This is a genomic window from Campylobacter sp. MG1 (genome assembly GCF_026616895.1).
Classification (GTDB): domain Bacteria; phylum Campylobacterota; class Campylobacteria; order Campylobacterales; family Campylobacteraceae; genus Campylobacter_E.
Map to the genome: position 1 here is coordinate 1 of NZ_JANYME010000005.1, position 57,671 is coordinate 57,671.

Consider the following 57,671-nt stretch of genomic DNA (forward strand, 5'->3'; position numbering starts at 1 on the left):
GCTCTTGATCACTTGTTTAGATATCAAAGATTGACGTTGAAATAATTGATATATTTAAAATTAACAATAAAACTATTTAAAATAACATATTTGCTTAACTTATATTTGAGTGTAAATGCAAATGAAAACCTGAATTATATGTTTTTAAACTTAATTAAAACTTAAATTTATAATATCATTTGTGAATTTCTTTGAAATTTTTGTAAAAACTGGTAAAAGTTTTATTAGCTATATTTTCTCTAATCTCACTCATTAAATTTAAATAATAATGCAAATTATGAAGACTTGCTAAGCGAAAAAATGTAATCTCTCCAGCTTTAAACAAATGATGAACATAAGCACGGCTGTAATTTCTACAAGTATAACAAGAGCAGTTTTTATCAATTGGCTCATTATCATCTTTCATAAAACTAGCCTTTATATTTATTTTGCCAAAACTTGTAAATAATGTGCCATTTCTAGCATTTCTAGTAGGCATAACGCAATCAAACATATCAACCCCACGAGCGACATTTTCTACCAAATCAAGCGGAGTTCCAACTCCCATTAAATATCTTGGACGATTTTGTGGCATTTGTGGGGCTAGTTTTTCTACCGTTTCATACATTAATTCATTTGGCTCTCCAACGCTTAACCCACCAATTGCAAGTCCATCAAAATAGTATTCATTTTCAGCATCTAAAATACCTTTTAAACACTCACTTCTTAGCGTATGATTAGTCCCACCTTGAACGATAGCAAAGATATTTTGCTCTCTTTTTAATTCATTTGTATAAAGCTTTTTAAACTCGCTTTTATAAAGCTCTTTTGAATATTTTTGAAGCAAGGTAATTTCATCTGTATTTTGAAATTCTTTTTTCATCTCAAGCGAGAGTTTAGCCCAATAAATAGTGCGTTTAAGACTTGCTTTAATCCTTTCTTCACTAGCAGGTAAAGCACATAAATCATCTAAAACCATACAAATATCACTATTTAATAAATACTCTGTTTTTAAAACACTTGCAGGTGTAAAATGATGTAAGATCCCATCAATGTGGCTTTTAAAAGTAATTCCATCATCACTATGTTTTGTATTTTTACTTAGTGAAAAAGCTTGAAATCCACCACTATCAGTTAGAAAGCTTCCATTAAATTTAGTAAAATTATGTAGCCCGCCGTGTCTAGCTATCAAATCAGCACCTGGTCTTAAATAAGTATGATAAGTATTTGCTAGGATTATTTTTGCTCCTAAAGTCTTTTGCATATCGGTTGCATCTAGGGCTTTTACGCAGCCTTGAGTTCCTACTGGCATAAAACAAGGAGTATTAAATTCCCCGTGAGCTGTGCTTACTTTACCAAGTCTAGCATTATTATCTGTTGAATATAAATCAAATTTCATTATAATTTTCCTTTATAAAATGGAGTTGTTATGAAAAAAATATTAGTTTTAGCACAAATTAATGTAGCAAAAGATTTTTTAAAACGCCTTGCTACCATTAAAGATAATACAAAAGAATATATAATCATTTGCCAAGATGACTTAGATTTTAAAAATAATTTTACTCATATTAAAGTTGATCCAACTAATGCAGCTAGAGTAAAAAACTATATAGATGGCAAAATTGAATTAGGCTTTATACTATTTAATAACGATGAAGACACAAGACTCGCCTATGATGCTTTTAGAAATTTAGCTAAAAGAACAAATGTAATTGTTCTATCTAATAGTAAAGAATATGAAAATGATTCATTTTGTACATTAATTAATACTAAACAAATAATAATAAATAATTTAATAGATAATTTACCTAATATGCCAATGATTGCAAGGGATATTGGATTAGGAAAAGGCGAAATTATGCAAGTAAGGGTTCCTGTTGGCTCAATTTATGCAAATAAACATATAAATGCTATAGCACAAGAATATTATAAAATTGCCTTGATTTATCGTAATTCTAAAATTATTTTACCAAAACCAGATACACAAATTTTACCAAATGATGAATTAATTTTAGTCGGCGACCCAAATATACTAAATTTAATATTTTCAAGGATTAAAGGTCAAGTAGGACAATTTCCTAGTCCTTATGGAGATAGTATTTGTGTAATAATTGATATGAGTATTGATGATAATATAGATAATTTGATAAATACTGCATTATTATTACATAGCAAAAGCAACAGTATAAAATTGATTTTTTATGTGATAAATCCAACTATTAATCATCATTTACAAAAATTAAAAAAACTAAAAAAAATAACAATAAATGTTCACATAAAATATGAAAATATTGATACTAGCCATATTATTGATGAATTTTATTCTAATAATTCAGGAATTTTTATAGTATCAAAACACATATTTAAAAAATATTCTAAAAAATTATATAATAGTTCTATGCCTATTTTAAAAGTAGGAAAAATAGATTTTGCAAAAATCAATACAATAACTTGCATTAGTTCAGGTTCATTAGGTGTAGAAAATTTAACATCAATACTACTTGATATAAGTATAATATTAAATATAGAAGCAAAATTAATGTATTTTGATAATTCTAACGCAATTAGTGATGACTTAATAGAGCATATAGATACACAAAGTAAATTTTTTGGTAAAAATTTAGAACTTGTTGAATTTAAAAGTACTAATCCATTATTTACTATCAAAAATGACTTAACTATTATGCATTGTTTAGGATTTGAAAAACACCTATTAGATAAAAATACTTTTAAATATTTTTCTAATGATTTTTCAAAATTATATGAAATATTAGATGATAATTTTCAATTATTTATACCTATTGAATAAATTTACTTCCTAATAATTGTTAAAAATACAGCACTCATTATCAAAATAAAGCCTATGATTTGAATAAAATCAAGGCTCGTACCTAACCACAAATAAGCAATTATAGCAGCCCCTACTGGTTCAACTGACGCAATTAAACTAGCCTTAGTTGCACCTATTATATTAAGACCAATCATATATGTTCCAAATGCAAAAACCGTTCCTATAATAATGACTGAAAACATTGCTAAAAATAAGTTTAAATCTATATAAAAACTTTTATTCCAAATTTGTTCTTTTAAACACAAAACAATACCCATTATAAGCATCGCATAACCTAAAATAGGCAATGGTGAATAAATTTTATTTAATTTTCTTGGAATTAAAGAATAACAAACAACACCTATTACAGAAAGAGAACAAACAAACAATGCTTTAGGAGTAATAGCAAATTTAGTAAAATCACCATTCGTAGCTAAAAGTAATATGCCAAAAACTACAAAAAACAAAGATAAAATTTCATATAAATTTGGTTTTTTTCTTTCTTCAATACATACTATTAAAATAATAAATGCAGGTGCGGTATATTGAATAACGGTAGCGATTGCTGCATTGCTTAAAGAAATTCCATAAAAATAAAAATATTGACAAAAAAATATACCGAAAAATCCAAACGCTAATAATCTTAATAAATGAAATTTATTTTTAAAAACACCAAATGCTAAATCAATTTTAGATATCTTACAATAAAATAAAGTTGCTAAACCAGCTAGCAATAATCTTAATGGTATTAATATATCAACACTTAAACCACGATTATTCAATATATATTCACCACAAGCACCAGAAAAACCCCACGCTAAACCACCTAAAAAAACAAGTAATGAACCTTGTTTATCATTTAAACACTTACTCATAAAAATCCTAAAAATAATCTAAAAAAATTATAATACTTTTAATTACTTTTAAGAATAAAATATAAATTTACGAAAAATAAAATCAAAAATAATTATAAAAAGTAACACTTATAATAAAAAATCACAATATTTTTAATTCATTTTCTAAGACAGATTTTGGAGTAAGCGATATAAATTTTTTAACCATTTTTCCATCTTTATCATAAATAAACATAGCAGGCACACCCCAAACACCACCTACTACATTGCTTAAATACTCAACATCTAAACTCTCATAAATAGTAGCAAATGTAACACCTTTTAAGCTTTCTTTTGCCATATCATAATCTCTCATACCACCTAATACAGCAATAATTTTATAATCCTTACTAAGCTCATTTAAGATAGGAATTTGTTTAGCACATACACCGCAATCTTTTGTGTAAAAAAACAACATAAAAGGCTCATTTAATCCTTTTAATGCCTTTTTTTTAGCATCATATTTTAAATTTAAAAATTCATTAGAATTAAGTGTTAGCATACTCTCATCTTTACATGCTAAAACAAAAAGAATTAAAAATGCTAATATAAATTTCATAAATTCCTTTCAATTTTTTCTTTAATATAATTAAAGCCCCTATCACCTAAAATTTTTTCAACTAAAATCCCATCTTTTATTATAAATAAAGTAGGAACTGCAAAAATTTCATACCTACTCCATGAAATATCTTGTTGGTCTTTTAAAAATATCATGCTCTCATAATTATGTTCATCTTCATGTTTTTTAATTACTTTTAAATCATCAATAGAATTAATTGCATATATTTTAATATTATTCTTAACAGCATAATCATTTAAATTTGCCATCACTTTAAGACAAGCAGCGCAACCATTCTCCCAAAATTCAACTATTTCAATACCATTTCTTAAGAGTTTTACATTTTCATTATTCGTAGTTTTTGCAAAAATATCAGGTGCTTTAGAATTAATACTTAAATTTGATTCATCGCAAGCCATAAAAACTAAAGCAAATAAAAATAAAATTATTTTATTCATTCACTATAAGTCCATCTTTAATAGTAATTATCTCATCTCCATTTTTAGCCAAGTCAGGATTGTGAGTAATTAATATAATTGTCTTGCCTTCGCTTCTTAATTTTTTAAATATATCTAAAACTATTTCTCCATTTTCTTCATCAAGATTGCCAGTAGGCTCATCAGCTAATAAAATATTTGGATTATTAATAAGACTTCTAGCTATGCAAAGGCGTTGTTGCTGACCACCACTTAATTCGCTAGGTAAATGCTCTAATCTATCTAATAATCCTACTTTATCTAAGATTTTCTTAGCATCATTTTCTTCAATACTTGAATGATAATATTGAGCTAGCATAACATTTTCTAATACGCTTAAATAAGGTATTAAATGAAATTGTTGAAAAATAAGCCCTATTTTTTCTCTTCTTATTCTTTGTTTATCAGCTTCACTTAAATGAGTTACATTAATACCATCTAAAAAGTATTCGCCTTCACTTGCATTATCAAGCAATGATAAAATATTTAAAAGCGTAGTTTTTCCACTACCACTCTTACCTACAATACTAAGCCAACGACCTTGATTTAATTCAAAATTAAGACCTTTTAAAACATGGGCTTTATCAAATCTTTTATGTAAATTACTAATCTTAATAATACTCATTTATTCTCCTCTTAAATTATCTACAATATCTATACTAAGGGCTTTTCTTATAGGAAAAAATGCAGCAAATGCAGCAAATAAAAATGAAATTAAAATTGCTATTATAAAAGCACTAAATCTAAAATCAATACTAGCATTAAAAATAATAGAACCTAAAAGTTGTGCTAGTAAATAACCGCCAACCGAGCCTAATAACGAAGCAATTAAAGTAAGTATAAAAACTTCGCTAGCAAATAATTTTATAATATGATTTTTATTTGCACCTAAAGCTATGTGTAATGAAATTTCTTTTTTTCTTGAAAAAATAATAGAACTAAGTGTGTTATTAACGCTAGTAGAACTTATTATTAAAATAACAATAGATATTAAAAACATAAGACCTTTAATCTTTTCTAAAATAGCTCCTTCTTTCATACTAACACTAGGAATAGTTTTAAGTTCTGCATTTTTATTATTTATGCTTTCACTTAAAGTATTTAAATTTTCAAAATCATCATCAACTATTAAGGACACATAAGAATATTTAAAAATTCCTGAAAATTCCTTAGCTTCTTCTAAATTTATAAAAGCCATAGCATCAATTTCATCACCACTTGAGAATATACCCTTTACTATAAAAGTTTTTTCAATAACCTTATCATTATGTTTGTAATTTAAAATTAATTTAGAATTAAGTTTTTTATCAAGCGTATTAGCTAAATCAACACCAAGATATATACTATCGCTTTTTGAATATTCATTAGGACTTAAATTTCCTTTTAAAATAGTTAGAAATTTATTAATTTTTTTAAATTCATCAAAATTAACACCAGCAACTAATATCTGCCTACTTGAATAGCTAGGAGTAAAGTATAAATATGGTGAAAATGCTAAGAGTTTATTAGAATTTATTTCTTTTTTAATATTTATAACATCTTCAATATCTACATAATCACTATTTTTTGCACTTAAAATCATATTAGCACCATAACTTTTAAGCTCTTTACTCATTTTATTGTCAATATCAAAATATACATTTAAAAAAGCGTTAGATACAGCAGTCCCCATAAAAATAGCTATAATAATAATTAATAATCTTTGTTTAGAAAAGCATATGCTTTTTTTAACCTGAGTTGTGAAAAAATTATTTCCTACCATAAAGCACCTCAACAATTTCAAGTTTTATAAAATTCTTAGTAGCAAGTAATGAGCCAAATATAGCAATTAAACTTGCAAAAAACATACATATAAATATAATGATAAAATTATAACTTATGCTATGAGAAAAAATATTCAAGGCAATTAAATCACTTACAAAAAATCCGAAAATACTCCCAAACACACTAGCAACTAAACTAACACATAAATAATCAACCATAAATATCAAATATATTTGTAAATTATTTGCACCTAAAGCTTTTAATAATCCTATTTCTTTTGAACGCCTATAAACATCACTATTTATAAGAGATGCTTGTGCAACACTAGCAACAACTAAAGATATTAAAAATATTATTCCCATTAAACCTTGAATTTTTTTAACGATAGAGCTTTCAGCATCTGCTACTTTACTAACGGCTTTTGCACTTGCTCCTTTGTAATCTTCTTCTATTTGATAAGCGATTGAACTAACATAAGCGGTACAATACCATTTATCAAATTCAACTGAATCAAGGCTATCTTTATCATGCCTTGCTCTAATAGCTAAATCATTTTCAGGAATTGTAAGTGCTGAAACTTCAGCTCTTTCGTATGTAGCATCATCACCTATAATCTCATTCAATTTATCAATATTTATTATTAATTTATTATCATAATCACCTAAATTATTAATAATACCTACTATTTTTATTTTTTTTACGCCTGATTCAAATTCAACATCAATTTCATCACCACTTTTTAAACCAAAAGTATTAGCAAATTCAGTCCCTATATTTGCTTGAATTTCTTTATTTTCATCATCTACAAAATTCATATCACTTTTCCAAAAAGGAAATAGTCCTAAAATCCCTGTAGTATAATCATCTTCGCCATCTATAGGGATATTTTTATTAAAATAAGTACCTAAAATTTTTATCTCTTTTCCTTGATATTTAGCCTTATAATCCTTAAATGGAGCAAAAGCTATTATGTTATTTCTCCAAAAAATTTCTTTTATCTTGTGTAAATCTTTAAGTTCTAAATAATTCTTACTTTCAAATGGTTTAAAAGTTTTATTTCCAACTTCTATGCTAAGTGCTGAACCTTGTGGTACCACACTAATATTAGCTCCATAATTTCTTAATTCCTTTGTAAGTTCATTACCTACACCCATAGTAATATTTAACATACAAGAAAGTAGCAAACAAGCTAAAAAAATAGTAGCAAAACTAAGGAGTTTTTGAGTTACATTACCAAAAATTGACTTTTTTATAATTCTTAAAAACATTTTTTCTCCTTAACTTTGATATCCATTTATTCTAAAAGGAACAATATCACTTGTGCTTACATATTTATCTGGATTTTGTTTAAATTCCTCATAACTTTTATCAGTGCTAAAATAATAATTTATTCCATTATACATATATGATTTTTTAGCTTTTAAATTTATAAATTTATCTCCATTAACGGGGTCTATTACTTCAACTTCTACAATCTCACTAAAATAATTTTCTCCATTAATAATTTCACTGATTTTAATTAAAAATTTATTATTTTTCTCATCTATTTCATATTCAAGCGGGATAGGATTACATCCACCAGCTTTACCAACACTTGGTAAAAATAATCTCACATTACAAGCTACACAAATTAATTCATCATTTTGTAAAATATAGCCTAAATCACCGCAAATCATACAAGAATCAAAAACAGCAACAGGTGTAATCTTACCTTTAAAACGATTGATAATAAAAAATCTTATTTTTTTACCTGAACTTGAGATATAGGCATATCTATGAAGTTTACCATCACTAACTTCTTGTAAATTAAATTCAAAATAATCTTTACTCTTAGGTGTAATTACTAAAGGCTCATCTATTGATATAGGTTTTGAAGCTACTAAATCATAATAAATAATTACTAAAAAAGATACAACGCTCAATAAAAATGTAATACTAAAATGAATATTAATCGTATTAATTAAGTGTTTATTTTTTCTATATTCTATATCAAAATCACACCTTTTTTCTCTAAATTTTGGACGCAATTTTAAACATAATCCAACATAAATAATAGCTAAAATTAAACAAATATAATAATAAAATTCAACATAATGTTTACTTTTACCAATATAGCTTAACAACAAATCACTATCACTTAAAACACCTAAGCTTCTAGTTTTCATTCCATAAAGTGCTAATTCAGCTAGACATTCATTTATAAACATCAAAGCTAAAATAATGGCTATAAACAAATTTAATTTTGACTTTGAATGTTTAGTTGAATATGTAAAGCTAATAAAAAACACAAAACAAACAAAAATCGCTAATAATATAAATGCAAAATTAAATACCCCTTGAGTATCTAATAAATTAGACTCAAATATAGGAAAATTTGAACTCATCAAAAAATATCTAATAGAACAAGCAAATGTTAATAAAATTGAACTAATAAAACTAATAATTTTAAAATTTCTTAAAAACACCATTATAAGTGAAACAATTAAAATACTATCAGCTATTATCAAACCTATTTTATTTTGTTTTTCATAATTAATTATATAAAAAGCAATATATCCAAAAATAAAACCAACTAATGCTGAGATTAAAACTTTAAAAACTGAATTATTCTTACCTACAAACGCTACGAAAAAACTAATCACAAAGGCTTCAAGAAATAAATGCATAAAATATATACTCATTATTGTCCTTATTTTTGTATATTTTATATAGAAAGCATTTTAGCTTTCTATATTTAAGTTTTATTTATCAGGTGTTCCTGTGTATTTGAATTTATATTTAACGCTAAAAGTATCAAACCACTTATCAACACCTGTTTCTTTATCTACGTGGCGACCAAAACCTTGTTTTTCAGGATTATCAATTACAAATTCTAATTCATAATTACCAATTCCTGTATCCATTTTAATATTTGCACCATAGTGAGGACCATCATCAGCTACCATTGGCATAAGTTTTCCAACTTTTGTTTTACCATTATCAAGGTTAGTTAATTTATAGCCAATTGTAAGATATGGCATCCAAAAACCTTCAGGAAAACCATTTGGATTTTCTTTAAGAGCGTGAATGTCAGCTTCTAAGTGAATATCAGCTAAAGACGCTGCTAAATCAATACCTCTTGGCTCCATTTCAATTGGTTGAAGATACACAGCTGCTATTTCCATTCCGTGTAATTTATAGCTTTCTGCACCATCAATTGTAGGAATTTCAACTTCTCCTGCAAACACTGAAGACGCTAAAAAAGCACCTGCTACTAAACTAAGCAATGATTTTTTCATTGTTTCTCCTTTGATTTGATTTGCATATAAACAACTCCTCCTATTAATAGGACGAGGATTATTGCCTGTAAAACTAAGCTCTCATAATAAGGATATAATCCTAACCAAGTAATGCTTTCAAATTGCATTGGTATGAGATGTGGAGTTAAGACCTTGCCCTCAACAAGTTCCATAATCCCTTTGCCTGTAAAAGCAAAACACATATAAAAAATAATGATTGAGGTTATTAAGAAAAATTGTTTTATAGGAATTCTAATTGCACCAGCTTTAAGTAAGAAATATAAAACTACTAATATAACAATACCAAGAGCTAAACCACCTAAAACAGCACTAAGTCCAGCACCAGAACCAGAATCAATCAATAATGCTTGATAAAATAATATTGTTTCAGCACCTTCTCTAAATACTGCTAAAAACACGGTCCACCATAATGTTTTAGCACTTCCATTTGTAATAGCTAATCTTGCTTGCTCTTTTAAATTACTTGCATATTTTTTATTTCTTGCATTACTAAGTAGCCAAAAGCCAACATAAAATAATAAAACAACAGCAATTAGCATTGTTACACCTTCTATTAGCTCTCTACTTTGTCCTGAATTTTTAATAAAATATGAAACTATAAAAGCAGTGATAAATGATAAAACAACACCACTACCAAGTGCTGAATAAGCTATATTTAATCTGTCTTTATTACCACTTTGAATAATATATGAAATTATTGCAACTACTATTATTAAAGCTTCTAAACCTTCTCTTAAAATAATAGTAAGTGATGATATAAATAAAAACCAAACACTTGTATCATTGATTTTATCTAACTGACTTTCAATTAATTTGTTTAACTCATCAAAATTAGCAATTAACTCATCTTTAGAAGCCTTACTTTTAATTAGTGCTGTTCCTTTAGTAAATTTTGCTTCTATTTCAAGCTTTATATTTGAATTAACAGCACCAATTTTACTCTCCATTCCTTTTGCTTCAAAAATGTCTAAATATATATTTTGAAGAGCATCAATACTTGCTTTTTCTCCCATTGTTTCATAGTCTTGAACTATTTTATTTAAAGCTATTTTAATATCAGTTGCAACTTGAGTATAATCTACATTCTTAGTCTCATCAACATATCCAACTAATTTTAATTTATCTAAATTACTAGCATCTATTTTAGTCATTACATCAAATATAGAATCTAATATCTCTTCACTTCTAGCTCTCATATCGCTTTCAGTTACTTTTCCTTCGCGAATATCACTGCCAAAACTTCTTAACTTGCTTCTCATATTAAGATTTTTTGTTGCATTTATTAGAATTTCAATATTTGTATTTATATATATTTCTTCTCTTGCAACGCCAATTGTATCAGCTGCTTTTGTAAATTCTCCTTGCTTATTGTATTGAATAGCTTCGTCAAATTTCTCACTTAATAAATCATATACATATTGTAATTTCGGGTCAATCGCAGCTGCTGCTTGAAGGTCTTCTAAACTATCATAAACTTCTTTTTGCATAGTTGGTTTTGTGATTTCTCCACTTGCTTCTTTGCTAAGATGGGCTAATTCTGCTGCTTTTTGTTCTTCACATTTAGTTTTTGCACTATTTTCATCTGCTCCAAACATCATCTCACCTTCAATGCAAGTTTTTAATAAATTCTCTCTTGCATTCATTTCAGCTTTTGCTTTATCATAATTTGGATCAGATGCTACTGCAACTATTTTAAAGCCATTTTGTATAACTGGCGTTACTTCTTCTAAATCAAATATCAAACCATCTATTAAAGCTTCAATTTTGCCTATATTTTCTCCACGCCCATAATAACCACGAAGATTGGTAAATTTTCTCTCCATCAAATAGCCTTTTCTACCAATATTTCTTCCAATAGGACCTTCCATATTTTCAAAATGTTGAAAATAAGCTTCACTTGCAAGTTGTCTTGCAGTTTTTGCATCACCTTTTTTATAGGCTTCTAAACCTTTATTTAGCTTTTCTATAATTAAATCTTTTTCCTTGAAATAATCAACATCATCTCTAGCTATTAATGAACTGATGAGTACAAAAATAACAAATAATAATCTTTTCACAGTGCAACCCTTATTCATTTTTTAAGATTATAGAACCTATATATAAATCAAATTTAAATGATAGTTATTATTTTTTTCATAATTTATCAATTAGAGCTTTAATTGATAAAAAAATATTATTTATATTAACCATTTTTAATAATTAACATCTAGAATTCTCCGACTTTTTTAAAAGGAGATGAAAATGAAAAAAGTATGTTTGTCATTAGTTGCCTTTATAGGTCTTAATTTATGTGCTGCTGAAATTCCTGCAGTTGATGTTTTAGATTGCAAAAGTGCTGAATGTATCAATGATGCAAAAGCTGAAAAAATACTAGAAAAAAGTGAGCAAAAGGTAGTAGAAGAAGTAAAAGCTAAAGAAGAAGTGGTAAAACAAGTTAGCGATAAAATAGAAGAAAAAAAAGAAGTAGTCAAAGAAGAAGTAAATCAAACAAAAGAAGAAGTTAAAAAGGCAAAAAAAGAAGCTAAGAAAAACAAAAAAAGTAAAGAAACTAAAAAATCAAAACACAATAAAAAAGAAAAAGTAGAAAATAAACAATAATTTATTATTACGATTTAGCTAATGCTAAATCGTAAAATATCTAATTAAAAAATCCCAAAATATATGATTTTAAATTCTCAAAACCACTTATAAAAATTACAATAATTACAACAGGAATAAAGTATTTTATATAATAAAACCAAGCTTTATAAAGTGGATTTTTAAGCTCGTAATTATTGCTAATTTCTCTTATAGCTTCATCTTTTTTCAATACAAATGCAACAAAGAAAACACAAAGTAATGAAGTAATTACAAATAAAATATTCCCACTAATAAAATCAAATGTATCAAAAATATTTCTTCCATAAATTAAAACATTATCAAGTACCCCATAGCTTAATAAAGCTGGAACATTTCCTAATATAAAAATTCCACCTAAAACTAAATTAATTGATGTATTTTTTGAAATTTTAAATTTTTCTTCTAATACAGAAATAATTACTTGATAAATAGGCAAACTCGTAGTAAGTGCAGCTGTTAATAATAAAATAAAAAACACTATAGCAAAGAAATTTCCAAAATGCATATGTGAAAACACTATAGGCAAGGTTTTAAATACCAATGATGGACCAGCATCAGGACTTAATCCGAAAGAAAATAATGAAGGAAATATCATAAATCCTGCTAAAACTGCTACAAGAGTATTTACAATACCTGTAATAATCGCTGTTTTTAATAAATCTTCTTTTTTATCTAAATGACTAGATAAAGTTATCATAACACCAAATCCAAGCGATAAAGCAAAAAATACCTGTCCTATAACATACAAAAATATGCTAGGTGTAATCTTACTAAAATCAGGATATAAATAAAATTTAATCCCTTCTAAAGCTCCATCTAAAGTAACATTTCTAATAAGCATAGCGATTAAACATAAAAATAATAATGGCATTAAATATTTTACAAATTTTTCAATACCATCAATAACACCTCTTCTTAAAATAAACCAATTTATAAAAACAAAAAGAAATGTATAAATACTTATCATTAAAGGATTTTGTTCTATATTTTTCGTATAAAAATCACTAGTAATATCAGCGGTAACAACATTACTTAAATCAAATCCATTAAATCCAAATATTGAATAAAAAATATTTAAGATATATGTTATAACCCAAGCACCTAAAACCATATAATATGCCATAATAGCGTAACTTCCAAAAAGTCCAGCATAACCAACTATTTTCCATAATTCATTAATTTTTTTACCATTTACTTCACCACCAAAGGCATCTACACTATTTTTATGAGCTCGTCTTCCTATTACATTCTCAACTAAAATAATAGGAACACCAACTAAAAACATAGCTATGATAAATAATAAAACATAAGCACCACCACCATTTTCTCCTACCATATAAGGAAATCTCCAAGTAGCTCCAAATCCAATAGTAGCACCTGCAACAGTTAAAATATATGTAAATCTACTTGTCCAAGTCTGTCTACGCATTATGTATCCTTTTTTAAAAAAATAGGGGGTTATTTTAAAAAAAAATAAAGTTAATTTCAAGAAAAAAAACATATTTTTTGTAATTTTTAATCACTTTTTTAAATAAAAATTACAAAAATACTCAAACTAAAATTAATTATTTTGTTTACATCTATTCTTACAAAGCTCTAATTTATAAAATTTAAACAAATCATTAATTTTAAATTCTATCAATAATGTCCATCTACCATTTTCTAAATTATCTAAATTTGTATAAAACAACTCATTTTTATCATCATATTTAAAATCAATTAATTTATCAAACTTTTTAGTATGTGGTCTTGTTAATTTAGCTTTTACTTGAATATCGCTAGTTTTTAAATTTTCTTTTGCATTTACCTTAAAGCTAATTCCATTATCTATTAAAAAAGCCTGGGTCTTAGTAATATCTAAAATAGTTTTTTCAGCCATAATGTTAATATCAAAATATTTTAAAAATTCTTCTTCTATGTTCTTTATATTTGCATAATTTTTTTCTACTTCTTGGTATTTTAAAAAATAGCTTTCATCTTCATCAACTGGGTAATCAAAAGATAAATATACAGTATAAACACAAACTATAACCATAAAAATAATTGAACCAATTATTAAATAAGGCCAATATCTTCCATTTTTCAAATCTTGCTCCTAAATTTATTTCTAACAAATAAAATTATAAAAATAATTATAAATACATAAAAAATAGCTCTTAAAATATTTATAAAATATTCATTAGAGTGACCTATGCCACTATTTAATTCAATATTTTTATCATTAGCAATGATATATACTAATTCAGCAAAACCATTTAATACAGCTGCATTTATTACATCTTTTCCTTTAGGTTGTGTAAGTATTGGTAATATTGCACCTTGTGTAGGTAAGAATCCATATTTTAAATAATAATATTTAGTAATACTTGAAAAATTTAATTTTAAATCACTTACAACATCAATTTTTTTTTCTTTCAAACTAATTACTATAACTGCATAATTATCTTTATAATTGATTTGCTCTTTTAACTCTTTAAAATTGCTTACATCTGAGATTAAAACATTAGTTTCTATACCTGTTTTATTTTTCAATTCAAAACTTAAATCATAGATTTTATCAAGTACTTGTTTGCTTAATAACTCTTGTGAAAATAAATTCACAAGAGTAAGTAAAACTAAAACTAATTTTATCATCCAATACCTAAATGATTAGGGGTTAAAACTGACCAAGCTGTAACTACTGCTAACACAACCATTCCCAAAACTATAATTGTTTCTAATAACTTGTTCATTTAACATCCTTTCTAAAGTCTTCTAAAGCCCTATTTTCAAACATTTTTACATCTTCAATTTTTTCTAATTTATATGTATTTCTTATTTCTTTTTGTTGAACTTTCACAGACCAAGTAACCAAAAATGCTAAAATAGATAATAGCAAAACAGTAGCTATTAACATCCCAGTAATTCCATTTAAACCGAATAAATTTCTGCTTTGATTATCCATCTTTTACTCCTTTGATAATGTGCTTACATAACGAGCAACTGCATCAATTTGTTCTTCACTCAACATTGCACTAAAACTAGGCATAGTACCTATAACTTTAACACCGGCATCACTTGGAGCAGCCTTACCAGTTGATAAAACATCTTTAATAAATGCAACACCAGCATAGTGATTTAAAGCAGGAGCAACTCCTTCCATACCTTCGCCATTTTCTCCGTGACAAGCTACACAAGTATTTTCAAAAATATCTTTTCCAACTTCGCCTTGCATTCCATTTGCCACATAAGTTGCAACTGCTTTTGCATCATCTCCTTCAACCAAACCAGCTGGCATTTCTCCATAACCAAGTCCTGTTGAACCGTTAGCTAATACACTTAAAATACCTTCGGTACTTCCCCATTTTGTTAAATCCTGTGCTTTTCCATTGATTCCTGTAGCTTCAGCTCCATGACAAGGTGCACAATTTAATAAAAATACACTTTCACCCATATTTAATTTAGCTTCATCGTTTAAATTAGCATATTTTTCTTTATATTTAACATTATAATCATTTACCTCAACATTATATTCGCCTATTGAAGAATATTTACCGAGAGGAAATCCTATTAAAAAGTACCAAACAGCAAATAAAATTAATACTACAAACATAAAGGCCCAACCAAATGGCAATGGATTTTTATATTCGCCTATTCCATCCCAATTATGTTCACTCAACTCAACTTTTTCTTTACGAGTTGCTACCATTTGTCTAAACATATTACCAACTACTATTAATACAACTAAAATTATAATAGATGCACCAATAATAGATAATAAATTTACATTATCAGAAAGATTTAACCATTTCATAACTTTCTCCTATTTTCTAATAAAGATGAATCAATATCATCATCTAATGCTAACTTAGCATATTTTTCATAATCTCTCTTACCTTCTCTTTGAGTTTTATATAAATGTACTATATACATATATAAACCTACGGTTAAAAAAACTATAAGAAAAAAATATGCATGTCCTTGATAATAAACAAGTTCACCTACATTCATAATTAGCCCCCTATTTAAGACTATTTAAATACGCAATCAACGCAACTATTTCTTTAATTTCACATTTACTATCAAGCGCATTTGCACGGCAAGGTTCAAACGCTTGTTTTACTTCTTCATCGCTCATTGCATCAACGATAGGTGTAGCTTGTTCTACCATCATTTTACGAGCTTCATCATAGGTTCCTAATTTTGTACTACCTTCTACATCATAAGGAACATTGAAAACTTTTTTAACAGTTAAAGCTTCAGCATAAGCTGTCTCTAAATCTGAATTCTTTTTAAATAAATGTGGGTATTCAGGCATAATTGAACTAGGTACCACTGAAACAGGTTTTTTCATATGATTTTCATGCCAATCAGTAGTTCTATAATTACCAACTCTCATTAAATCAGGACCAGTTCTTTTTGAACCCCATAAAAATGGTCTATCATAAGCATATTCACCACTCTTAGAATAAGCACCATATCTATCAGTTTCTGATTTAAATGGACGAATTAATTGTGAGTGACATGCATTACAGCTTTCTTTAATATAAACATGACGACCTGCAAGTTCTAATGCTGTATAAGGCTTACGATTTTCAATAGGTCTTGCATTTGGTGCAAAAGCAGGTAAAACCTCAACTATACCAGCATACGCAATAACAACAAAAACTACAACTGCAAAAAAGAAAGGATTTTTTTCTAACCAACTAAACATATCTTACCTCCTTAAGCTTGCATTGGACTTGCTGATTTTGGTTCAACTTCAATACTTCTGCTTGAAGTAATTGATTTATAAATATTATATGTGAACATAAAAAAGCCTAATAAATATAAAAGACCACCAATAGCTCTTATTATAAAATAAGGATGTAGTGCTATAACAGTATCAATGAATGAATAAGTTAGAGTTCCATAATCATCATAAGCTCTCCACATCATACCTTGAGTAATTCCAGCAATCCACATTGATGCGAAAAACAACACAATTCCTATAGTTTGAATTGTAAATTGATATTCCATTAATTTTTTACTATAAATTTCTTTTTTGAATAACCTAGGAGTCATATGATAAAGAGCTGCCATTGTCATAAATCCTACCCAACCAAGTGTTCCATCATGCACGTGTCCTGGAATCCAGTCTGTAAAGTGTGCTAAAGCATTGATTGATTTAACTGATTGAATTGAACCCTCAAGTGTGCTAAACATATAAAATGTTGAAGCTAGAACCATAAATTTAATTAACGGACTTTCTTTTACTTGATGCCATTCACCTTTCATTGTAAGTAAGATATTGATTGCACTACCCCAACTTGGTAATATTAATACAACAGAGAAAATTGAACCCATTGTTTGCATCCAATCAGGAACAGTTGAATAAATTAAATGGTGTCCACCTGCCCATAAATATATAAACATTAATGACCAGAATGAAAATAATGATAATTTATAAGAAAATACTGGCTGACCACTTTCTTTTGGTAAGAAATAATATATTTCAGCAATAATTGCAACCGTGAAAACAAAAGCAACCGCATTATGTCCAAACCACCATTGAATTAAAGCATCGTTACTTCCTGCATACATAGATACTGAATGAAGCCAAGAACCCATTCCTGTAACTAATTTTGTAGGAACTTCCATATTATTAAATAAATAAAGCATCGCTACACCTAAAAATGTCGCAATGTAATACCAAATAGAAATATAAAGACTTTTTTCACGGCGAATTCCAATAAGTCCAAAAATTCCCATACCCCATAAAACCCAAATAACAACAACTGCTATATCAAAAGGCCATTCTAATTCAACATATTCTTTAGATGTAGAAATACCAGCAAATAGTGATACTACCGCTAATAAAATTGTAATCATATAAATTACAAAATGAGCCTTACCTATAAACATTAAAAATTTAGATTCTCTCATAGAAACTTTTAAAACTCTTTGACCTACATAATACCAAGTAGCCCAAATACCAGAAAGCATAAAACCATAAATAACACCATTAGTGTGTAGTGGTCTAAGTCTTCCAAAAGTACTAAATTCACCTGCAATATTATTTAACTCAGGATACGCTAATTGAAACGCGATTAAAGTTCCAATTCCCATACCGATTATGCCAAACAAAATACATGCGAACATAAACCATTTAGCTACAGTATAATCATAGCTTAAATGTTGTGATGGATTTGCCATAACTTCTCCTTAAATAAAAATTAAACTAATACTGTAATTATAATCCTAAAAATAAAAATTAAACTTAATTTGTAATAATTTTGAAATCTTTTTTATAAAATTCTAAAAAAATTCTATTATTTCTCTCGTGTAATTTATATTCATTTAAGCAATCTAGCTCATCTTTTACGAATGAGCCTTTGTATAAAATAAATTTCGTATTATCATTGGTTATATCATTACATAAAGTAACAATTAGTTCTGTTTTTGCAAAAGCTCTTGAAGTTATCAAATCACATTTTAAGTCTTTTTCACATTCAACTTTTATAGGTTTAATAAACACATTATCTAAATTAAACTTAGCTTTAATTAGCGATAAAAATGCTGATTTTTTATAACTTGGCTCATACAAATAAAAATTACAATCTCTTTTTAAAAAAGCTAAAAATATAGCAGGAAAACCAGCACCTGAGCCAATATCTGCAATATTAATTCCTGATTTAAATTCTACGAAATTAAGTATTTCAATACTATCAAGTGCTGCTGCTTTTATATCTTTTAATCTTGTAATATTATGAACTTTATTGTATTTTTTTAATTCATCTTCATATGAATTTATAAAAGCTAAAAATTCATTATTCATTTAGCATATGCCCCATTTTGCAAGATTTAACTTTTAGATATTGTTTATTGTATTCATTGCTTTGCATTATTAATGGTATGCGTTTTACATCTTTACTAATAGCTTTTAATTTTAAAGGATTATTTGTAAGCAATCTTACGCTTTTAATTTTGTAATATTCAAGTATAAAATCAACTATTTTATAATCTCTTTCATCATCTTTAAAGCCTAGTTTTAAATTCGCTTCAAGTGTATCAAATCCATTATCTTGTAAATTATAAGCATTTACTTTATTAAATAGACCTATTCCACGACCTTCTTGACGAAGATAAATAACCATTCCGCCATTTGCTTCAATATATCTTAAAGATGCTTTTAATTGGTCTCTACAATCGCATTTAAGCGAACCTAAAGCATCACCTGTAAGGCATTCAGAATGTATGCGAACATTAATCTCATCACTAATTTCGCCTTTCATAATTACTAAATGCTCTTTTTCGTTTTCTTTAAAAGATTGGATAATAAAATTTCCAAATCTTGTAGGTAAATTTGCTTGTTTTGATACTTCTACTAACATTTCATAACTCTTTTTAAATTTATTAATCTATAATTATACAAAAAAAAGGAATTTAATATGCGTAAATTTAGACGACTTAGAAAAAGCCCTATAATTAGGGATTTAGTAAAGGAAAACCAACTTAACTTAAACGATTTGATTTACCCTTTATTTGTAGTAGATAAAAAAAGTGCAAAAATTGAGATTAAATCAATGCCAGGAGTTTATCAATTAGGATTTGATGAATTACTAGCAGAATGTAATGAATGTTTAAAGCTTGGAATTAAGAGTATTTTATTATTTGGCGTATTAGATGAAAGTGCAAAAGATAGCTGCGGAAGTGATGCAATGAGCGATAATGGGCTTATAGCTCGTGCTATTAGAGCTATTAAAGAGCGTTTTGGCGATAGCTTATATTTAATTGCAGATTTGTGCTTTTGTGAATACACAGACCACGGACATTGCGGAGTATTAGATGAAGATGGGTATTTAAATAATGAAATTACGCTTTTAAATTCTAGCAAACAAGCTTTAGTAATGGCTAGAGCTGGAGTTGATATGATTGCACCTAGTGGAATGATGGATGGAATAATAAAAACTTTAAGAACTACTTTAGATGAAAATGGCTTTGATACTTTACCTATTATGGCTTATTCAACCAAATTCGCAAGTGCATACTATGGACCTTTCCGTGATGTGGCTAATTCAGCTCCTAAAAAAGGCGATAGAAAAGCTTATCAAATGGATTATGCAAACGGAAAAGAAGCTTTAAATGAAAGCTTAGAAGATGAAAAACAAGGTGCTGATATATTGATGGTAAAACCTGCTTTAGCATATTTAGATGTAGTTAAAGAAATTAGCCAAAACTCACTACTTCCACTATGTGTTTATAATGTAAGCGGAGAGTATTCAATGCTTAAAAACGCTGGAATAGCTGGGCTTGTAGATTATCCAAAAATCTTAATGGAAACTATGATTAGTTTTAAAAGAGCGGGTGCAAAACTAATAATCACTTATCACGCTAAAGAATTAGCCGAAATGTTAAGGGGATAAAAATGGATTTTAGTGTATTAGCAAAATATCAAACAAGTGGCCCAAGATATACTTCATATCCAACAGCTATTGAGTTTGGCGAAGATTATAAATATAATGATTTTATAAAAGATTTAGAAAGTAACGAAAATAAGCCTTTATCGCTTTACTTTCACTTGCCGTTTTGTCGTTCGGCTTGTTATTTTTGTGGCTGTAATGTAATTTATACAGCTAATGAAGATAAAAAAGAAAGGTATTTAGATTATATTTTAAGAGAGCTTGATATTTTAAAAACTCATCTTAAGACAAAAAAAGCTATTCAAATGCACTTTGGCGGTGGAACACCTACATTTTTTAGTGCAGCTCAACTTGAAATCTTGCTTAAAAAAATTAATGAAATATTTGAGTTTTTACCTGATAGCGAGCTTTCTTGTGAGATTGACCCTAGGTTTTTAAATGTTGAACAAATGAGCGTATTTGCAAAATACGGCATAAATAGAATTAGTTTTGGTGTGCAAGATTTTGACCCTAAAGTGCAAAAAGAAATTCATAGAATTCAACCTTACGAAATTACAGAAAATGCAGTAAAACTAGCAAGAGCAAATGGAGTAAAAAGTATAAATACTGATTTAATTTACGGACTTCCTTATCAGGATTTAAACTCATTTAGCAAAACGCTTGAGACAATTTTAAAAATAAATCCTGATAGATTAGCAGTGTTTAATTATGCTCATGTGCCTTGGATTAAAAAGAATATGAGAAAATTTGATGAAAGCACTATTCCTGAAGCTAAAACTAAGTTAGAAATTCTAAAACATACTGCGAAATTTTTAGGCGAAAATGGCTATAAAATGATAGGAATGGATCATTTTGCAAAACCTAATGATGAATTATTTAAGGCTTTAGAAAACGGCACACTTCATAGGAATTTTCAAGGATATACTACAAAAGGTGGAGCTATTTTGGTTGGCGTTGGGCTTACTAGTATTGGAGAAGGGCTTAATTATTACGCACAAAATTATAAAGATTTAAATCTTTACGAAGCAGCTATTGATAATGGCAAATTACCATTTCATAGGGGAATTAAGCTTAATAATGATGATTTAATTAGAAAAGCTGTAATAATGAGCTTAATGGCTAATTTTAGTCTTAATATTAAAGAAATTGAAAAAGAATTTAAAATAGTATTTTGGGATTATTTTAACGATGCAAAAGAGTATTTAAAAACTTATGCTGAATTTTTACAAATTAGTGATGATGAAATAAAAGTAAATGAAACAGGCACATTATTAATCCGTAATATTTGTATGGGATTTGATGCTTATATGAAAAATAAAGGTGAAAAGACCTTTTCAAAAACATTATAAAGGTAAGTAAATGTATGAATTAGCAAAAAAAGTTATATTTAAGTTTGACCCTGAAGATATGCACCATTTAGTAATCAAAGCTCTTAAAACTCAAAGATTTTTAAAAGTAGTTGATTATAAAAAAACTTATAAGAATTTAGAAAATGAATTAATCAATATGAAATTTTCTAATCCTATTGGACTTGCAGCTGGATTTGATAAAAATGCTGAAGTAGTAGCTCCTTTAGCAAATCTTGGCTTTGGTTTCATTGAAGTCGGAGCAATCACTCCTAAGGCTCAGCCAGGTAATCCTCGCCCAAGAATTGAAAGATTAGTAGATGAGCTTAGCATTCGCAATGCAATGGGGTTTAATAATGATGGTGTAGAAGTTGCAAAAGCAAATTTAATGCGTGAGAATTTCTCAAAACTACCTCCGATTTTTATAAATATAGGTAAAAATAAAGTTACACCTAATGAAGAAGCGATAAATGATTATGAGATTTTAGTTCGTGAGCTAAAGCCTTATGCAGACGCTTTTGTAATTAATATAAGTTCGCCTAATACTCCAAATCTAAGAGATTTACAAAATGCTAAATTTATTGAAGAAATTTTTACTAGGCTAAATGCTATTAATGATGTGCCAAAATTTATAAAATTTGCTCCTGATATGGATTTTGGCTTGGCTACTGAATTAAGTCTAACAGCTTTAAATGCTAATGCTTGCGGAGTGATTTTAAGCAATACTACGCAAGATTATTCGCTTAGCAAAAAGCCTGATTTAACCAAGGTTGGCGGCTTAAGTGGTAAAGTATTAGCCGAAAAGTCTTTAAATATGCTAAAAGCAATCGCACCAAGCGTGCATAAAAAAGGCATAATTATTAGTAGTGGCGGGGTATTTGACGCGGCTCAAGCTTATGAGCGTATAAAATGGGGTGCTAGTTTAGTTCAAGTGCTTTCATCTATGATTTTCGTTGGACCTAGAATTGCTAGAAATATAAATGATGAGCTTACAAAATTAATAGAAAACGACGGCTTAAGCTCAATTAATCAAGCCATCGGCGTAGAATTATAAGAATTTATTTCGTGTATCTTTACACGAAATAAATTCTAAATTAATCTAGTTTTTCAAAACCTTCATATGTAGCAAATGCTAATTTATAAAACGCTATTAGAATATCTTTATTCTTAGCTTTTAATTCATCTAAAACTGTATCTTTTTCATATTTTATTTTTTTAGTAACTAATTTTTCTATTGTTATAGGAAGTTGTTTGCATAATTTTAAAAATGCAATTTTATCGCCAGTTACAATTTCGTAAAATTTATCAATAGATATCCTTCGTAAGCTTTCATTAGACTGTTGTTTAATTTTATCAAGCGTAATAATCCAAGGGATATTTTGTGATTTAATAGCGATTATTTCAACTAAAGCACAAATACTACTATCTTTATCTTTAGAATTTAGCAAGTGATTTTGCATTCTCATATAAGTTTTTGCCGATGAAGAACTATTCATTGTATTATGTTTATTTTTAAGCTCTATATAATATGTTTTATTAAAATCTTTAAAAATAATATCCCAACCTTCTTTTGGAACTTCACAATTTTTAATAAATTTAAAAATATTTTGATGAAAATATCCTATCGAATTACTATTACTTTTATCTCTTTGACGATGAATCTCATAATTAATTATTTCTTCATAACTTTTATTAAAAGCATATTTATCAAATAATAGTTTTATAGGGTCAATTAAATTTGAATTAAAAGTTTTTAAATCAATTGAATTTAAACTGCTTTCATATTCTTTTAATACATCTAGTACTAAATTTTCAAAATCACTTTGCTTTATAAAGTCTAAATAATATTTATTATCCATCATAACTCCTTTAAAGTTTTAATAATCTCTAAACCAACAGCTTTAGCTAAATTACAAGGAACAGCATTGCCGATTTGTTTATATTTTGAAGCAATTGAACCCATAAATTCCCATTCATCTGGAAAACTTTGAATTCTAGCATTTTCTCTTACGCTAAATGGTCTTACTTCAAGCGGATGGCATCTTTCTGTTTGTTTCATTTGTGGAGTTGTAAGGACGGTAAGACTTGGTTCGTCTAAACTTAACCTTCTTAAAATTCCCGTCCTTCCACCGCCCATATTCCAACAATTTTTCATATATTCTTTAGCAATTTTAGGGTCAATATCCTTCCAGTATCCACCAGCTGGAACAAGAGTAAAAATTTTTTCTTTTTCTTTGGAATATTTAGCACACTCGCTTTTAGGAACATCTTTTAAAACATCCCTTAAAACAAGTTTTTTATCACTTTGCTTAGGAAAATTAAAATTAATTTTATCTATTAAATCATTTCTAATTCCTACCACTATTAATCTCTCTCTTTTTTGAGCTACTTCGTAATCAAGTGCATTTAATACTTGATGTTGTACTGAATAATTTTGTTCTCTAAACACATCACAAATAACCTTAAAAGTATTGCCTTTATCATGAGTTAATAATCCTTTTACATTTTCAAACAAAAACATCTTTGGCTGTAATTTATGTAAAAATATAGCATAGTGATAAAACATAGTTCCACGAGTATCAAGAAGACCAAGTCTTTTACCAGCATAACTAAAACTTTGACAAGGCGCTCCACCAGAAATCAAATCGAGCTCATATTTTTTAATATCAAATAATTTCTCTAAATCTTTATTAGCAACTTTTTCAATATCGTCACATATTACATTCCAATTTTTTCTATTATGTTTTAAGGTATTAGCTGCATTTTTATCAATCTCAATAAGTCCTAAATGAGAAAACCCAGCCATTTCAAGCCCAAGTGCCAAGCCACCAGCTCCTGCAAAAAGTTCTATGCTTTTATAAATCATTAAAATCCTTAAGTATTTTTATCATATTAACTGAAAAAATTAAATTCATACAATTATGCATTATTTATAAAAAAAAAGAGCAGTTTAATTGTAAAGCCACAGGATTTTGTAAAGCAAACAGTATTAAGCATAATTTTTTACCAATAGCTCACGAGTATATTTTCGTGTTTAGAAAATAAAAACCAAATTCCTATTTCAAATTCTTGATTTTTCGCATTGCTAGAATATAGACTAAAATAAATGAAAGTAAAAATAATCTATTCATATATTCATAAAAAATACCGCTTCTATCAAAGCAAATAATTTGAATATAAAAAGCTATAAAAGATATTAGAGTGATTATTTTTGTAATTGCTCTAATGTTTGATTTATAGTGATTTAATAAATAAAATATATCAATATAAATAATAGGCATTATTATTATGCTAAGTTCAGTTAATGCCATTATAAACACTATTCCAACGATAAAAATAGTTAAAACAATAGTAATACCAAGATAAAAACTAAAAGGTATTATCAAATTAGTCTTACTAGCAATTGAGCTAAAATCTAAAGTTAAAAAATAAGCTAAAGAGCGTTTTGGAGTAATCTCATTAAAATGCCTTTCTTTTATCATTGATAAAATCAGTGCAAGTATGAAAAAAATAATAAAACCAATGGCTTTATAATTAATTGAAAGTATAAAATTATCTTCTAAATAAACCCTAAGCCAATGAAAGCATACTAAATAATAATCAATAAGATAAAACGCTATTATTACAATGATAGTTTTGATTATTTTATTTTTTGTGATTGAATTAAGCCTTTGTAAAGTGCTAAGAATTAGTATAAAATCAATAGCAAGATAAAAATTAGCATATAAACCCTGAAAAATAATTTGAGAATAACTCATAAAATCATTTTTAATAAAAGCAAAATCTACATTATTAGCTAAAACTAAACGCACAAATCTTGAAAACTCTATCAAACAATAAAACAAGCCAAATGCTAAAATCGGAAAAATAAAAACCATAAAGGCATACGAACGCCTACTCATAGTAGCTCTTAAATCAAAATTAGCTACATTAATCAAAGCTTCTTTTATGCAATTCATTTTGTATACCCCCCCCCATTAACAACTCACAAATATCAACACCTAAAACTTTGCTTATATTATAAATATGCTCTAGGTTAAAATGTTTGCCGTTTTTGTTGTTTTCGCAATTTGAATAAAAGGCTATTGATTTTATGCCTATACTTAGGGCCAAATCTAGTTGGCTTATGTTTTTTTCGGTTCTAAATTTTTTAACATTACTTGATACTAATTTATAAAATTCTTCTATTTCTTCAGTGTTTTTCATACATTATCCTATAGGTAAAATCTAATAATTTAAACGATATAAAATTTAAAATCTATATCCTATAAGATGAATTAATGTATTTATGATAAATTTGATTTTAAATTTATTTAAGGAGAAAAAATGAAAAAATTATTTTTGTTTTATTTTGTGTATTTTTTGTAGTTGGTTGTGGGTCGGATAGTCCTGATAGTGTTGCTAAAAATTTTATTGAATATTTAAATAAAGGCGACATAGAAAAAGCATTTAAATGCACTGAGTTTATAGAGCTAGAAGATGATGAAGATAAAGCTTATGCTAAAGATAAACTTAATCGTATGTCAAAAATTTTTTAAATCATTCAAATGAACAAGGTGGCTTTAAAAATGTAGAAATAGCTAGCTCTAACATAGATAACGATACTGCACAAGTAAGATTACAAATCAATTTAAAAATGGCACAAGCGAATCAAGGGATTTTAATCTTTACAAAAAAGATGGTAAATGGTATTTAGATTTTGGATATATATCATCAAAGAAAGATGATGAAGAGATAGCAAAATCAGCAGTCAACCTTGCTTCTCTTATAGATGATTTAAAATCTTACTATGCTAAAAAGGGAGCTTTTAGTAATAATATTAAAGAAATGACAGTTGTACCAATAAATGAAAACGGGGAATTTTATGTAAGCAATCACCCTTGCTTAAAAATAGATACAAAAGACAAATCTATCATTATCACAAACATAAACAAAAACAGCAATAAGCTTTGCACAAAAATATTGCAATTGGATATCATTCAGCAAATTCTAAACAAAGTTGATTTAAGCAAGAAAAATTCTATTACAATCAATTTATAGTAATAACTTTTTGTTTTATAAGTGTATTTTAGGCTTACAGCAAACTAGCCTAAAATACACAAAATAATTTTAAACAATTAAATTTCATCTTATCTTTACATATATTTGTGATTTTAATTTGACTTTTTAAAAGCCAAAATTTTACATATTTTCAAATAAACTTTTGTTTAAATATGTTTGTCTTAATGCAATAATTTGCAATACTGCAGGAAAAGTTACTCTATAAGCAGGTCCAGCAATGTCCCAAGCAGTCCAAAACCCAGTAATAATCCAGCCAATAGGACCTGCTGCAAGAGACAAGGTTCTAGCAATTGCTGCATTTCCTGCTAATCTTAATCCATGTCCAAATAGTATTCTCCAAACAAAGTTAATTAATTTAAGTGTAAACACATAAGATTTAAAACCACCTAATCTAAATACTGTAATCCCTATTGTAGCAAGTCCTTGTGCTTTTAGTTGTGTGTATTCTATACCAAATTCTTTTGCAAGCTCTTTTAGTTGTTCATCACTTAATTGTGTTTGCATATCTTCTAAAATTTTTTGCAAAAGATTTGTTTCTATCGTAGTTGTACTAGAATTTTTATTATAATTTACTCCTTGTTTATCACAAACATCGCATAAAATTTCTCTATATAAAACTCCTTCATTAAATCTCAAAAAATTAGCAAAGCTATTTCCACCAAATTTTTGCAATTCTTCTGCCAAATCTTCCCAATATTTAGAATAATCTTCACCATATCTTTTATAGTTTGTTCCTACTGTGATTGATTCTGTAAGTCTCAATTCTCCATCTTTAGGATCTTTTATCAATACATCTGCAAGCCCTTTCAGCTCATCACTGCTTAATTTACTTAAAAACTCTAAGTCTTTATCATATCTATAAGCCATTTACTCTCCTTAATTATTAAAATAGATGTTATTTTACCCCCCCCCCTAACTTAAAAAAACATTAATATATATAATGTAACAAAAAGGAGTTTAAATGAGAGAATATTTAGCAACTTATATAGATAAAGATTATAAAGCATTTCACAAAAAACTAGTTTTTACAAAATACGAGATTTTAGGAATTCACTCTAAATTACTTAAAGACTATGTAAAAAATCTTCAAAAAGGGCATAAAGCTGTATTTGATATAAAAAGCAATAATACTATATAAATATGGCTAGGGCTTGATAGGTGCTTTTGGCTAATGAATTTAAATTAAGAATTTCGTTTTTAAAATCGCATAATTTAGACAAAAATACGCTTAAATTAACCATACAAAAATGTAAAGTTAATTACCAAAAAATAATTTATAAATTTTATCAAATTGCAAAAACCATAAAAATTAACTTATTCTTAAAATATCAATAAAATTTCTTACAATAAAACTATTGATATGAATATAATAAAATCTAATATTCTACAAATACCACAAATAAAAATATCCAAAACATAAAAACCTATCAAAATACTAGCGACGATAGATTGTTTTAACATTGAATTTAATTTATAAATTTATTATAATTGCCATAGTTTTTTAATATCATTTTAAAATACCAAAAAACAAATAGTTATAATCTAAATTTCTCTAATCTTATTGCTAATTACAACTATAAAAATAATTATAAACAAGCAAATAAGATTAAAAATGTTTATTTTTAGTTTTAAAAAATAGATCAAATATTAAATATTTTTCGCCTTACTACCAAAAAACATTAAAGTATCATTTTTAACATTATTCATATCAAAACTAAAAATTTGTTCTAAACTAGAGCATTCAAAAAACATACCTTGCATATTTTTTACATTACTAGTATTGAAATTTAAAGGTTTATTAAAATTAATACAATGCGCAAACATCCATTCCATATTTGTAACACTACTTGTATCAAATTTTAATTCTTCATTAAAATACGAACAACCAAAAAACATCATACTCATATCAGCTACCCTGCTTGTATCCCAAGTATTTATCCCACTAAAATCTTTTCTTTTACTATCGTTAAAAAGTCCACTCATATCAATTATTAAACTAGTATCAATATCAGCTAAATTGATGCTATTATCTTTTAATATCTCTTGTAATTGCTCTTTTGTGCTAGGTCTTAACATATTGCATCCACCATACTTTTAACATACTCTCCTATAAATTGAGGAGCGTTTTTTCCATGCTTTTCTAATAATTTTACAATAGCTGAACCAACTATTATTCCATCGGCAATTTTACTAATCTCTTTTGCTTGAGTCGGTGTTGAAATCCCAAAACCTATAGCACAAGGTAAATTTGAATGTTTTTTTATGACTTTTACAATGGAGCTTAAATCCGTATTTATGTTTGCTCTTTCTCCAGTAACTCCTAAAGATGACACAAGATATATAAACCCACTTGCATCTTTTGCTATCATTTTTATCCTATCATTTGAAGTTGGTGCGATAAGTGATATTAAAGCCACATCGTATTTTAAAGAATACTCTAAAAACTCGCCTTTTTCTTCATAAGGCAAATCAGGCAAAATTATCCCACTAATTCCTACATCTTTACACTTTTTAAAAAATTCATCACTTCCATAAGAAAAAACCACATTAGAATAAGTCATAAAAACAAGCGGCACATTAACGCTAAGCTCTTTAACCATATCAAAGATTTTATCCGTTGTAACACCATTAGCTAAAGCTCTTGCATTTGCTTCTTCAATCACTTCGCCTTCAGCCGTAGGGTCTGAAAATGGAATTCCTAGCTCAATTAAACTTGCCCCATTTAGCTGCATTTCCTTAATCGCTTCTTTAGTAGTATCTAAATCAGGGTCGCCACAAGTTATAAAGCCTATGAAAGCTTTTTTATCCATAAACGCATTTTTTATCTTATTCATAAATATTTTCTCCTTTATATCTAGCAATAGCAGCACAATCTTTATCGCCCCTACCTGAAAGCGTAACTACAATTATGCTATCTTTTGGCATTTTTGGTGCGATTTGCATAGCGTGATATACTGCGTGTGCTGATTCAATCGCAGGGATAATTCCTTCAACTTTAGTTAAATACTCAAACGCCTCCACAGCTTGTGCGTCCGTAACGCCAACATATTTTGCTCTTTTTATATCGTGCAAATACGCATGCTCAGGTCCAACCCCAGGATAATCAAGCCCCGCCGAGATAGAATAAACAGGTGCAATTTGACCATATTTATCTTGACAAAAATACGATTTCATTCCATGAAATATCCCAACGCTTCCTACATTTATCGTTGCAGCTGTTTTAGGGGTATTTATCCCATCTCCTGCAGCCTCGCAACCTATAAGCTCCACATCTTTATCATCTATAAAATGATAAAAACTTCCAATAGCATTAGAACCACCACCAACACAAGCTAAAACAGCGTTTGGTAGCTTGCCTTCAATTTCTAAAATCTGCTCTTTTATCTCTTTAGAAATCACTGCTTGAAAATCTCTTACCATAGTTGGAAACGGGTGTGGTCCCATAACAGAGCCAAGACAATAATGAGTATCATGCATTCTACTAACCCATTCTTTTAGCGTTGCTGATACGGCGTCTTTTAGTGTAGCTGTGCCACTTTTAACAGCTATTACTTTTGCTCCAAGTAATTTCATACGATAAACATTTAGCGCTTGTCTTATGGTATCTTCTTCACCCATATAAACTACACACTCCATTCCAAAAAGTGCCGCTGCAGTTGCAGTCGCCACTCCGTGCTGACCTGCTCCAGTTTCAGCTATTAGCCTAGTTTTTCCCATCTTTTTAGCTAAAAGCGCTTGACCTAAAACATTGTTTATCTTATGTGCTCCTGTGTGGTTTAAATCTTCTCTTTTAAGATAAATTTTTGCTCCACCTAAATCCTTTGTCATAGATTTTGCATAATATAGCCTTGATGGGCGATTTGCATAATCGTTTAATAAATTTTGCAATTCCTGATTGAAATTCTCATCATTTTTATAAAATTCATAAGCTTTTTCTAGCTCAATTACTGCATTCATAAGTGTTTCTGGCATATATTGTCCGCCGTGTATCCCAAAACGACCTTTCATTCTCACTCCTTGTATAAAATCTTTTACCATTTTTTCATCTTTAAAGCCATTTATTTCAACCCCCGAACTAATATCTAGTGCATAAGGGTTTAGCTTTTTTGCTTTGTATAAATTGCTGTAATTTAGCCCACCTGCTAAAAAATACTCTCTATTAAATCCAGCCAAAAGCCCCCAATCAAAGCTTTTTCCACTTCCTGCTACTTTATAATCAAGCAAAACATAATCAGCACTTGATTTTAAAGCTTTTTCTAAGTCTGCTTTATCGTTTATCCCGTAAGCTTTTATGATAGGCTTACTTGTTAGGCTTTTTAGTTCTTTTATATAATCATCATCTTCATTTGCGTGAAGCTGTATAATGTCTATAAAATCAAGAGCTTTGCAAATTTCGTTTGTTTTGGCGTCACAAAACACCCCAACGCTTAAAATATCTTTATCTAAATCATTTTTTAGGCTTTTTGCCGTATCAAAATCAATATATCTTTTGCTATTTTTAGCAAAAATAAAACCTACAAAATCAGGTTTATAAGCATTCATAATCCTTATTTCATCAAGGTTTTTTATCCCACAAATCTTAACTTTACTCATAAAAGTGCTTTTAATTCTTTAAGTTTTTGTGCTTTATCATTTGCTTTCATCAAGCTTTCACCTATCAAAGCTCCGTTTACGCCACCAAGTGCTAGAGTTTTTATATCATTTGCGTCTTTTATGCCACTTTCTGCTATAAAAATCACATCATTTGGGACTAATTTTCTAAGATTTAGGCTATTGTTTGTATCTACACTAAAATCTTTTAGATTTCTATTATTTACGCCGATTATTTTTGCACCAACCTTTAAGGCTTTTTTGATTTCATCTTCATCGTGAGCTTCAACTAAAGCACAAATGCCTAAATCATCACATATTTTAAGGTATTCTTTAAGCTTTATTTCATCTAAAACCGAGCAAATAAGTAGTACAGCACTTGCCCCTAATAGCCTTGCTTCATAAATCATATAGCTATCTATTATAAAATCTTTTCTAAGCGTTGGAATAGATATATTTTGTGAGATTTGCTCAAGGTATAAATTATCTCCTAAAAACCATTTAGGTTCAGTTAAAACTGACACTGCATTTGCACCAGCACTTTCATAATCTTTTGCAATTTTTAAATAATCAAATTCGTTTGCAATGATACCTTTAGAAGGAGATGCCTTTTTACACTCGCAAATAAAGGCAAAATCAGTATTTTTAAGACTATTATAAAAGCTAAAATCTCCTTTTTTAACCTTTAGTGCTTTTTCTTTAACCTCATCAAAACCCATTATTTTCTTGGCTTCTTGCACCCTGATTGTCGCATAATCACAAATTGCAGTTAAGATATTCATTTTTTACTCATTGCTTATTTTTATTAAATCCTCTAAAGTTTTTAAGGCTTTTTTAGATTTTATAAGTTCATTTGCTAAATTTATACCGTCTTTTAAAGTATCGACTTTGCCACCTACATAAAGTGCTGCACCGGCGTTAAGTAAAACTACATTTTTTCTATGTCCTTCTTCGCCACTAAGAATACTTCTAGTAATTTGTGCGTTTTCTTTAGCGTCGCCACCTAAAATATCACTTTTAAGACATCTTTTTAAGCCAAAATCTTCAGGCTTAATGGTGTAGCTTTTATACCAGCCGTCTTTAAACTCACATATAGCAGTTTCACTACTTAATGAAATCTCATCAAGCTTATCTTTGCCATACACAACCATACCACGCTTAACCCCAAGGCTCATTAAAACATTTGCAAGTGGGATTAATAAATGCTCATCATATACGCCTAAAACTTGCATAGATGGGCTTGCTGGATTTGTTAAAGGTCCAAGGATATTAAAAACCGTTCTAAATCCAAGCTCACGCCTTAAGGTTCCTACATATTTCATAGATGAGTGATAATTTTGTGCGAAAATAAAACAAAGTCCAACTTTATTTAATAATTCTACACATTTTTGTGGGCTTTGGTTGATATTTACTCCAAGTGCTTCAAAACAATCTGCTGTGCCACTTTTTGATGAGGCTGCACGGTTGCCATGTTTTGCTACTTTTACGCCACCACTAGCTACTACGATAGCTGATGTAGTAGAGATATTAAAACTATTTGAGCCATCTCCACCAGTTCCAACTAAATCAAGCACTTCTAAATTTACACAATCTACTTTTTGTGAATGTGCTCTCATAGCTGCTGCACAACCTGCTATTTCAGGTATGGTTTCGGCTTTTGTGCTTTTAGTTGATAGGGCTGCTAAAAAGGCTGCATTTTGAGTTTGGGTAGTATTACCACTCATAATTTCATTTATCACATTATACGCTTCATCATAAGTTAAATCTTCTTTGCTTACTATTTTTACAATGGCTTCTTTTATCATTATCCCTCCTTTAATAAAATTTCATTATATCACAAAATACGCCAAACATACGAAATTTGCTTAGTTTTACTATGATTCAAATATAAAACTAAATATTTTTTAAATATTCTTTTAGTTTTTCACTTTTAGGATTGTTAAAAAGTTCATTTTTATCGCCATATTCTATAATTTTTCCATCCTGCATAAAAACAATTTTATTGGCTATTCGCTTTGCTTGAGAAAGGTTGTGTGTAATTATTATAATTGTGTGATTTTTTACTAAATTTAAAAGTGTTTTTTCAATTATTTTTGTATTGTTAATATCAAGGTTTGAACAAGGTTCATCAAGTAATAATACTTTAGGATTTATGCTAAGTGTTCTTGCAATACATAATCTTTGCTTTTGACCACCACTTAAAATCAATGCACTTTTATTTAATTCATCTTTTATCTCATCATAAAGATTACATTCTTTTAAAAGATTTATCGCTAGATTATTTAAAACTTTTTTATCTTTTATTCCATGATAAATTGGAGCATATGTAAGATTTTGTAAAATTGACATAGGAAAAGGAGTTGCATTTTGAAGTAGCATTCCTACATTTTTTCTTAAAATATCTTTTTTTATAGTTTTGATATTTTGATTTTCAAAAAATATTTCTCCATTGTAATTTTCATTTATTAAGCTTATTGTATTTAAAAGTGTAGTTTTACCACTACCTGATTGACCTATAATTGCAGTAATTTTATTTTTTTCAAAATCAATATTAATGTTTTTTAAAATTTCTTTTTTATTTAAATTAACATATAAATTTTTAATTTCTATCATTTTTTGCCCCTAAAAAATAACTAAAACATAAAATAATTAGAACAATAACTAATAAAACTAAAGCAGTAGCATAAGCATTATCTATACAAAAACCTTGCGATGAAAGTATATAAATATGATTTGCAAGACTCATTGATGGCTTAAAAATATTAAAATTAACCCTAGAATTAATAACAGCCATACAAAACATAACAGCAGCAGTTGAACTAATAGCATAAGAAAAAGCTAAACTAAGCGTTAAAATTATATTTTTTATATTCTGTGGCAAAATAATCTTAAAAATAGTATAAATTTTGCTGACACCAAGTAAATAAGATGATAGAATAATCTCTTTAGATATATCATTAAAAGCTTTTTCAAATTTAAATAAAATCATAGGAAAAATCATTATTGCAAGTGTTAAGCCACCTGATAAAATAGATTTTGAAAAACCAAAATAAACACTAAAAATAGCATATCCAAACATTCCAATTACAATTGATGGCATACTCCCAATACACCTTATAAAAAAATGAATTACTGTTTTATATTTAATATTTTTTTCATAAAAAACTAAATATAAAGCACAACAAATTCCAAAAAATCCAGCTATTAATATAGCAATAAGCGATGATAAAATACTACCAATGATAGCAGGAGCTATACCACCACTACTTCCAAAAACATCACCTTGTGGAATTTGTGTTAAAAATTCAAAACTTACAAAGGCATAACCTTTATAAAATATATAAACAATCATAAAAAAAGCCACGCTTAAAATCAAGAAAGCACTAAAATAAACCCACAATAAAATTAAAAATTTATTCATATAAATTTCTTTTTTAAAAAATCAATCAAAATATTTATGCAAATTATCATAAAAACTAAAAAAAGCCCCATAGCAAATAAAGCTTGATAATGAGTGCTATTTACTTCTACCATACCCATTTCTAATGCTATTGTTGATGAGATGGTGCTTGATTTTCCAAATAAATTTGGAAAAATATGAGCATTGCCTATAACCATCATAACAGCCATTGTTTCTCCAATAGCTCTTCCTAAAGATAAAATTATGCCAACAAAAATACCTTTTAATGAATTTCGTATAATTATGCGTTGTATAAAATAAAATTTATCCACGCCTAAGGCATTTGATGATTTTTCGTATTTATTTTTTAAAATTTCTATAGTTTGAGTATTTACATTGATAATAAATGGTAAAACCATAATACTTAAAATAATCCCACCAGCTAAAACACTCTCTCCAGAACTTTTACCTAAAACTTCAAAACCTTTTACTAAAATACTAAGACCTAAAAATCCATAAACAACGGATGGGATAGATGCTAAAAATAAAACTAAAAAATTTAAAAAATCTTTAATCTTTTTAGGCACAAAAAAACATAAAAATATACTAAAACCAAAACCTATAGGTAAAGCTATAAATACGCCTAAAAAAGCTATATATAAAGTCCCGATAATGATATTAAAAGCACCAAATTTATTATAATTTGGTCGCCATTTATCACCTAAAATAAAATCAAAAAAAGAATAATCTTTAAAAAATAAAAAAGATTCTTTTGCCATAAACAAAATTATCAAAAAAACTATGGCAAAAGAAATAAAAGTAGCAAATTTTAAAAATCTCTTAAAATATATATCCTTATACAAAACAAATCTTTATTTTACAGGTATATATCCATTATCAGATATAGACTTTTTACCTTTTTTTGAATATATATAGTCAATAAAAGCTTTTTCTTGCTCCGATAAATCTCCATCTTTTATTACAAGTAAAGGGCGTTTTATAAAATAAGAATTATTTAAAATATTTTCAACACTAGGCTCTATTCCATCAACATTTAAAGCCTCTAATTTATCCTTATTTTGATTATAAACTCCAAATGAAGCATAACCTATAGCATATTTATTTTCAGTAATTTTTTTAACTAAAGCACCCATTGATGGAGCTATTATCACATCTTCTTTAACTTCTAAATCTTTCATAACACTTTTTTGAAAAACTTCATGTGCTCCACCACCTAAATCTCTTACCACAACTACTATTTCTTTATTGTCTAATCTTTTATCAATATCACTCCAGTATTTATACTCACCTGAAAATATTTTTTGTAAAGTTTGTGTTGATATGTCCTTATAGTAATTTAAATAAGGATTATCTTTATTTAAAGATATCGTCAAAGCATCTTGAGCTAGGATAAATTCTTGGTATTTTGACATCTTAGCCTTTTCACTATCCTTTACTTCTCTTGCTACCATACCAAAATCACTCACTTTATCAACAACACTTTTTATCCCCGTCCCAGAGCCACCTGAAGATACATAAATATTTATTTTTGTATTTGTAAAATTAGAATTTACCTTATCCCAAGTTTGATACTCACTTATAAAATCACTTGAAATTTTAGATATAACTGGAGCTAGTGATGATGAACCATTAAAAGTAATATCTGATTTAAAATCACTAGCAACTAAAGACCCGCAAGCTAAAAAAGATAATAAAATTAATTTAATTTTTTTCATAAAAACTCCTAAAAAAAAGATAATAAAATTAATTTAATTTTTTTCATAAAAACTCCTAAAAATTAATTATAAATTATTAATAATATTAAATAAAATTTCATTAACTATTTAAACTATTTGCTAAATTTATCGCAGTTACTACAGCCTTTGCCTTATTTATACATTCGTTAAATTCATTTTTTGGAATTGATTTATCAATTACTCCGGCACCACTTCTTACAAAAACTTTACCATTTTTCTTATAAGCTAATCTTATAGCTATACAAGTATCCATATTTTGTGTAAAACTAATATATCCAATAGCACCACCATAAACTCCGCGTTTTGTTTTTTCAAGCTCGTTAATAATCTCACAAGCTCTAATTTTTGGAGCACCAATTAATGTTCCAGCAGGCAAAATAGCAAGTAAAGCATCTAATGCATCATATTTTTCATCAATTTCACCATAAACACAAGAACTTATATGCATTACATGCGAATATTTAACAATTTCTCTTATATTTTTTACTTTTACTGTATCTTTTTTACAAACTTTATTTAAATCTTCAATTCCTAAGTCTATTAACATATTATGTTCATCTAATTCTTTTTCATCGTGAAGTAACTCGTATTCAAGCCTTTCATCTTCATTTTTATTCTCACCCCTTTTTCTAGTACCTGCCAGTGGGAATGTATGTAGGGTTTTGTTTTCAAATTTAAGTAAAGTTTCAGGAGATGCACCAGCTAATTCAACATCAGTACCACTAAAATAAAACATATAAGGTGAAGGATTAATACTTCTTAACATTCTATAAGTATTTAACAAACTTCCTTTAAATTTAGCCTGTAATAAATTTGATAAAACTATCTGTTTTATATCACCTTTTTTTATATAATCTTTTGCCTTATTCACCATATCTACAAATTGATTTTCATCAAAATATGGGCTAAATTCACTAAGCAATTCGCCATTTTCTATATCCTGATTTTTATCGCTTTTGATGATATTTGCTATATTTTTTAACTCTTTTTTAGCATTTTCGTAATTACTTTTTATATCATCTAATTTTATATTTGCAATTAAAATAATCTTTTGATATAAATTATCATATACAATTACCTTATCAAATAACATAATATCAATATCTTTAAATTCATCATTATCTTCTAAAGTGCTAAAATCTACATCAATCTCATTATACTTTATATAATCATACGCAAAATATCCAACAAAACCACCTGTAAAACTAGGTAAATAATCAAAAACTGGACTTTTATTTTTAGATAAAATTTCTCTAATTACTTTATTTGGATTATTTTCACTAATTTTTTCGCCATTAACTTTAATAATACCATCAACACAATTTAATTCAAGTTTTGGCTCATACCCTAAAAATGTATATCTTCCCCATTTTTCATTATTTGTAACTGATTCAAGTATATAACAATGCTTTGAAATATTTTTAAGCTTTCTTAGTGTATTAATAGGCGTAGAAAAATCAGACAATATCTCGCAACTAATCGGTGCTATATCATAATCTTTAGATAAACTTTTTAAAGTTTCAACATTAGGTAAAAATTTCATAAATCCCTCCATTATTGTAAATAAATCCTTACAGAAAACAGCCACAAATAAAAATGTGACTTTATTTATTTTATTCTTAATTTTTACTTAAAATAAACTATTTTTAAGCTAAAAATATAAAAACGTAAAAAATTTATACAATTTTAAATTTCTCTATTATCGCTTCCCCATTTACACATCATATTAAGAATTGGTATTAATGATTTTCCTTTATTGCTTAGACTATATTCAACCTTAGGTGGGATTTGCGGATATTCGGTGCGTATTATTAAATCATCTTGCTCTAATTCTTTTAATGCCTTTGTTAAACTCTTAAAAGAAATTCCAACAAGCATTCTTTTAAGTTCATTGTATCTTATAATCTCATTGATTGATAAAAGATACAAAATACTCATTTTATATTTTCCTGAAATTAGGTTTAGCGTATAATAAATTCCACATTTATTATAATCATTTTTTCTTTTCATTACTCTCCTTTTGGTTAGTATCTAACAATTTTGTTCGTATTGACTTAAAATAAAGTAAAAATTATAATCTAATTTTATTTTTAAACAAGGAGAAATTATGAAAAATGTTTTATTAGTTAATGGTGCTAAAGCTTTTGCTAATGCAGGTGCAAGACTGAATGCAAGTTTGCAACAAGTTGCGTATGATACTTTAGTAGAAAATGGTTTTAATGTAGAACAAACCATAATTGATGATGGATATGATGTATTAGAAGAAGTAGAAAAATATGTAAGAGCTGATATTATAATTTATCAAATTCCAGGATTTTGGATGAATGCACCTTGGATAGTATGGGAATATTTTTCAAAAGTTTTTGGAGCTGCTTTTGGTAAATTATGTGCTAGTGATGGAAGAAGTAGAAGTGATGCTAGTAAAAAATACGGCTCTGGTGGGCTTAGTCAAAATAAAAAATATATGCTATCTTGGACTTGGAATGCACCTGAAGAAGCATTTACTGATAAAGAGCAATTTTTTGGTGGTGTCGGTATTGATGGAGTTAGCTTAAATCTTCATAAAACTCACGAGTTTTTAGGTATGAGTGCACTTAAAACTTTTGCTTGTTATGATGTAGTAAAAGACCCGCAAGCAGAAAAATATTTTAAAGATTATAAAGAACATATCTTAAATGAAATAGTAAAAAAATAAAAAGCTATCACTTTTTTGATACTTTTTATTATTATAATTAACAAAATTTAAAATTAGGAGTATATATGAAAGTATTAATTTCAACCTTAGTAGCTAGTTTTCTAGCATTAAATTTAAATGCAAAAACTCTAAATGATGAAGATTTTTTATCTATGCAAAATGAACTTAATGAAAGCATGAATAAAATGCACACAAAAATGAATGCTGGTCTAGTAGAAAAAGACCCTGATTTGTCATTTGTTGTAGGTATGTTACCACATCATGAAGGTGCTGTTGATATGGCAAAAATTGTCTTAAAATATGGTGAAGACGAAAATATCAAAAAACTAGCAGAAGATATTATAAAAGCCCAAGAAGCCGAAATTAAATTTATGCAAGAATATTTAAATAAAAAAGGTTATAAATATCCTGAAGAAAACAAACATAGCCACCATTAAAAAATAAAATTCCTGTTTTAAATTATTCTAAACTATGAAATTTAAAATAGGAATTTCATAAAATCTTTTTTAAATTCTGCCACTTTTTTGCCCAATTATTTTTTTAGAATTGTTTAATTTTAAAAAAGGGGATTTTATGCTAAATAGAAGAAATTTTATTAAAACTATTGTGGGAACTAGCGTTGCAGTTCCTGGTATTTTAAACGCTAATGATAATTTAGGAAAAGACATAAAATTTGATGAAATAGCTGATGTTATTATAATCGGAAGTGGTGTGAGTGCTCATATTTGTGCTGCTTATTTAGTAAAGAATAAAATTGATGTTTTAATGATTGAAAAGATGGATAGAATTGGTGGTAATTCTGCTTTATCTCAACAAGATTTTGCTGTTCTTAATTCAGATTTACAAATTAAAGCTGGCATAAAAGATAGCGAAGAATTATTTTTAAATGATTTAAATAAAGCTGGAGCTGGATATAATCATTTAGAACATTCTTTAAGAATTATAAGAAATTCAAATGAAGCATATGAATTTGCTAAAAGTTGTGGGGTTAAATATGCTGATAAGCTTAAGTTTTTAGGTGGTCATAGTGTTGCTAGAAGTGTTGAGACTATTGGCGGTGGCGGTGCTTGTATTAGCACTTTAAATGAATTTTTTATAAAACATAATGGAAAGATTAAAAACGAAACTAAATGCGATGAAATCATTCAAGATGAAAGTGGCAAAATAATTGGCGTAAGCGTTAGAGAAAATTATAGATTTAATAGAAATCTAGCAAATGATGATAGAGAGAATTTAAGTGGAGATAAAAAGCACTATAAAGCAAGGCTTGCGGTAGTTTTTGCAACAGGTGGATTTAGCCGTGATATTGAGTTTAGAAGTATAGTAAATCCTAGGTTAAGGTTGGCAAAAAGCCCCTCAAGTTTAGGTCAGACTGCTGGTGCATTAAAACAAATGCTAAAGGTAGGAGCAATCCCAACTCAATTAGCACTTAGTAGATTTTCTTTTGGAATTCCTACAGAAGATTTAATTTATGGGATTATGGTTGATTGCAATGCTAAAAGATTTTTAAATGAAGATGGGGATAGACAAGGTTTATCAAATAAAATCTTAGCTCATATGGAAAAGATTAACACAACAATTTATCCAATAATTATTTTTGATAGCACAGGATTTGCTAATTCGCACGACCCTAATAGAATGCAAAGTTTTATTACTGCAGGGAAAATGAAGAAATTTGATAGCCTAAGTGATTTAGCTAATAATTTTAAGCTTAATGAAAATGATTTATCAAAGACAATGCAAGATTATGAAACAGGCATTTCAAATAATAAAGATGAGTTCAAAAAAGATTTAAGTAAGATTAAAAATTCTAGTATGAGCAAAGCACCTTTTTATGCAATGACAGCTGCACCAGGTCTTAGTTATACTCCAGGTGGTGTTTATGCTGATATAAATATGAGAGTTTTAAATATTAGTAACTATGAGCCAATTAAAGGGCTTTATGCGATTGGTGAGGCAACTGGTGGTGTTCATGGACAATCAAGGCTTACTAGTTGTTCTATTCCTGATTGTATGACTTCAGGAATTGCTTGTGCGAAAGATATTTTAAAAGGAGTATAAATGCAAAAATTATTAATGATTTTGATATTAAGTATTTTTGCATTAGGCAATGAATTTGTAATCAAGCCACACCATATTGAAGTGAAATTAAAATGCACAGATTGTCATAAAGAAGCAAATGAAAAAGATTATAAAGCACTTGATTCTAATTCATGTCTAAGTTGTCATGGAAGTAAAGAGAAATTAGCAAAAAGGCTTGATTTTTTAAAAGGTAAAAACCCGCATAATAGTATTCATGATAATGCGAATTTAAATTGTTACACCTGTCATAATGAGCATAAGCCATCATTTAATATGTGTAATACTTGCCATAATACTAAAACTTGGATGAGGGAGATAAAATGAAAAAAACTATTATTTTTGTTTCATCTATTGTGGTTTTAACTTTAATTTTTGTATTTTTATCTCATAAAGCTATACAAATGACTGGAGATGATAAATTTTGTGCAAGTTGTCATGTAATGCAACCGATGAAGGAAGCTTATATTAAAGATGTTCATAGTGGTAATAATAATCTAGGTATAAAGGCAAATTGTGTAGATTGTCATTTGCCACATGATAATATAGTAAATTATCTAAGCACAAAAGCTTATAATGGCATTAAAGAATTTAGTATCACTGCTATTGGAGCTGATGAAAAGATAGATTGGTATGAAAAACTCAATCATAAAAAAGATTATGTTTATGATAGTGGATGCTTAAAATGTCATCAAGATATTACTAAAATTAATTCTAAAAATGAAATGCAAAATACAATGCATAAAAGATATTTAGATTACGCAAATGAATTAAAATGTGTAAGTTGTCATACCCATGTAGGTCATGATGGTTTAAGGGGTAAATTAGATAAAAAATGAAAAAATACACAATTTTATATGCAGAAGATGATTTAAATCTAGCAAGTCAAGTTATTGATTTGCTAGAACTACTTGATTTTAATGTGCTTTATGCTAAAGATGGCTTAAGTGCTTTAGATATATATTTGGCTAAAAAGCCTGATATATTATTACTTGATATTTCTATGCCAAAACTTGATGGTTTAAATTTATTAGAAAATATAAGAAATTCTGATAATAAAATTCCTGCTATTATGATTACAGCTTTAAGCGATAAACAAACTTTATTAAGTGCAGTTGAGCTTAATATTTGCAAGTATTTAATAAAACCTTTTGATAGGATTAAACTTGAAGATGCTTTAAAAAAGGCTATAAAAAGTATTAATAATAAAATTAAATTAAGCAATAATATATATTTAGATATTGATTTAAATGAGTTATTAGTAAATGATGAGATTATTAAGCTTAGCAAAAAAGAATTTTTATTGCTTGAAATTTTGTTAAAAAGTAGTCCTAACATTGTAGATATTTATAAGATTTGCGATTATGTATATAATGATTATGATGTAAGTTCTGATGCTATTAAATCACTCATTAAAAATCTTAGAAAGAAATTAGGCGATAAAGGTATAATTCATAATGCAAATTCTCGTGGATACTATATCAAAATTACTTAATATAAGCATTCGCAAAAAAGCTTTTATATTTGTTTTAACTTTGATTATTTTTTTATGTTTTATTTTGAATTTTTTATATATTTCTTGGCATAAAAATTATTTATTTCAAAACAAAAATAGTTTTAATGATAGGTTTATTTATTTTTATAATGATTTTTTAAATAATTTATTAAACAATACGCTTAGTATTAGTTATGAATTTAGTTCTAATTTAGATTATTTAAAAAATGATGAAAAGCTAAACAAATTAAATAAATTATTTTTAAATCTAAGCTCAAATGAGGCATATTTAAAGGATATTAAATTATTTATTTTAAAAGAAAATATTTGCATAGAAAAAGATAAAATAAAATTAAATTGCCAATATGATTTTAATAATCAAACAGATATTTTACTTAGATTAAATACCGAACCAGTTTATTTAATTAATTTAAAAATAAATGAAAATTATGCGATTACTTACACAATAAGTGCAAAAAAATTATTAGATAATTTAAAAATTCAAGATGATTTTTTAGCTGCTTTAAAGTATGAAAACGAGTATTTTTATAATGAATTTGATTGGCAAAATAAAACTAAACTTTTAAAAAATGATGAAGATATAATTAAGTTAGATGATAAATATTATTTAAGTAATGAAATTATTTTAAATGATAGATTTTTAATATTGATTAAAAAAGATATTACAAAAGATTATAAAACTCATTTACATATAATAAAAAAGGCTTTTATAATTAGTGTGATTTTGGTATTTTTTGCTTTTATTGGGGTATATTTTGTTTTAGGATTTTTAATTAATAAATTATTAAAAACTGAAGAAAAACTAAGAAAATTAAATGCAAATTTACAAGAAGAAGTAAAAAATCAAGTTGAAATCATTAAGGCTAAATTAGATGAAAATACACAAAAGGAACAATTGCTAAACCATCAATCAAAATTAGCTGCATTAGGTGAAATGATAGCTTGTATAGCTCATGAATATAGACAGCCATTAGCAACTTTAGGTGCAATTTCTAGTTATCTTGAGATTAGTTTAGAAAAACAAAAAATTGATGATAAGTTTCATCAAAAATTAAAAGAGATAAATCCTATTTTAAATTATATGTCAAAAACTATTGATGAATTTTATGATTTTTATAAGACAAAGCAAGAAAAAAGCTCTTTTTATGTTTATGAAGCTATTTTAAATTCTTTAACGATTTGTAATGCAAGCCTTACAAGGAATGCAATTAATACTACTTTAAGACTTGATAAGAATTTAAAAATAAATTCATATAAAAATAGTTTAGCTCATGCAATAATTAATCTCATTACAAATGCAAAAGATGCTTTAGTTAATATAAAAAATCCTTATATTATAATTAATCTTTATGCTTATAAAAATAATATTTATATTAGTATAAAAGATAATGGAATAGGGGTTAAAAAGGATTTAGAAGAAGAAATTTTTAAACCTTATTTTAGCACAAAAAATGGTTCAGGGCTTGGGCTTTTTATGATAAAAAATATTTTAAATAGCGAGTTAAATGCTGATGTATTTTTAAAAACTAGAAAAATTGGAGCTAATTTTTATATTAGGATTGCTTATGAATGAGTTGTTTTGTTTAATTGTAGGTAGTGGTATTAGTGGTTTAACATTGGCGAATTTATTGGTTAAACAAGATATTTTATTAATTGAGCAAGATGATGAATTAGGCGGAGCTAAGAGTTATTTAAATTTTGCTGCTAGTAATTCATCTTTTCAACAACTAGCAAATATAAAAGATGATAAATTTTATGATGATTTGATTTCTTATTCAACTAATTATGCTGATTTTACTTTATTAAAAGAGCTTAGTGAAAAATCAGCACAAGCTACTCAACTTTTAAAAAGTTTTGGGGTTGAATTTGAATTAGCTATATTAAATAGCTTAAATCATTCAGTTCCTAGAGAATTACACCCTTTAAAAAATGCTAAAGAAAGTGTGATAAATCCATTAATCAACAGATTGCTTAGTAAAAATGTAAATATATTAACTAAGGCTAAATTAATTGATTTTGATAATGGTATTGCAAGTATTTTACATAAAGATGAAATCATAAAAATTAAGGTTAAAAATATAGCTTTTTGCACTGGTGGATTTGCAAACGATAAAGAATTTATAAAAATTCATTATCCACTAGCTTATTATGCTAAAACTATGTCTAAGAACAATTCAAATTCTTTAAAGATTTTATTAAAAAATGGAGCAATCCCAACCCAATTAAGTCTAATGAGATTTGCTTTTGTTTTGCCTATGGATATTTTTAAATATGGAATTTTAATTAATTCTGATTTTAAAAGATTTGTTAGAGAAGATAGCTCAAGGCAAGATTTAGCAATAGCGATTTTAAATGAAATTAAAAATAATAAATTAGTTAAATTACTCCTAGATAATCACGGAATAAATTATATAAATGATACAAGTATATTTTACAAATACTATTCTTTAGAAGAAATTGATAAAAGATTAATTAATTGTGTTGATGAATACAATAGCTATTTTAGTAATAGGATTGATAAATTTGGTAAAAATCTTAATAATATTTCTATTAAAGCAATTAATAAGCCTATGTTTTATTTGGCTAATGTAGATGTTTATTTAAACTATACTTTAGGTGGGGTTAAATCAGATATATTTGCAAGAGTAGTTGATATAGATACTAATACAGCTAAGAATAATATGTTTGCTATAGGAGAAGTTAGTTCTATGTTTGGAGAAGCAAGGCTTAGTGGAGCTGCTAGCATAGCTTGTGTTGTATTTGCTATGAATGCTAGTAATTTTATATTAGAAAATAAATTTAATAACTAAACTCAACCTACTAAAAAATCTAAATTTCTTAAAGATTTTAAAATATTTAAATACAAGCCCTATAAATTTCTAATGACATACAATAATTTAAATAAATTATTAAATACTAATTTAAATGATTTTGTAAAATACATACTAAAATTCAACTATATTAAGCCTATTTATAACTCTGAATAAATTTACAATAAATTGATAGTAATTATAATATTATTCATAAAAGCTTATAATAAACAAAAAAAAGGAGTTGATATGAATTTTCAAAACAACATTAATGGCTTAATAGATTTAAGTGAAAAAGGCGTTAGCAAAATTAATGAATATCCTAATACATATTCTAATTCTACAAAACCCATAAAAGTAAGTGAAAGAGATTGGAGCACTTGGAGTGTAGGAAGTCTTTGGATAGGCATAATGGTATCAATTGCTGTTTATATGTTAGCAAGTGGGCTAATCGTATCTGGAATGAGTTGGTATCAAGCATTAATTACAATTGTTTTAGGACATACTTTAGTAATGATTCCAGCAGTTATTACAGGACATTTTGGAACAAAATATGGCTTAACATTTCCTATGATGTCAAAAATAGTTTTTGGTATTCGTGGTAGCCTTATACCTACTATTATTAGAGCATTTTTAGGTTGTTTTTGGTTTGGCATACAATCATGGATAGGTGGTCAAGCTGTAAATGCTATAATAGCAGCTATATTTTCAGGCTGGAATGACTTAGGCTTTAGTGGATTTTTTATTTCGTTTTTAATATTTTGGGCTATAAATTTATATATAGCTGCATCAGGCTCAACAGCTATTAAAAAATTAGAAGAATATAGCGCTCCTGCTTTAATAATTCTAAGTTTTATAGTAATTATTTGGGCTTTAAATCTTGCTGATTACAGCATAATTACTATTTTAAACCAACCTGTAGTGCAAGGTAATGGGGATAATTTTTGGCTTGTATTTTTCCCTGCACTTTCTGCTATGATTGCTTTTGATGGAACAATAGCTTTAAATATGCCTGATTATACAAGACACTGTGTAAATCAAAAATCACAATTTATAGGACAACTATTAGGTGCTCCAATAATGACTGCATTTATCGTATTTGTAGGTATTTGTGGCACTTCAGCTTCATATATGCAATTTGGTGAAGCCATTTGGGAACCTGCGATTTTAGTTTCTAAATTTGAAAATCCTTTTGTGGTTATATTTTTCTCTATTTTTATAATTTTAGCTACTATTACAACAAATGTAGCGGCTAATTTAGTCCCACCATCATTAGTATTTTCAACAATTTTTTCAAAAAAATTAGATTATAAAAAAGCTGTTATTTTAGCTGCAACTTTAGCATTGCTAACTCAACCTTGGAAAAGTTTAGAAGATCCAAATGGCTTGATTTTCAATGTTTGTGCGATTTTAGGAAGCTTACTTGGTCCTATTACTGGACTTTATATTACTTCATATTTATTTGAGCATAAAACTAAAATTGATTTAGTGGATTTATATAGACTAGAAGGTGGAATTTATGAATATTTTAAAGGTGTAAATATCCCTGCTGTAATAATTTTTGTAATATCTACCTTTATAGTTATATTAAGCAAATTTGTGCCTAGTTTAAAATTTATTTTTGATAATTCTTATGTAATAGGAGCTTTAGGAACTGGAATAATATATTATATTTACCTAAAAATATCAAGAAAATAATATTTATATAAAAAAATATATTTTAAATTTATAAATATTAATAATATAAAACTATCCTTTTATATAAAAAATTATATAAAAGGATAAATAATGAAAAAATTTTGGCTACTAATCGCATTTATTATTAGCTTAAACGCTAAGGTTTATGAATTTATTGACCAAGCAAATAATCCTGTAAGCATTGTAGTCCCTGTTAAAAAAATGGTTGTTATGCAACATCATTCATTTGATATTTTAGCCCAGTTAAAAGCACTTGATTTAGTAGTTGCAACTGAAAAAAACATAGTAAAAGATTTAGGAGAATATATAAAAACAATTGTTAAAAACATTGATAATTTACCTAAAGTTGGAGATTTAGTAACTTATAATATTGAAGAAATTGCAAAATTAAAACCTGATATTGTAATAGCTGCATCTCAAGCAAATAAAGAGCAGTTAATTCAACTAAATAATTTAGGTATAAAAACTGCTGTAATATCATTAAGAAGTGAAGGATTACAAAAAGAAGCTCAAAATCCTATTTTAAAAGATGCAAATAAAGCATATACCGATGGACTTTACGAAGCTTTAGAAATTCTTAGCACTTTAAGTGGTAAAGAAAAAGTTGCAAAAGAAATAGCTGATTTTATAAAAGAAAGTAGATCTTATGTAAAAAGTCATTTAAATGCTATTAAAGATGAAGATAGAATTAAAGTTTTTGTAGCAAATGAAGGTTATAAAACTTACGGAAATGATAAATATGTGGGCGTTCAATTGCTAAATGCAGGTGCAATAAATGTAGCAGCTAAATTAATTCAAGGCTACAAGCCATACACTTATGAAATGTTAGCTAGTCTTAATCCTGACGTTATAATAGTTCAAGATAGATATAAAAATGTTTATGATGAAATAAAGCAAAGTGCGCAATATAAAAACCTAAAAGCTTATAAAGATAATAAAATCATTCTAGCTCCATACTGGACTAAGCCTTGGGGAAATCCAAGCACTGATTCATTTGCTTTAGGAGAACTTTGGTTAGCTTATAAGTTTTATCCAAATTTAGTTAGCAAAGATTATGTTTTAAAAAGAGCTAAAGAATTTTATAAAAGATTTTATGGAATAGATTTTAATGAAAAAGATTTTGAATATTAACGTTTTAAGTTTTTTAACGCTTTTAATTTTAATATTTATATCACTTAATATTGGTAATTACAAAATTGATTATTCTAAATTAATCGATACAAGTAGCCTTGATTATTCTATTTTTGTTTTAAGAGCTATTAGAATTAGTGCTGCTATTTTAGTTGGAATTGCACTTAGCCTTAGTGGGGCTATTTTTCAAGCTTTATTTAAAAACACCCTTGCAAGTCCTTATACACTAGGGCTTTCAAGTGGTGCTGGTTTTGGTGCAAGTATAGCGATTTTATTAGGATTAAGTAGCTTTTTTATAAGTTTTATTTCTATTATTTTTGCCTTAATTAGCGTTCTTGCGAGTTTATTTTTAGCTAAAAATAATCATAATTCTTTAATTTTAGCTGGAGTTTTGGTATCTGCATTTTTTCAATCTTTAATAGCACTTTTAAAATTTTTAGCTGACCCATTTGAAAAATTACCACAAATTGTATTTTGGCTACTTGGCACTTTAAGTGGAGTAAGTTTAGAAAAAATAATTTATATTTTGCCATTTTATTTAATAAGCCTTTTTATTTTATTACTTTATAAAAATAGATTAAATGTCTTATCACTTGATGATACTCTAGCTGCTAGTTTTGGAGTTAATGCTAGATTTGATAGGATTATTCTTATAGTTTTTTGTGCGATTTTATGTGCAATAAGTGTTAGTTTAAGTGGAATTATTGCTTGGGTTGGTGTCATTTTGCCTCAGGTTGCAAGAATGCTTGTGGGAAGTAATTTTAATAGATTAATGCCTTTAAGCATTAGTTTTGGTGCTATTTATCTAATAATAATTGATAATTTTGCAAGAAGTCTAAGTGCAAGTGAAATTCCACTCGGAGTTCTTAGCTCAATCATAGCTTTACCTTTAATTTTTGTTTTATTTTATAGAAAGGATTTTTATGCTAGAAGTTAAAAATTTAAGCTATAAAATAAAAGATAAAATTATTTTAGATGATATTAGTTTTAAGCTTGATAATAAAATTAATATTTTATTAGGCTTAAACGGAGCTGGTAAAAGCACGCTTTTTAAGTGCATTATGCAACAATTAGCGTACTTAGGATTAATAGAATTTAACTCCTTAAATTTAAAAGATTTAAGTATTAAAGAAAGAGCAAGCAAAATCGCATTTATCCCACAAAATACTTCAATTTATTTTGATTTTAGCGTTAAAGAAATCATTAGTTTTTTTGCATTTGCTGAAGGAAAATATTTTCATAAAAATACTAAATCTGATGATTTAGTAGTAGAGCAAATTGCTAGTATGCTAAATATAACACACTTATTAAACAAACCTTTTAATGCAATTTCAGGTGGAGAGCAAAAAATAAGTTTAATCGCAAGTGCTTTAGCAAAAGATTGCGAAATTTTAATTTTTGATGAGCCTATGGCATTTTTAGATTTATCAAAAGAATATTTGCTTTTAGAAATATTTAAAAAGCTTGATAAATGTATATTTTTTAGCACTCATAATCCATTCAATACAATAGATTTTAATACTATAATTTTACATGATAGAAAAATATTAAAAAGTGGTAAAAATATTTTAAATGATGAATTATTACAAGAAATTTATAATTTAAATATAGGCTTAGATAAATTCAATAATCACAAAAAACATTTTATGAATTTATAATGATAAAGAATTTATTATCAATTATATATAAAATATAATACTTTCTAACAAATAAATTTAAGTCACTCTAAGTGTAAATATAGCTTTATAGTACTAAATTGATATTATATTTAAATTTTATTAAATTATTATAATATTTTTTAAAGATTAATTAAAACTAACTATCACATTTTGTAATTTAAAATATTTTATTAAAATATAAAAATAATAAATTATATTTTAACTTATTAATTAATATTTGTTCTTTTTTATTTTTACTCTCAAGTATTTTTTATACAATCGCAAATGTTCCTAGATAATTAGAAAATTTAAATATTTAATAATAATTATTAATAAATATTTATATTATAGAAATAAAACATCATATTTAAGGGACTTAAACGGATTTTATATAAATAAAGATAAAAAAGGAAAAAATAACAAGTGGTACGCTAGGTAGGAGTCGAACCCACAACCTACAGATCCGAAGTCTGTTGCTCTATCCATTGAGCTACTAACGCAACAAAACTAAAATATGATTTATTAAAAGTGGGGTGAGTGATGGGAATCGAACCCACGACCCTCAGGACCACAATCTGATGCTCTAACCGACTGAGCTACACTCACCATAAATTGAAAATATTAAAGAAGTGGTCGGGGCGAAAGGATTCGAACCTTCGGCCCCTTGGTCCCAAACCAAGTGCGCTAACCAGACTGCGCTACGCCCCGACTAACAAATAAGAAAGATTGCATTATATATTAATTTTTTAAAAAAGTCAAGAAAAAAAATAATTTATTTGTAAAAATTTGTTAGAATTATAAAATAGACCTCGTAACTCAGTGGTAGAGTGTTACCTTGACATGGTAAAAGCCGTTGGTTCAAGTCCAATCGAGGTCACCACTATACTTTTTTTATTTTAGTTTATTTATTTTTATAAAATATAATTAAAACAACATAAAATAGGCATTTTGTATAACTTTTTTATATTTATGTTTTTGATTTTATATACTTGTTTAATATTGTTATATTTTTAGTAACAATTTTGGTAAAACTTATAAAAGTTTTAATAAAATAACTTTTATAAATTTAAATATTAAAAAAATAACTACTATTTAATTAGTAGTTATTTAAAAAATTAATTTACCTAAGATAAATCAAAGATAATAAGATATTAAAGCACCACCTATTATCAAAGGTATATTGTAGAATATAAATGTAGGTATGCAAACATCTTTTATGTGATCACTTTGATTGTCAGCATTAAGCCCTACTGTAACACCTAAAGTAGCTTCACTTGCAGGAGAGCCAGTATCTCCAACCGCACCAGCACAAGCAATTATAAAAATAATACTTTCAGCACTAAATCCAAGCTCAGTACAAATTGGCACAAACAATGTTGCAATAATAGGAACTGTTCCAAATGAACTTCCGATTCCAAGAGTAATTAATAAACCTATACACATCATACCAAATGCAATTAATAATTTATTAGTAGTAATACTTAACGTAAATTCAACGATTTGCTCAATCGCACCAGTGCTTTTTAAAACAGCTCCAAAACCACAAGCAATAAGCATAATAAATGCAACATAACCCATTAAAGAAAAGCCGCCTAAAAAAACTTCATCGATTTTTTTATACTCAATTCCACCACTTACACATATAAATAAAAATCCAAGTAAAGCCGAAAGTGGTAAAGAACCTACAAAAATTTGAACAGCTAAAGTAATTAATAATCCTATACCAACGCTAATTTCTTTTTTGCCGAAAGTTATATTATCTAAATTTTGATATTTTACTTCTAATTCTTGGTATTCTCTAGGTTTTCTAAAATATATAAATGACGCTATAAGACCAAAAACCATTATAAAAAACATAAGCCAAACAACTCCAGCAACATCGCCTTGTGTAACTTTAACACCATTGCTATTTAATGACTGAGCGATAATATCTTGGAATATCAAACCAAAACCAACAGGCAAAGTCATATAAGGAGTTGTTAAACCGAATGTAACAGCACACGCAACTGCTCTTCTATCAATTTTAAGCTTATTAAATAAACTTAGCATTGGTGGTATTAAAATCGGAATAAATGCTATGTGAATAGGGATTATATTTTGAGAAAAACAAGAAATGAATGCTAAAGAAGCTAACAATAACATTCTTTTATCAGACATTTTTTTACTAATGAAATTTACTAAAAAAGCAGTTAAATTTGTTCTTGATACTGCTATAGCTAAAGCACCTACTAAAACATAACTAAGTGAGGTTTGTAAATTTCCACTCATACCATCTATGAAAGTATTCATAATATTTTTTAAAACAACTAAAAAATTATCATCAAAACTAACGCTTAAAAGTCCGGCTATTAAACCAGAAACTAAAATGGCTAAAAAGACATTAAACCTCAAAACACATAATGCAAGCATTATAATAACGCTTATTAAAACAGGATTTGTTAACATAAAACTTCCTTTAAAAAATAATAAAAACTAAAAAACTAAAAACGGAACAAAAATAATAATTATAAAAATGTTATGTGGGAATTAATGCCCTAGGGCATGATGAGAATAGAAGCTTATACAAGATAATTTTTTACTAACAAAAACATACATTATAAACTCCTTTTAAAATATTTGTTGCATTCTAAACAAAATATTATTAAATTTAACTTAAAATACAAAAAAATTATCAGCTTAATGTAAAATAACACTAAGTATAAATTAAACAAGGAGAATTTTAATGAAAAAAATATTGTTTAGCATATTTTATTGCTCTATATTATTTGGAAACGAAGCACAAATAGCATTAGAATATGCTATTTTAGAAGAGATGTTTAATAATCTTAATTCTTGTAGTAATAACAACTTTCAATCATGTGATAAAATTTCAAAGATGCCACAAATAATTCATAATAATGAAGCAAAAGAATATATAAATAAAAGATGTAATGAAAAAAATATGGCAGCATGTTACACAATTTCAACAATTACAAACGATTTTAATACTAAATATAACTCATTAAGACTAGCTTGTCAAAATCAATTTGAACTAGCTTGTACTTATCTTGTTAGTCAGTTTGAAAATAACTCAAATAAAGCCTTAAAAATATTAAAACAACAATGTGATGATGAAAAAAATATGAACTCTTGTATAATAACAGCTTTATATTACAAAGGATTCTTAGATAAAGAAAATGCCCTAAAATACTCTAAATTAGCTTGTGATAATAATTTTTATAATTCTTGCTTAATTCAATCTGAATTACTAATAAGTATGAATGAAAAACAAAAATCGTATAATATTTTAGAAAATACTTGTTATAAAAATTATGAACCAGCTTGTTTTGAAGCTGCTAATATAAATTTTAAAAATGGTAACTTTAAAATAAGTAAAAAATTTCTAGAACATTCTTGTATGTTAGGTAATGAATTATCATGTAGTAAAATAAATGGACTATAGTAAGCATATGCTTACTATAAAATTTATGCTAACGCTTTAGCAAGTGCATCAAAATTAGGTAATTCTGTAATTTCAGAACATATTTCAGTATAAACTATCTTACCATTTTTTTGAACAAATACAGCACGAGTTGTAAGACCTTCTAATGCACCTTCAGAAATTTTGCAACCATAATTTTTTGTAAATTCACCATATCTAAAATCACTAACAGGTATAATATTGCTTAATCCTTCAAGTTCACAAAATCTACCCATAGCAAAAGGTAAATCTAAACTAACAACATAAACGGGTAAGCCTAATGTATTAGCTTTAGCATTAAACTCTCTAGCTTCTTTAGCACAAACACCAGTATCTAAACTAGGAACGCTAACTATAATTGCATCTTTATTTAAATTTACAACACTTAAATCTTTACCAACTACTCTTGTATCTTTCACAGCATCGTTAACACCAATAGCATTAGTAACTTCAACTGGGCTACCTTTAAAATTTACTTTCATCTTATCTCCTTATTTAAATTAAGACAAAATTATTCCTAATAAAGGTTTCTAAACAATTACAATTTAAATTTATATGGATAAAAATAATAAATATGGCTTCAAGCGAAGCCATATAAAAAATTATTGACAAATAATTTTTAATTCAACTCTACGATTTTGTGCACGACCTTCTTTAGTGCTATTATCAGCAACTGGATTATCATATCCATACCAACTTGGATTGATTCTATCAGCACTTACCCCAGCTTTAACAAGCTCAGATTCAACAGCTTTTGCTCTTTTTTCTGATAATTTTTGATTATATTGATTTGTTCCAATAGAATCTGTATAACCACGAACATAAGCATAATAAGCAGGCTCACTATTAATTAAATCAGCTAAACGTTTAATTTCAGGAACATAATTAGCGCCTACATTACTTTTATCAAAACCAAATAATACATTAACTTGTTCTAAATCATAACAAGCTCTTGGTTTTGGTTGCTCTACTACTGGAGCTGGTTCCACTACTGGAGCTGGAGCTTCTACTACTGGAGCTGGAGTAACTTCATCATTGCCACCAAAATTAAAAATAACGCCTAATGTAGTTATTAATTGGTGATCAGCGTGACGGAATTTAATTTGATCACGAACTTCAGCTCTTAAACCAAAACTTTTATAAATTTTATATTTTAAACCTACACCATATTGACCAAACATTCCGTTTTTATTATCATATAGATTTTCACTGAAATTTTCATAACCAACACCTAATAATCCATAAATGTCAAAATTTGTATCACCTAATTTATATGGTAAAATAGCATTAAGATATCCTCTATCTATACCAACTCTAGTACTGCCATTGCCATCAACATCTTTATATTTGCCATTAGCACGTTCATAACCAATTTCAGCACCAATAAAGTCATACATATAACCGATTCTTAAACCATAACCAAATTTACTTTTAAGATCAAGATTTCCTTCTGGAACATTATATGTAGCAACTGGACTAATTTCTAAATTACTGAAATTAATTTCACTTGCATTAGCACCAGCTACTAATAATGTAGCAACACTTAAAGCTAAACCTAACTTTTTCATTTTTTTCTCCTTTTTCAAATTAACGTTTGCTAAATTGTGGTTTTCTTCTTGCTTTTCTGCGACCGTATTTTTTACGCTCAACCACACGACTATCACGAGTTAATAAACCTTGTGGTTTAAGTAGCGCTCTAAAATCAGCACTCATAGCAGCTAAAGCACGAGAAATTCCGTGTCTTAAAGCTTCAGCTTGAGCACTGTATCCACCACCTAAAGTATCAGCAGTAATATCTATTAAACCTTCTTGTTTAGTTACTAATAGAGGTTGAACTACTTTTAACTTAATAGCCTCGTGACCACCTAACCAAGTATTTAAATCTACTCCGTTCACTATTATTTTACCACTTCCAGCCTTAGCCCAAACTTTAGCTATTGCAGTTTTTCTTTTACCTGTTGCATAAAATTTCGCCATATTATTTTCCTTTTACCTGAGCTGTGTGTGGATGTTCGCTACCTGCATAAACTTTTAATTTTTTTAACATTTCACGACCAAGTGTAGTTTTTGGTAACATCCCACGAACTGCTAACTTATATAATTTAGCTGGATTATTTGCTAATAAATCACCAAATTTCTCACTCTTAGTGCTTCCAAAATAGCCTGAATGTCTATGGTATAATTTATCATCAGCTTTGTTTGTTCCAGTAAATTCTGCTTTAGATGCGTTGATAATTACTACATAATCTCCGCAATCAACATTCGGTGTATAACAAGGCTTATGTTTGCCTTTTAAAATTGTTGCAACTTCAGTTAAAATACGACCGAAACGCTTACCTTCAGCATCTACAATTATCCAGTCTCTTTTAACTTCGTTTGGCTTTGTTATTTTTGTCATGATTTTACCTTTGCCAAATTTTTTAAAACGCTAATTATAATTTTTAAAACTAAAAATAAACTTAAATTAAGCTAATTTTAAAATTAAATATTTTTACTTAATTTTATATATATTTCAAATTAAATTCATTATTTTCATAAAAAATAACAACTTTTTTAATAATTTTATTTTTATAAATTGATTTTATAAATTCTTCATATTTATCAAGCTGTTTTTTATACTCCATCCTAAAACAAGAGCTTTTATAATCAATAATTAAAATTTCATTATCATTCATTGCTAATAAATCTATTCTACATACTTCAAATTTATGCTTAAAATTATACTCTTTTATAATATCAAAACCATTCAATAGCTGTTTTAATTCATCATAATTTATAAATTTATTACACATATCTTTAAGCTTATCAACATTTACCTTTGGAAATTTAAATATAACAAGTTTAAAGCATTCATCAAAATTAGAATATTTAAAATCATTTAATTCACAAAAATAATGAAAAGCTTCTCCTAATATGATTTCATCTGAAGAAAAATATTTATTTTTTATATTTTGTAAAGGTATATTTGTATCAAAATCATATTTTTTATAACTTTCTTGTATAGCTGTTTTCTCATAATTATATTCTAATAAATTGTCATCTAAAATTTCACTTTCTAATGAATTATAATCAATTTCGCTAAGACCTGATTTTTCCGTTTTTATAATGCAAAGAGAAGTTATAGCTCTAGTATATGCTACATAATAATTATTTATTTCATCTAATTTAAGTGTATTTTCATAAGATTCTATTTTCTTAGTATAATCACTATCTACCATACATCTTAATTGAACTATATCTTTTTTAGATTTTATAAAACCATACCATTTAGCTTTATCAAAATTATATTCAATTTTAAGTCCGACATCATTTACCGTGCTTTTATCATTATGAATGCATATTACATGTTCAAATTGTAAACCTTTACTCTTATGAACTGTCATAATATTAATACCTTTTGAACTAGTAGCATTTGATAAGCTATCACTAAATTCATATAAAGTTGTTAAAAAATTAGGTGCATTAGAAACATCATTTAAAAATTCTAAAATAAACTCATCTTTTTTAATCCCTAAATGATTTATAATATCGTTATAAACACTAGCAGGTGGTTTTGTAATATCAATTTTAATTATATCATATTCTATTCCTAGCACTGATTTTACAAAATACAAATATGCATAATCTTTAAAAATACAATATTTAGCAAATTCTATAAGCACTCTAACAC

Annotated in this window: 62 protein-coding genes and 4 tRNA genes (1 of these 66 running past the window's edge); 21 read left to right on the forward strand and 45 right to left on the reverse strand. The window is 27.2% G+C overall.

Annotation, left to right across the window (positions count from 1 at the left end; genetic code table 11):
- Nucleotides 1-175: 175 nt before the first annotated feature.
- Complete coding sequence (locus tag NY022_RS04950; RefSeq protein ID WP_267524056.1) at nucleotides 176-1,378, reverse strand: tRNA guanosine(34) transglycosylase Tgt; 1,203 nt, start codon at nucleotides 1,376-1,378, stop codon at nucleotides 176-178.
- A gap of 30 nt (nucleotides 1,379-1,408) precedes the next feature.
- Here NY022_RS04950 and NY022_RS04955 point away from each other — a divergent pair, with 30 nt between their 5' ends.
- On the forward strand, nucleotides 1,409-2,788 hold the full coding sequence (locus tag NY022_RS04955; protein ID WP_267524058.1) for a TrkA C-terminal domain-containing protein: 1,380 nt from the start codon (nucleotides 1,409-1,411) through the stop codon (nucleotides 2,786-2,788).
- A gap of 2 nt (nucleotides 2,789-2,790) precedes the next feature.
- On the opposite strand, the gene NY022_RS04960 is transcribed toward NY022_RS04955, so the two are convergent.
- The 9 genes from NY022_RS04960 to NY022_RS05000 form a co-directional block, all read right to left on the reverse strand.
- Entirely contained in the window at nucleotides 2,791-3,684 is an 894-nt protein-coding gene (locus NY022_RS04960; RefSeq protein WP_267524059.1) for a DMT family transporter, read from the reverse strand.
- A gap of 121 nt (nucleotides 3,685-3,805) precedes the next feature.
- Nucleotides 3,806-4,261: a TlpA family protein disulfide reductase gene (locus NY022_RS04965; RefSeq protein ID WP_267524062.1), complete on the reverse strand. Its 456-nt coding sequence runs from the start codon at nucleotides 4,259-4,261 to the stop codon at nucleotides 3,806-3,808.
- On the reverse strand, nucleotides 4,258-4,719 hold the full coding sequence (locus NY022_RS04970; protein WP_267524063.1) for a TlpA family protein disulfide reductase: 462 nt from the start codon (nucleotides 4,717-4,719) through the stop codon (nucleotides 4,258-4,260). The genes NY022_RS04965 and NY022_RS04970 overlap by 4 nt, the downstream gene beginning before the upstream one ends.
- A complete protein-coding gene (locus NY022_RS04975; RefSeq protein ID WP_267524065.1) occupies nucleotides 4,712-5,362 on the reverse strand; it encodes an ABC transporter ATP-binding protein in 651 nt (216 codons plus the stop codon). The genes NY022_RS04970 and NY022_RS04975 overlap by 8 nt, the downstream gene beginning before the upstream one ends.
- Nucleotides 5,363-6,499: an ABC transporter permease gene (locus tag NY022_RS04980; RefSeq protein WP_267524067.1), complete on the reverse strand. Its 1,137-nt coding sequence runs from the start codon at nucleotides 6,497-6,499 to the stop codon at nucleotides 5,363-5,365.
- On the reverse strand, nucleotides 6,486-7,769 hold the full coding sequence (locus NY022_RS04985) for an ABC transporter permease (RefSeq protein ID WP_267524069.1): 1,284 nt from the start codon (nucleotides 7,767-7,769) through the stop codon (nucleotides 6,486-6,488). Before NY022_RS04985 ends, NY022_RS04980 begins: the two co-directional genes overlap by 14 nt.
- Before the next feature lie 9 nt (nucleotides 7,770-7,778).
- Nucleotides 7,779-9,182, reverse strand: coding sequence for a Fe-S-containing protein (locus NY022_RS04990; RefSeq protein ID WP_267524071.1), 1,404 nt, complete (start codon nucleotides 9,180-9,182; stop codon nucleotides 7,779-7,781).
- A gap of 60 nt (nucleotides 9,183-9,242) precedes the next feature.
- Entirely contained in the window at nucleotides 9,243-9,779 is a 537-nt protein-coding gene (locus tag NY022_RS04995) for an iron transporter (protein ID WP_267524073.1), read from the reverse strand.
- On the reverse strand, nucleotides 9,776-11,857 hold the full coding sequence (locus NY022_RS05000; RefSeq protein ID WP_267524074.1) for an FTR1 family iron permease: 2,082 nt from the start codon (nucleotides 11,855-11,857) through the stop codon (nucleotides 9,776-9,778). Before NY022_RS05000 ends, NY022_RS04995 begins: the two co-directional genes overlap by 4 nt.
- Nucleotides 11,858-12,041: 184 nt before the next feature.
- On the opposite strand from NY022_RS05000, the gene NY022_RS05005 reads away from it, so the two are divergent.
- Nucleotides 12,042-12,398 carry a hypothetical protein gene (locus NY022_RS05005; protein ID WP_267524076.1) on the forward strand — a complete coding sequence of 119 codons (357 nt, stop codon included), beginning with the start codon at nucleotides 12,042-12,044 and terminating at the stop codon, nucleotides 12,396-12,398.
- Nucleotides 12,399-12,438: 40 nt separating this feature from the next.
- Here NY022_RS05005 and NY022_RS05010 read toward each other — a convergent pair whose 3' ends face one another.
- The 10 genes from NY022_RS05010 to ribA all read right to left on the reverse strand — a co-directional run bounded on the left by NY022_RS05010 (nucleotide 12,439) and on the right by ribA (nucleotide 19,771).
- Nucleotides 12,439-13,848 carry a sodium-dependent transporter gene (locus tag NY022_RS05010; protein ID WP_267524077.1) on the reverse strand — a complete coding sequence of 470 codons (1,410 nt, stop codon included), beginning with the start codon at nucleotides 13,846-13,848 and terminating at the stop codon, nucleotides 12,439-12,441.
- Between the two features lie 132 nt (nucleotides 13,849-13,980).
- On the reverse strand, nucleotides 13,981-14,505 hold the full coding sequence (locus NY022_RS05015) for a FixH family protein (RefSeq protein ID WP_267524079.1): 525 nt from the start codon (nucleotides 14,503-14,505) through the stop codon (nucleotides 13,981-13,983).
- A complete protein-coding gene (locus tag NY022_RS05020; RefSeq protein WP_267524081.1) occupies nucleotides 14,502-15,053 on the reverse strand; it encodes a hypothetical protein in 552 nt (183 codons plus the stop codon). The genes NY022_RS05015 and NY022_RS05020 overlap by 4 nt, the downstream gene beginning before the upstream one ends.
- A 94-nt stretch (nucleotides 15,054-15,147) precedes the next feature.
- A complete protein-coding gene (locus NY022_RS05030; protein ID WP_267524085.1) occupies nucleotides 15,148-15,363 on the reverse strand; it encodes a DUF4006 family protein in 216 nt (71 codons plus the stop codon).
- A gap of 3 nt (nucleotides 15,364-15,366) precedes the next feature.
- Nucleotides 15,367-16,212 carry a c-type cytochrome gene (locus tag NY022_RS05035; RefSeq protein ID WP_267524087.1) on the reverse strand — a complete coding sequence of 282 codons (846 nt, stop codon included), beginning with the start codon at nucleotides 16,210-16,212 and terminating at the stop codon, nucleotides 15,367-15,369.
- Nucleotides 16,209-16,409: a cytochrome c oxidase, cbb3-type, CcoQ subunit gene (locus tag NY022_RS05040; protein WP_267524088.1), complete on the reverse strand. Its 201-nt coding sequence runs from the start codon at nucleotides 16,407-16,409 to the stop codon at nucleotides 16,209-16,211. The genes NY022_RS05035 and NY022_RS05040 overlap by 4 nt, the downstream gene beginning before the upstream one ends.
- A 10-nt stretch (nucleotides 16,410-16,419) precedes the next feature.
- Nucleotides 16,420-17,112: a cytochrome-c oxidase, cbb3-type subunit II gene (ccoO, locus tag NY022_RS05045; RefSeq protein WP_267524090.1), complete on the reverse strand. Its 693-nt coding sequence runs from the start codon at nucleotides 17,110-17,112 to the stop codon at nucleotides 16,420-16,422.
- 11 nt (nucleotides 17,113-17,123) lie between these two features.
- Complete coding sequence (ccoN, locus tag NY022_RS05050) at nucleotides 17,124-18,593, reverse strand: cytochrome-c oxidase, cbb3-type subunit I (protein WP_267524091.1); 1,470 nt, start codon at nucleotides 18,591-18,593, stop codon at nucleotides 17,124-17,126.
- A gap of 64 nt (nucleotides 18,594-18,657) precedes the next feature.
- Nucleotides 18,658-19,215 (reverse strand): 16S rRNA (guanine(527)-N(7))-methyltransferase RsmG, encoded by a 558-nt coding sequence (gene rsmG / locus NY022_RS05055; protein WP_214117644.1) that lies wholly within the window; start codon nucleotides 19,213-19,215, stop codon nucleotides 18,658-18,660.
- Complete coding sequence (gene ribA, locus NY022_RS05060) at nucleotides 19,208-19,771, reverse strand: GTP cyclohydrolase II (RefSeq protein ID WP_267524094.1); 564 nt, start codon at nucleotides 19,769-19,771, stop codon at nucleotides 19,208-19,210. Before ribA ends, rsmG begins: the two co-directional genes overlap by 8 nt.
- A gap of 57 nt (nucleotides 19,772-19,828) precedes the next feature.
- On the opposite strand from ribA, the gene hemB reads away from it, so the two are divergent.
- Genes hemB through NY022_RS05075 form a run of 3 tightly spaced genes read left to right on the forward strand, consistent with a single transcriptional unit; the run spans nucleotide 19,829 to nucleotide 23,200 of the window.
- Entirely contained in the window at nucleotides 19,829-20,803 is a 975-nt protein-coding gene (hemB, locus tag NY022_RS05065) for a porphobilinogen synthase (RefSeq protein ID WP_267524096.1), read from the forward strand.
- A 2-nt stretch (nucleotides 20,804-20,805) separates the two neighbouring features.
- Nucleotides 20,806-22,149 (forward strand): oxygen-independent coproporphyrinogen III oxidase, encoded by a 1,344-nt coding sequence (gene hemN, locus NY022_RS05070; RefSeq protein WP_267524098.1) that lies wholly within the window; start codon nucleotides 20,806-20,808, stop codon nucleotides 22,147-22,149.
- Between the two features lie 10 nt (nucleotides 22,150-22,159).
- A complete protein-coding gene (locus NY022_RS05075; RefSeq protein ID WP_267524100.1) occupies nucleotides 22,160-23,200 on the forward strand; it encodes a quinone-dependent dihydroorotate dehydrogenase in 1,041 nt (346 codons plus the stop codon).
- Nucleotides 23,201-23,240: 40 nt separating this feature from the next.
- On the opposite strand, the gene NY022_RS05080 is transcribed toward NY022_RS05075, so the two are convergent.
- The 4 genes from NY022_RS05080 to NY022_RS05095 form a co-directional block, all read right to left on the reverse strand.
- Entirely contained in the window at nucleotides 23,241-24,005 is a 765-nt protein-coding gene (locus tag NY022_RS05080) for an Eco47II family restriction endonuclease (RefSeq protein ID WP_267524102.1), read from the reverse strand.
- Complete coding sequence (locus NY022_RS05085; protein ID WP_267524104.1) at nucleotides 24,005-25,012, reverse strand: DNA cytosine methyltransferase; 1,008 nt, start codon at nucleotides 25,010-25,012, stop codon at nucleotides 24,005-24,007. Before NY022_RS05085 ends, NY022_RS05080 begins: the two co-directional genes overlap by 1 nt.
- 190 nt (nucleotides 25,013-25,202) lie before the next feature.
- On the reverse strand, nucleotides 25,203-26,105 hold the full coding sequence (locus NY022_RS05090) for a hypothetical protein (RefSeq protein WP_267524105.1): 903 nt from the start codon (nucleotides 26,103-26,105) through the stop codon (nucleotides 25,203-25,205).
- Entirely contained in the window at nucleotides 26,077-26,352 is a 276-nt protein-coding gene (locus NY022_RS05095) for a helix-turn-helix domain-containing protein (RefSeq protein ID WP_214117650.1), read from the reverse strand. The genes NY022_RS05090 and NY022_RS05095 overlap by 29 nt, the downstream gene beginning before the upstream one ends.
- A gap of 621 nt (nucleotides 26,353-26,973) precedes the next feature.
- Between NY022_RS05095 and NY022_RS05100 the strand changes: the two genes are divergently transcribed.
- Nucleotides 26,974-27,186: a hypothetical protein gene (locus tag NY022_RS05100; RefSeq protein ID WP_267524108.1), complete on the forward strand. Its 213-nt coding sequence runs from the start codon at nucleotides 26,974-26,976 to the stop codon at nucleotides 27,184-27,186.
- A gap of 141 nt (nucleotides 27,187-27,327) precedes the next feature.
- On the opposite strand, the gene NY022_RS05105 is transcribed toward NY022_RS05100, so the two are convergent.
- Nucleotides 27,328-28,074, reverse strand: a complete 747-nt coding sequence (locus tag NY022_RS05105; RefSeq protein WP_267524110.1) for a DUF3944 domain-containing protein — start codon at nucleotides 28,072-28,074, stop codon at nucleotides 27,328-27,330.
- 94 nt (nucleotides 28,075-28,168) lie between these two features.
- On the opposite strand from NY022_RS05105, the gene NY022_RS05110 reads away from it, so the two are divergent.
- On the forward strand, nucleotides 28,169-28,345 hold the full coding sequence (locus NY022_RS05110) for a hypothetical protein (RefSeq protein ID WP_267524112.1): 177 nt from the start codon (nucleotides 28,169-28,171) through the stop codon (nucleotides 28,343-28,345).
- A 509-nt stretch (nucleotides 28,346-28,854) separates the two neighbouring features.
- On the opposite strand, the gene NY022_RS05115 is transcribed toward NY022_RS05110, so the two are convergent.
- The 11 genes from NY022_RS05115 to NY022_RS05170 all read right to left on the reverse strand — a co-directional run bounded on the left by NY022_RS05115 (nucleotide 28,855) and on the right by NY022_RS05170 (nucleotide 38,964).
- Entirely contained in the window at nucleotides 28,855-29,283 is a 429-nt protein-coding gene (locus NY022_RS05115; protein ID WP_267524114.1) for a BspA family leucine-rich repeat surface protein, read from the reverse strand.
- Nucleotides 29,277-30,041, reverse strand: a complete 765-nt coding sequence (trpA, locus tag NY022_RS05120) for a tryptophan synthase subunit alpha (RefSeq protein ID WP_267524116.1) — start codon at nucleotides 30,039-30,041, stop codon at nucleotides 29,277-29,279. The genes NY022_RS05115 and trpA overlap by 7 nt, the downstream gene beginning before the upstream one ends.
- Nucleotides 30,034-31,800 (reverse strand): tryptophan synthase subunit beta, encoded by a 1,767-nt coding sequence (gene trpB, locus NY022_RS05125; protein WP_420707986.1) that lies wholly within the window; start codon nucleotides 31,798-31,800, stop codon nucleotides 30,034-30,036. The genes trpA and trpB overlap by 8 nt, the downstream gene beginning before the upstream one ends.
- Entirely contained in the window at nucleotides 31,797-32,579 is a 783-nt protein-coding gene (trpC, locus tag NY022_RS05135) for an indole-3-glycerol phosphate synthase TrpC (RefSeq protein WP_267524118.1), read from the reverse strand. Before trpC ends, trpB begins: the two co-directional genes overlap by 4 nt.
- A gap of 3 nt (nucleotides 32,580-32,582) precedes the next feature.
- Complete coding sequence (gene trpD / locus NY022_RS05140; RefSeq protein ID WP_267524120.1) at nucleotides 32,583-33,602, reverse strand: anthranilate phosphoribosyltransferase; 1,020 nt, start codon at nucleotides 33,600-33,602, stop codon at nucleotides 32,583-32,585.
- A gap of 88 nt (nucleotides 33,603-33,690) precedes the next feature.
- Nucleotides 33,691-34,410, reverse strand: coding sequence for a phosphate ABC transporter ATP-binding protein (locus NY022_RS05145; protein ID WP_267524122.1), 720 nt, complete (start codon nucleotides 34,408-34,410; stop codon nucleotides 33,691-33,693).
- Complete coding sequence (locus NY022_RS05150) at nucleotides 34,397-35,218, reverse strand: PstA family ABC transporter permease (RefSeq protein WP_267524123.1); 822 nt, start codon at nucleotides 35,216-35,218, stop codon at nucleotides 34,397-34,399. Before NY022_RS05150 ends, NY022_RS05145 begins: the two co-directional genes overlap by 14 nt.
- Nucleotides 35,215-36,060 carry a phosphate ABC transporter permease subunit PstC gene (gene pstC, locus NY022_RS05155; protein ID WP_267524124.1) on the reverse strand — a complete coding sequence of 282 codons (846 nt, stop codon included), beginning with the start codon at nucleotides 36,058-36,060 and terminating at the stop codon, nucleotides 35,215-35,217. Before pstC ends, NY022_RS05150 begins: the two co-directional genes overlap by 4 nt.
- A 9-nt stretch (nucleotides 36,061-36,069) precedes the next feature.
- The gene (locus NY022_RS05160) at nucleotides 36,070-36,933 is read right to left on the reverse strand and encodes a phosphate ABC transporter substrate-binding protein (protein ID WP_267524126.1); all 864 of its coding nucleotides are present in this window, start codon (nucleotides 36,931-36,933) and stop codon (nucleotides 36,070-36,072) included.
- A 100-nt stretch (nucleotides 36,934-37,033) separates the two neighbouring features.
- Entirely contained in the window at nucleotides 37,034-38,497 is a 1,464-nt protein-coding gene (locus tag NY022_RS05165) for an anthranilate synthase component I family protein (RefSeq protein WP_267524129.1), read from the reverse strand.
- Between the two features lie 143 nt (nucleotides 38,498-38,640).
- Nucleotides 38,641-38,964 (reverse strand): winged helix-turn-helix transcriptional regulator, encoded by a 324-nt coding sequence (locus tag NY022_RS05170; protein WP_267524131.1) that lies wholly within the window; start codon nucleotides 38,962-38,964, stop codon nucleotides 38,641-38,643.
- A gap of 97 nt (nucleotides 38,965-39,061) precedes the next feature.
- On the opposite strand from NY022_RS05170, the gene NY022_RS05175 reads away from it, so the two are divergent.
- From NY022_RS05175 to NY022_RS05230, 12 genes are all read left to right on the forward strand, one after another.
- Nucleotides 39,062-39,649 carry an NAD(P)H-dependent oxidoreductase gene (locus tag NY022_RS05175; protein ID WP_214118156.1) on the forward strand — a complete coding sequence of 196 codons (588 nt, stop codon included), beginning with the start codon at nucleotides 39,062-39,064 and terminating at the stop codon, nucleotides 39,647-39,649.
- A 65-nt stretch (nucleotides 39,650-39,714) separates the two neighbouring features.
- Entirely contained in the window at nucleotides 39,715-40,086 is a 372-nt protein-coding gene (locus NY022_RS05180) for a DUF305 domain-containing protein (RefSeq protein ID WP_267524133.1), read from the forward strand.
- Nucleotides 40,087-40,222: 136 nt separating this feature from the next.
- Nucleotides 40,223-41,710, forward strand: a complete 1,488-nt coding sequence (locus tag NY022_RS05185; protein WP_267524135.1) for a flavocytochrome c — start codon at nucleotides 40,223-40,225, stop codon at nucleotides 41,708-41,710.
- Nucleotides 41,711-42,055, forward strand: a complete 345-nt coding sequence (locus NY022_RS05190) for a cytochrome c3 family protein (protein ID WP_267524137.1) — start codon at nucleotides 41,711-41,713, stop codon at nucleotides 42,053-42,055.
- Nucleotides 42,052-42,567 carry a cytochrome c3 family protein gene (locus NY022_RS05195; RefSeq protein ID WP_214115838.1) on the forward strand — a complete coding sequence of 172 codons (516 nt, stop codon included), beginning with the start codon at nucleotides 42,052-42,054 and terminating at the stop codon, nucleotides 42,565-42,567. The genes NY022_RS05190 and NY022_RS05195 overlap by 4 nt, the downstream gene beginning before the upstream one ends.
- Nucleotides 42,564-43,223, forward strand: coding sequence for a response regulator transcription factor (locus NY022_RS05200; protein WP_214120636.1), 660 nt, complete (start codon nucleotides 42,564-42,566; stop codon nucleotides 43,221-43,223). Before NY022_RS05195 ends, NY022_RS05200 begins: the two co-directional genes overlap by 4 nt.
- Nucleotides 43,186-44,817: a sensor histidine kinase gene (locus NY022_RS05205; RefSeq protein ID WP_267524141.1), complete on the forward strand. Its 1,632-nt coding sequence runs from the start codon at nucleotides 43,186-43,188 to the stop codon at nucleotides 44,815-44,817. The genes NY022_RS05200 and NY022_RS05205 overlap by 38 nt, the downstream gene beginning before the upstream one ends.
- Nucleotides 44,810-46,054 (forward strand): FAD-binding protein, encoded by a 1,245-nt coding sequence (locus NY022_RS05210; RefSeq protein ID WP_267524143.1) that lies wholly within the window; start codon nucleotides 44,810-44,812, stop codon nucleotides 46,052-46,054. The genes NY022_RS05205 and NY022_RS05210 overlap by 8 nt, the downstream gene beginning before the upstream one ends.
- Before the next feature lie 249 nt (nucleotides 46,055-46,303).
- On the forward strand, nucleotides 46,304-47,752 hold the full coding sequence (locus NY022_RS05215; RefSeq protein ID WP_267524145.1) for an NCS1 family nucleobase:cation symporter-1: 1,449 nt from the start codon (nucleotides 46,304-46,306) through the stop codon (nucleotides 47,750-47,752).
- Nucleotides 47,753-47,842: 90 nt separating this feature from the next.
- Nucleotides 47,843-48,883 carry an ABC transporter substrate-binding protein gene (locus tag NY022_RS05220; protein ID WP_267524147.1) on the forward strand — a complete coding sequence of 347 codons (1,041 nt, stop codon included), beginning with the start codon at nucleotides 47,843-47,845 and terminating at the stop codon, nucleotides 48,881-48,883.
- Nucleotides 48,861-49,820: a FecCD family ABC transporter permease gene (locus NY022_RS05225; protein WP_267524148.1), complete on the forward strand. Its 960-nt coding sequence runs from the start codon at nucleotides 48,861-48,863 to the stop codon at nucleotides 49,818-49,820. Before NY022_RS05220 ends, NY022_RS05225 begins: the two co-directional genes overlap by 23 nt.
- Nucleotides 49,807-50,541: an ABC transporter ATP-binding protein gene (locus NY022_RS05230; protein ID WP_267524150.1), complete on the forward strand. Its 735-nt coding sequence runs from the start codon at nucleotides 49,807-49,809 to the stop codon at nucleotides 50,539-50,541. The genes NY022_RS05225 and NY022_RS05230 overlap by 14 nt, the downstream gene beginning before the upstream one ends.
- A gap of 424 nt (nucleotides 50,542-50,965) precedes the next feature.
- On the opposite strand, the gene NY022_RS05235 is transcribed toward NY022_RS05230, so the two are convergent.
- The 3 genes from NY022_RS05235 to NY022_RS05245 form a co-directional block, all read right to left on the reverse strand.
- Nucleotides 50,966-51,041: transfer RNA gene (locus NY022_RS05235), tRNA-Arg, on the reverse strand.
- 29 nt (nucleotides 51,042-51,070) lie between these two features.
- Nucleotides 51,071-51,147 (reverse strand) — tRNA-His (locus NY022_RS05240).
- A gap of 24 nt (nucleotides 51,148-51,171) precedes the next feature.
- Nucleotides 51,172-51,249: transfer RNA gene (locus NY022_RS05245), tRNA-Pro, on the reverse strand.
- Between the two features lie 97 nt (nucleotides 51,250-51,346).
- Here NY022_RS05245 and NY022_RS05250 point away from each other — a divergent pair.
- Nucleotides 51,347-51,421 (forward strand) — tRNA-Val (locus NY022_RS05250).
- Between the two features lie 254 nt (nucleotides 51,422-51,675).
- Here the strand turns inward: NY022_RS05250 and NY022_RS05255 are convergent.
- Entirely contained in the window at nucleotides 51,676-52,986 is a 1,311-nt protein-coding gene (locus tag NY022_RS05255) for a Na+/H+ antiporter NhaC family protein (RefSeq protein ID WP_267524153.1), read from the reverse strand.
- 277 nt (nucleotides 52,987-53,263) lie between these two features.
- Between NY022_RS05255 and NY022_RS05260 the strand changes: the two genes are divergently transcribed.
- Nucleotides 53,264-53,983, forward strand: coding sequence for a hypothetical protein (locus NY022_RS05260; RefSeq protein ID WP_267524156.1), 720 nt, complete (start codon nucleotides 53,264-53,266; stop codon nucleotides 53,981-53,983).
- Between the two features lie 23 nt (nucleotides 53,984-54,006).
- Here NY022_RS05260 and tpx read toward each other — a convergent pair whose 3' ends face one another.
- The 5 genes from tpx to NY022_RS05285 form a co-directional block, all read right to left on the reverse strand.
- A complete protein-coding gene (gene tpx / locus NY022_RS05265) occupies nucleotides 54,007-54,483 on the reverse strand; it encodes a thiol peroxidase (RefSeq protein WP_267524157.1) in 477 nt (158 codons plus the stop codon).
- 120 nt (nucleotides 54,484-54,603) lie between these two features.
- Nucleotides 54,604-55,569 carry an OmpA family protein gene (locus tag NY022_RS05270; RefSeq protein WP_267524160.1) on the reverse strand — a complete coding sequence of 322 codons (966 nt, stop codon included), beginning with the start codon at nucleotides 55,567-55,569 and terminating at the stop codon, nucleotides 54,604-54,606.
- A 19-nt stretch (nucleotides 55,570-55,588) separates the two neighbouring features.
- Nucleotides 55,589-55,978 (reverse strand): 30S ribosomal protein S9, encoded by a 390-nt coding sequence (rpsI, locus tag NY022_RS05275; RefSeq protein WP_267524162.1) that lies wholly within the window; start codon nucleotides 55,976-55,978, stop codon nucleotides 55,589-55,591.
- 1 nt (nucleotide 55,979) lies between these two features.
- Nucleotides 55,980-56,399, reverse strand: a complete 420-nt coding sequence (gene rplM, locus NY022_RS05280) for a 50S ribosomal protein L13 (RefSeq protein ID WP_267524164.1) — start codon at nucleotides 56,397-56,399, stop codon at nucleotides 55,980-55,982.
- Nucleotides 56,400-56,502: 103 nt separating this feature from the next.
- On the reverse strand, nucleotides 56,503-57,671 hold the end of the coding sequence (locus tag NY022_RS05285) for a UvrD-helicase domain-containing protein (protein WP_267524165.1). Its footprint extends 1,489 nt past the window's final position; 1,169 of the gene's 2,658 nt are visible here — the last part of the coding sequence; its start codon lies off the right edge, out of view; its stop codon occupies nucleotides 56,503-56,505.

Coding starts and splice junctions, on each gene's coding strand:
- NY022_RS04950 (WP_267524056.1), bottom strand. CDS start 1,378: ATGAAATTTGATTTATATTCAACAGATAATAATGCTAGACTTGGTAAA.
- NY022_RS04955 (WP_267524058.1), top strand. CDS start 1,409: ATGAAAAAAATATTAGTTTTAGCACAAATTAATGTAGCAAAAGATTTT.
- NY022_RS04960 (WP_267524059.1), bottom strand. CDS start 3,684: ATGAGTAAGTGTTTAAATGATAAACAAGGTTCATTACTTGTTTTTTTA.
- NY022_RS04965 (WP_267524062.1), bottom strand. CDS start 4,261: ATGAAATTTATATTAGCATTTTTAATTCTTTTTGTTTTAGCATGTAAA.
- NY022_RS04970 (WP_267524063.1), bottom strand. CDS start 4,719: ATGAATAAAATAATTTTATTTTTATTTGCTTTAGTTTTTATGGCTTGC.
- NY022_RS04975 (WP_267524065.1), bottom strand. CDS start 5,362: ATGAGTATTATTAAGATTAGTAATTTACATAAAAGATTTGATAAAGCC.
- NY022_RS04980 (WP_267524067.1), bottom strand. CDS start 6,499: ATGGTAGGAAATAATTTTTTCACAACTCAGGTTAAAAAAAGCATATGC.
- NY022_RS04985 (WP_267524069.1), bottom strand. CDS start 7,769: ATGTTTTTAAGAATTATAAAAAAGTCAATTTTTGGTAATGTAACTCAA.
- NY022_RS04990 (WP_267524071.1), bottom strand. CDS start 9,182: ATGAGTATATATTTTATGCATTTATTTCTTGAAGCCTTTGTGATTAGT.
- NY022_RS04995 (WP_267524073.1), bottom strand. CDS start 9,779: ATGAAAAAATCATTGCTTAGTTTAGTAGCAGGTGCTTTTTTAGCGTCT.
- NY022_RS05005 (WP_267524076.1), top strand. CDS start 12,042: ATGAAAAAAGTATGTTTGTCATTAGTTGCCTTTATAGGTCTTAATTTA.
- NY022_RS05010 (WP_267524077.1), bottom strand. CDS start 13,848: ATGCGTAGACAGACTTGGACAAGTAGATTTACATATATTTTAACTGTT.
- NY022_RS05020 (WP_267524081.1), bottom strand. CDS start 15,053: ATGATAAAATTAGTTTTAGTTTTACTTACTCTTGTGAATTTATTTTCA.
- NY022_RS05030 (WP_267524085.1), bottom strand. CDS start 15,363: ATGGATAATCAAAGCAGAAATTTATTCGGTTTAAATGGAATTACTGGG.
- NY022_RS05035 (WP_267524087.1), bottom strand. CDS start 16,212: ATGAAATGGTTAAATCTTTCTGATAATGTAAATTTATTATCTATTATT.
- NY022_RS05040 (WP_267524088.1), bottom strand. CDS start 16,409: ATGAATGTAGGTGAACTTGTTTATTATCAAGGACATGCATATTTTTTT.
- ccoO (WP_267524090.1), bottom strand. CDS start 17,112: ATGTTTAGTTGGTTAGAAAAAAATCCTTTCTTTTTTGCAGTTGTAGTT.
- ccoN (WP_267524091.1), bottom strand. CDS start 18,593: ATGGCAAATCCATCACAACATTTAAGCTATGATTATACTGTAGCTAAA.
- rsmG (WP_214117644.1), bottom strand. CDS start 19,215: ATGAATAATGAATTTTTAGCTTTTATAAATTCATATGAAGATGAATTA.
- ribA (WP_267524094.1), bottom strand. CDS start 19,771: ATGTTAGTAGAAGTATCAAAACAAGCAAATTTACCTACAAGATTTGGA.
- hemB (WP_267524096.1), top strand. CDS start 19,829: ATGCGTAAATTTAGACGACTTAGAAAAAGCCCTATAATTAGGGATTTA.
- hemN (WP_267524098.1), top strand. CDS start 20,806: ATGGATTTTAGTGTATTAGCAAAATATCAAACAAGTGGCCCAAGATAT.
- NY022_RS05075 (WP_267524100.1), top strand. CDS start 22,160: ATGTATGAATTAGCAAAAAAAGTTATATTTAAGTTTGACCCTGAAGAT.
- NY022_RS05080 (WP_267524102.1), bottom strand. CDS start 24,005: ATGGATAATAAATATTATTTAGACTTTATAAAGCAAAGTGATTTTGAA.
- NY022_RS05085 (WP_267524104.1), bottom strand. CDS start 25,012: ATGATTTATAAAAGCATAGAACTTTTTGCAGGAGCTGGTGGCTTGGCA.
- NY022_RS05090 (WP_267524105.1), bottom strand. CDS start 26,105: ATGAATTGCATAAAAGAAGCTTTGATTAATGTAGCTAATTTTGATTTA.
- NY022_RS05095 (WP_214117650.1), bottom strand. CDS start 26,352: ATGAAAAACACTGAAGAAATAGAAGAATTTTATAAATTAGTATCAAGT.
- NY022_RS05100 (WP_267524108.1), top strand. CDS start 26,974: ATGACAGTTGTACCAATAAATGAAAACGGGGAATTTTATGTAAGCAAT.
- NY022_RS05105 (WP_267524110.1), bottom strand. CDS start 28,074: ATGGCTTATAGATATGATAAAGACTTAGAGTTTTTAAGTAAATTAAGC.
- NY022_RS05110 (WP_267524112.1), top strand. CDS start 28,169: ATGAGAGAATATTTAGCAACTTATATAGATAAAGATTATAAAGCATTT.
- NY022_RS05115 (WP_267524114.1), bottom strand. CDS start 29,283: ATGTTAAGACCTAGCACAAAAGAGCAATTACAAGAGATATTAAAAGAT.
- trpA (WP_267524116.1), bottom strand. CDS start 30,041: ATGAATAAGATAAAAAATGCGTTTATGGATAAAAAAGCTTTCATAGGC.
- trpB (WP_420707986.1), bottom strand. CDS start 31,800: ATGAGTAAAGTTAAGATTTGTGGGATAAAAAACCTTGATGAAATAAGG.
- trpC (WP_267524118.1), bottom strand. CDS start 32,579: ATGAATATCTTAACTGCAATTTGTGATTATGCGACAATCAGGGTGCAA.
- trpD (WP_267524120.1), bottom strand. CDS start 33,602: ATGATAAAAGAAGCCATTGTAAAAATAGTAAGCAAAGAAGATTTAACT.
- NY022_RS05145 (WP_267524122.1), bottom strand. CDS start 34,410: ATGATAGAAATTAAAAATTTATATGTTAATTTAAATAAAAAAGAAATT.
- NY022_RS05150 (WP_267524123.1), bottom strand. CDS start 35,218: ATGAATAAATTTTTAATTTTATTGTGGGTTTATTTTAGTGCTTTCTTG.
- NY022_RS05160 (WP_267524126.1), bottom strand. CDS start 36,933: ATGAAAAAAATTAAATTAATTTTATTATCTTTTTTAGCTTGCGGGTCT.
- NY022_RS05165 (WP_267524129.1), bottom strand. CDS start 38,497: ATGAAATTTTTACCTAATGTTGAAACTTTAAAAAGTTTATCTAAAGAT.
- NY022_RS05170 (WP_267524131.1), bottom strand. CDS start 38,964: ATGAAAAGAAAAAATGATTATAATAAATGTGGAATTTATTATACGCTA.
- NY022_RS05175 (WP_214118156.1), top strand. CDS start 39,062: ATGAAAAATGTTTTATTAGTTAATGGTGCTAAAGCTTTTGCTAATGCA.
- NY022_RS05180 (WP_267524133.1), top strand. CDS start 39,715: ATGAAAGTATTAATTTCAACCTTAGTAGCTAGTTTTCTAGCATTAAAT.
- NY022_RS05185 (WP_267524135.1), top strand. CDS start 40,223: ATGCTAAATAGAAGAAATTTTATTAAAACTATTGTGGGAACTAGCGTT.
- NY022_RS05190 (WP_267524137.1), top strand. CDS start 41,711: ATGCAAAAATTATTAATGATTTTGATATTAAGTATTTTTGCATTAGGC.
- NY022_RS05195 (WP_214115838.1), top strand. CDS start 42,052: ATGAAAAAAACTATTATTTTTGTTTCATCTATTGTGGTTTTAACTTTA.
- NY022_RS05200 (WP_214120636.1), top strand. CDS start 42,564: ATGAAAAAATACACAATTTTATATGCAGAAGATGATTTAAATCTAGCA.
- NY022_RS05205 (WP_267524141.1), top strand. CDS start 43,186: ATGCAAATTCTCGTGGATACTATATCAAAATTACTTAATATAAGCATT.
- NY022_RS05210 (WP_267524143.1), top strand. CDS start 44,810: ATGAATGAGTTGTTTTGTTTAATTGTAGGTAGTGGTATTAGTGGTTTA.
- NY022_RS05215 (WP_267524145.1), top strand. CDS start 46,304: ATGAATTTTCAAAACAACATTAATGGCTTAATAGATTTAAGTGAAAAA.
- NY022_RS05220 (WP_267524147.1), top strand. CDS start 47,843: ATGAAAAAATTTTGGCTACTAATCGCATTTATTATTAGCTTAAACGCT.
- NY022_RS05225 (WP_267524148.1), top strand. CDS start 48,861: ATGAAAAAGATTTTGAATATTAACGTTTTAAGTTTTTTAACGCTTTTA.
- NY022_RS05230 (WP_267524150.1), top strand. CDS start 49,807: ATGCTAGAAGTTAAAAATTTAAGCTATAAAATAAAAGATAAAATTATT.
- NY022_RS05255 (WP_267524153.1), bottom strand. CDS start 52,986: ATGTTAACAAATCCTGTTTTAATAAGCGTTATTATAATGCTTGCATTA.
- NY022_RS05260 (WP_267524156.1), top strand. CDS start 53,264: ATGAAAAAAATATTGTTTAGCATATTTTATTGCTCTATATTATTTGGA.
- tpx (WP_267524157.1), bottom strand. CDS start 54,483: ATGAAAGTAAATTTTAAAGGTAGCCCAGTTGAAGTTACTAATGCTATT.
- NY022_RS05270 (WP_267524160.1), bottom strand. CDS start 55,569: ATGAAAAAGTTAGGTTTAGCTTTAAGTGTTGCTACATTATTAGTAGCT.
- rpsI (WP_267524162.1), bottom strand. CDS start 55,978: ATGGCGAAATTTTATGCAACAGGTAAAAGAAAAACTGCAATAGCTAAA.
- rplM (WP_267524164.1), bottom strand. CDS start 56,399: ATGACAAAAATAACAAAGCCAAACGAAGTTAAAAGAGACTGGATAATT.